Genomic DNA, 57,671 nt, shown 5'->3' on the forward strand with positions numbered 1-57,671 from the left:
TCTATATATGGCAGCGCTTGAACTCGAAAGAAAATGGACCGTGCCAATCAGAGGCTGGTCTGAGGCCTATTCTCAGCTTGCCATATTGTTTGAGGACAGGGTACAGTGAAAATTGGACTTACACAGTTCGTGAGACACTCCCGAAAGCATCGTTATATCGTAATGACCGTCTTGTCGTTGATCACTTCAATATTGAGTTTTTTAAATCTTTTCAGTTCTTTTGTCACCTGATTTTTTAAAACAGGGTTTATGTGGGTGATGAATATTCTCTCCGGTATCTTTGTCATCTTCTTCAACTCTTCCGCAAGTAAAGACGGGGTGAGGTGCCCGGATATAGAGGCGAGCTTCTTCATTGAGTCAGGGAAGGCAACTTCAATAATAAGGGCTTTAACATCATGGCCGCTCATCATCTCCCACAAGTTATCAGTCGGCCCTGTGTCGCCTGTATAGACAAGGGAATTGCCCCTGGCGTCCTTAATAATATATCCGTAAGCCGGCACCGGATGATTTACCTTTGCGGTACAGACCTGATAATCGTTTATCTTCATACAGGTCCCTGCTGCCAGTTCATGAAATTTCAGGACGGGGTGCTTCCTGTTTGGAATAACGGTGAAGTCCGGCCATATCCTGTTGTTGAAGATATGTTTTTTCATATCGCTCAGCACATCTTTTCCGCTGATGACCGTTAAGGGAGGTTTATGGCTTCCGTTCACCATGTTCTCAGCCAGAAAGGGGATGCTGTTTATATGGTCGAGATGGGAATGTGTTATAAGGACATGGCTTATTTTTTGCTGAGCGATATTATTGAGGACACAGGTTGATGTGCCAGCGTCAAGCAGCAGAAAATCGTCAAGCAAAAACGCCGGCAGATTGTGTCCCGGCATTCTCGCGCCTGAAGAGCCCAATACTTTTATTTTCATATAATAGAAAAAATATCTAAAATAACCGGGTCGAAAAATTAACAAAATTATTATACCACAACAATTTTCAGATATGCATAATTATTTAAAATCGGTTTCGAACATGCTATAATTCTTGTGTTTTAAACGTTAAATATATGATCATTAATGCCCTGAAAAAGAATAAGGTATTTTCTTCTCTCGCTGACAAAGAGATTAAGGAGATCAGCGCTCATTTCAATGAGCGTGATTTCAATAAAGATGAGGCCATCTTCATGGAGGGCGACCCGTCTGACTGGTTCTATATTGTAGCTGAAGGAAGGGTGAAGGTGGTTAAGCATTCCATCAACGGGAAGGACGTTATTCTTGAGATAATACTTCCCGGAGAGGTCTTCGGCGGCGTAGCGGTCCTGGACAAGAGGCCTTTTCCCGCGTCTGCCGAGGCTATGGATAATGTAAAGGTTATACGGATAAGCCGTAAAGACCTCTTTGCCGTCATGGAAGCCCATCCGTCCCTGAACCTCACAATTGTAAATTATTTCAGCGGCAGGCTGAGGAACGCGTATGATACTCTCAGGGATATCGCAGCTGAACGGGTGGAGATCAGGATAGCATCGCTCCTTTTGAAATTATCTGAAAAGACAGGGATTGAAGAGAATGGTTTTGCAAAGATAGGATTTCCTCTTACCAGGCAGGAGATGGCAGAGATGGTCGGCACTACGGTTGAAACGGCGATAAGGACGATGAGCAAGTTCCAGAAAAAGGGCATGATAAAGTCTTCCGGCGGCAGGGTCTGGGTCAATTCGGATGCTGTCAGAAAATTCCTTGAGGCTTAGGTTTTGATAGGTTTTCATCTCTTCCGCATGCTTGATTTTGAGAATATTTTAGGGTAAATTTATATACTTTATTTTTTTTGCACGAGTTCAAAATTGAATAGTACCGGGGAATAAGCATAATGGATATAGAAAGCTGCAAGAAAACAGCTTCAGTTTATACGTGGCTTGGTATTTGCGCTTTTGCTTTTATACTCGTTTTCCTTTTGCCCCTCGTACTCCCGTTATTGGAAAATGTCCTGCCTTATGGCCTTTTTTATTCATTGATAAGTTTTGACAAGACCTTATCCACGATCATAGTTGATATGGTTCCTTTTAATATGAGCATGAAGATATTTCTTTGTGCTGCCATCGCGTTCTTCACGGTTCTCTTGCTCTTCTTTAATCATCAAAGGAAATATTACAACGATCTTGCTGTAAGCACAGGGGTCAGGAGGGATTTTGAAGCATTGAAGGTTAAGGCCCATCTCCCTGACAATTCAAAGGTGCTCACTCCGCTGAAAGAGAGGCTTGAATCAGGCGCGGTGTCTGGCAGGGGAGACAGGGATGAACTGATAAAGCTCTTTGCCGAGACAAAAAAGAAACTTGACAACATGGGAAAGGATCTCGCCTTTCTTTCAATTGATATAATGGATTCGACAGGCATGAAGCAGGGCGAGGAAAAGGCGGCGATAGAGCATGATTTTAAAGAGTATAAGCTCATGGTAGATAAGATCATATCCAGGCATAAGGCGCTGAAATCAGCATGGACGCCTGACGGTGTCATGATATGTTTTTCAGATACAGAGGACGCGGTAAATGCGGGCAAAGATGTTATAAGGTCTTTAGATAATTTTAACAGGCATGTGAAGGCGATAAGGCAGAATTTCAGGGTGAGGTGCGGAGTTAACTCCGGTTTTGTCTACTGTGATGAATCAACTCCGATGGAAGAGATGAGTGACCGTGTAATAGATATCGCAGGACACATGCAGAAATACGCTCAGCCGAACAGCATATTCGCGGGGAAATCGGTCGTCGGGTCATTGCATGACCGTTCAGGGTTTGAGCCTGCGGGCAAAGTGGTGGACGGACTGGAAGCAGCTGCATGGAAAGATACAGCCTGATCTGCTGTCAAAGTTTCTTCAGCGCCAGTGATCTTCTCTTATCACTTTTCGATAGTTTTCTTGGATTTCCTTTAAGTCCGGCAGTGGATGGATAATCTTCATCATCGTCATTCTCATCATATATTTCCGCTTCATCATCTTCTGACATCAATGCATGATCCAGTCTTCTTTCAAACTCATCTGATGTAATAGCTGCCATATCATTTCTCAATGCAGCATCAGATATCTCTCTGTCAGAGCTGATGACTATCCAGTCTCTCTTTTCACGGGTGATCATCTTTATAATAAGGTCATCTGCTTTCTCTGCAACCTTTGAATAAATGACAGTGACATTTCCTATCTTTTTTCTTTCACCTCCCGAATCGCTTCTCTTCCATGCATCAAACACGATAGTTATATCATGCCTCTTGAGCGCGGAGTATCTTGAGAGCTTTTCAATGATCTCTCTGCGCGCTTCTTCAAGGTCATTATGCCCGAGTCCGATAAGATTATAGCCGTCAATCAGCAGGTATGCCATTGATGTATTATATCAGAAGATAGCTGGTAACTTCTTGATAATATGAGGATTTAAGGAGCTACATCGGTTCAGAGGACAGATCAGACTTGCCGTTGTCAAAGTAATAGACTGAAGCCACCGAGTCTGTAGACCATTCTGCTTCTACTCCGTTAATACCGGTTATCATGCGGTCTTCAGAGGTATTCTCTGGTGCCGGCTCAACTATTTCAACACGAGCCGGAATTATCAGATCATCAGGGCCGGCTGACAACTGAGCTGTTACTATTGACGTAACACTGATCACATTCCCGCCGGTGCCGTTGGAAGTACCGTCAATTACAGTGTCAAGCGACTCTACATATTTGAGTTGATCCGCTGTAAATGCAAGGCTGCAGTCAGCATTCGCGCATATAGCCATAATATTCTTTGGAGGAGTCTGGCCGTCATTGCCGAACTGAACCCAGAAATTCAGGCTGCCGATTGTTACGGGGTTCTCATCGGGCTCATTAATAAATCCGGCTGCCCTTATGTCATCACCTACAGTAGGAGTTGCGCCTGTGTTGCCTATTATGCCGTCTTTGTCAGAGTCCCCGGGGAACTGGCCTTTTCTGTCAATATAGGTCCATACAGCGGTCTCCCACTCCCTTACCGAGTTGTCAAACTTCTTGATACGTGCTGATTCGATAAGGTCCTGCCCTTTCAAAACTGCGCCGATGATGATGCCGATGATAACAAGGACTATCGCAAGTTCGATCAGTGTAAAGCCTTTTTGTTCTCTCAATCTCTGAATTGTTTTCAAGATATGTAATCCCCCTAATGCTTATTTGTGATATTACTTAACCTTACAGAAACTTCGGCTGACCTGTCAACTGACTAAGCATTATACATATCTGATCCTGAAGTAGAGGCCATTTCATTTACAGTATATTCCCAGAAGACGGCGAAGCCGCACCATTGACCCGATCTCCCTCGCAATTATTGTTGATATATCCATCTATTCTCAGGTTAACAGCTAAATGTCAATAGTTAAGTCTAATCAAAAGTATCAGTAGCATACCTCAGGAGTAGCCGGGCACCAGGCAGAGCAATCTGAATTTGTATAAAAGAACGGGTTGCAGGTAGTAACCGTCTGCCGGCATGTTGCCAAATCCGCGGTCACGATGCAGGAATCGAAAGTGCCTGAACCGAAGTAGCAGACGCAGGCGCCGGGATATGATTCACTGCCGGAGACCGTTCCGGATGATTCCCCTCCTCCAGAACCGCAGCCCGACAACCATCCGAGAATTACGCAAACTAATATGATGGCAACCCATTGCTTCCATAATACTTTCCACGCCATACAACATCTCCATTTGGTCTCACGCATGTTCTATTATTAATGCTATTCTTTATTGCCAAGAAATAGATCGAGCACATGCCGTGCATTTTTTGTATTGAGCATTAGAGCTCCGTGTCCTTCATTCGGGTCTTCAATGCTTTCAATGACTGTTGCGCCTTGTTCACGAAGCCATGCGGTTGTTCTTCTCATGCCTGTAATGCCGTCGCGGTCGGGATTTAGATCGCGCGCGCCTGCCACGGTTATCCAGCGTGTGTTTAGTAACGGATGGTCACCGAATGCACCCTCAACGATTGAGCGCGTTGGAGGGTAATCAAGGTTGACCCCGCCGGAGCTCGCGACAATAAGTGAGAAGTAGTGTTTGCCCCGTCCTGCATCAAGAGCGGCGACAGCATAGGAATTGGCAGAGCCGCGGCTGAAACCGTGCAGCATCACAGAGTCGGGCTTCACGCCAATCTTCCGCAGCGCTATATCTATTTCACTGTATATTTGCATCGGTTTATAGTAGGATTTGCCAGTGTCATCTGTGCCTATCCACCACTGCAGGCTTATCAAACCCACATCACGGTTTTTAATATTCGGACACCAGATCGCGAGGTCATCCGTGGCAAAACCATGACTGCCATGCAGTGAAACGATCCAGTACGCAGGAACTTTCTTATCGGACGCTTTCCACACCACGATAAAACTCCGGCCGTCGGATGTAGGAATGATCTCAGGGTTTAATTTTACTGAGTCTGCAAACCTTCGCCCGTTTTGAGCCCTTTTGTATACCTCAGCGGCATTGCCTGTCAGCTGATCAATATCTGCAGAAAAAGATTGCGAGGATAGAATAAGAACAATAATAATTGCGGAGAAAATCTTCATTGATATCCGGCAGAGTAAAGTTATCAGGTCATAGTTCAACATCTTCCCTTATTTCAGTAAATCGTTAAATTCTTCTATAGTAAGATTTGCTTCTCGCAGGATGCTCTTTAATGTTTTGGGATGGATGATTTTGCCGGAATGATACGGGATGGTTGTTCTTTTCCCCTCATTGTTTTTGTATATCTTATGACTTCCGCTTTGTCGTGAGAATGAGAATCCTGCTTTCTCTAAAGCCCTGATCGTTTCAGCAGCCGTTATTCTCGGCAACTTCTCGGTCATACCGCTACTTCCATCAGGGTCAAGCTCACGGATTCAAATTGCGGGATATCCTCGCCGTTTTCAATTCTGTCTTCAATATGGAGTCGAATCGCGTCTTTGATGTTCTCTGAAACTTCCTCGTAAGTATCTCCCTGAGTATAGCAACCCTGAAGCTCCGGGCAAGAGGCAAAATAGCCATCGCTGTCTTTTTCAATCACTACTGAAAACTTATATATACTCATATGCTGGCCTCCTGTTTAATTAGCCTTGAATAAATTATAGCAGATAAAGGTTGATTTTGATTATTGTGGTTCGTCAGCATAGGCACGGATACATAGCTGTTCATGCGCATGCCTGTTAAGATTGAAGTTATCAGATCATACTTGAAGTAGTCTCTGCTGTCTCCGAAATATTTTAGTTGTACCATGGTGAATATGTAAGTCCATAGTCACTATGCGGCCCATTTAAGGCTGATACGCATACCGGCCTTTGTCGCGAGAGTGATAAGCATTTCCAGGCTGAACTTTTCCCATTTTCCTCTTATTAGATCAGAGACGCGGGACTGGCTTACGCCAAGAAGCTCAGCCGCTTTTGCCTGTGTCAGTTTCTTGTTCTTGATGAGCTTTCGCAGGTCAGCCATTATCTCAGAACGCATCTGAAGAATTGCGGCTTCCTCAGGAGGAAACCCGAGATCAATAAATACGTTGCCTGAAGATTTAATAATATGTTCCTTCATGATATTATCCTCCAATTTGCTTGTATCGTTTGCAAGCTAATTCGACATCGTGTTGATTAGTTTTTTGGCTCTTCTTTTGAAAAGAATGGAGCACATATATTGCTTCCTTGAACTTTGCTACGTAAATAATGCGCCATTCTCCCAGGACATGTATACGAATTTCCTTAACTCCACGTCCTATACTGGGCATAGGTTTCCAATCATTAGGCTCAAGTCCGCATTGAACGGAATATAATTCAAAGCCCGCTGCTTTACGAGCTTCGTACGGGAAATTCCGTAAATCGTCGAGGCTTGAACCTATGAAGTTCAGGGTTTTCATTATCTGGTTTTATAATATATAAGTTTTTATATATTATGCAAGCAGTAACTTCGAGGGTGTTTTAAGTCTTTATAGGCACGAATACATAGCTCTTCATGTGCATGCATGTTAAGATTGCAGTTATCAGGTCATATTTGAAGTAGTCCCTGCTGTCACCGAAGTATTTTAGCTGTACCATAGTGGGGATTGCTTAGATGTTACCGAGCAAGTCGGAGACTAGTCCGTTCTATCATAATAGTTAGGTCTGACGTCCTTCTTGCGATTAATATATTTTAATGCTTCTGTAGTAATGAATCGAACTTCTGAAACATCATCTTGTAAAAGATGGGTTAAATTTTCTATTGCTTTTGGATCTCCGATTTGCCCCAATGCCCACGCCGCTCTCCACCTAAAATAAGAGTCATCATGCTTCAAGAGATCAATTAAAGGTTCAACAGCGAGAGAACCAAAGTCAACTAAAACCTCCGCTGCTATTATTCTTACATCACTATCCTCGTTATTCCAAGCTTCTATCAAAACTTCCACTACCCTTCTATCCTTCATCATCCCTAATGCCTCAACAGCCCCCTCTCGAACCGACCATTCTGGATCTTCTAATAAGCCTGTTAACGGTTTGATTGCTCGAGTGTCTTGAATCATCCCCAAGCCAAATGCAGCTCTACGACGAACCTCACGGTCATCATTTTTTAACATTATAATTAAAGTTTCAACCGCCCGGGAATCCCGAAACTCCCCCAAAGCAATTGCAATGCTTATTAGCACATTAGGATTCTTATCGTTTGAGGCTTTAATAAGAGCATCAAGTGCCCTATCATTTTCGGAATGATATAAAAACCTTGCAGCGTTTTTTCGAACCACCCAGTCATCATCGTTTAATAGGGGAATCAAGTCATCATCTGCAGCATCACCTATATCAGTCAAGGCAAATATGACATGATTTTGCAATACTTCTGACTTGTTTCTTAAAGCTTTAATCAGAGGCTTTATTGCAATAGGGTCTCCAATCTCTCCCAAAGATCTTGCAGCCGAACTCCTGACATTCATGGACTCATCATTATTAAGAGTATCAATTAGAGCCTTTACTACCTCAGGATCACTGCTAACTTTCAATGACTGTGCTGACCTGCTTCTTGTGAATTCGTCATGGTCTTTTAAGTTAGCAATAAGTGGTTTATAAAAATCAGGGCCCTTAGCCTTTAAATAATATTGGGAAGCTTTCATTCTTCTTCTTTCTTCCAATCCTAATTGTCTTCTATTTTTTAACAAACCATACATCTTTGCATGTTCCCTAAAGCGAATAAATTCATCTTCCCTTTCCAACATTCTTTTAAAAACCATTGTTTCATATCTGTCAATTTCATAATTTCCTTCAGCTTTGTCAAGTTCTGATTTTCTTACATCAAGTTTGGTCGGAACCTTTTCTAAATATATTATTGAATCTTTATCCTCAAGAATAAGAAACTTATATCCGGGTTTGTAAATTATCGGCTTGTTCTCAACAACTTGTGATAAAAAAGGGATAGAGCTAAAAAAAAACTTTCTGTAGGTTGTGAACTTCCCATTCTTATCAGAGATAACTTCTTTAACATCTTCAAAGCTCGAAACACTACCTGCAGGAGTTGCGGTTTCTCTGTCCCATGATCTTACAATCACTGCACCTTCAATAGGTTCCCCAGTTTCCCTATCAATTACCTTTCCGCTCCAAGCAAGAGACTCTGAAGGATTGGATAGCATGAGCAAAAATGTAACAATAGAAAAAAAGAAAAGAACTTTCTTTTTTTCAAGGATTAAATAATTATTCATACAGGATTTCCTCATAAAAATCATAGATCAATGATATATTACAAATGGTCGTATTTCATGGAATTGAGATAATTATAGTCGTATGAGTAATGAAATGTAAATACAAATCATAAAAAAACGGCATCCTGTTTTTAGGCAGGATGCCGTTATAAAAAGATTCTGGACAAGCCAGAATGACAATAATTGTTCTAAGTCTTATTTTCCAGCTAAAGTCTTTTCAGTCTCCTTAAGCCACAGAAGCCTTGAGCTGTTTATCACTGACTTATTGATCTTATCATTCAGGTCAACAGGGTTCACATCAAGGCCTTTTACTTTTTCAAAAGCATTAACCTTAACCTTTGCCTTTGTCTTGAGCGCCTTCTTGATATCAACCTTTGCATCTTTGAGCGTTGCCTTCATCACCTTGGCGATATCAGCGAATATGTCCTTGTGCTGTTTCGCATCGCCGGCAGGGGAGGCTGCTTTTGAGACCTTCTTCACCTTGCCTAAGTAGTTGACGATCGTGCCGGATGACTCAAGGTATGACGCAGCCGGAAGAACTATGTCAGCCTGCTTTGCCAGGTCTGAAAGATACGGTGTTTGTACGATGAGGAACTTTGCGTCAGCCTTCTTTATCGGCGGTTCGCCTACAACATAAAGAACATCGTTCTTGCCTGATGCGATATCGCTGTATGACTTTGCACCTGCGGTAAGTCCTGAAAGAACTACGCCGCGTGCGTTTGCCTCATAAGGCACAGCCACAACGCTGACGTTGCTCACAAGTGAGAGGTTGTTTGCTGCTCCGAAGAGGGAAGGGGAGCAGAATATCACAGGTGATGATGCGGCTGCGATTATGTCAGCCGTACTGTCTGACTCATCTGATGTCTTTACTTTGGCAAGCGCAGCATCAAGTTCCTTTGTAGACTTTGAGCCCTTTGATACGAGAGACATTGCTATTGAAGCAAGAGCCTTTGCATCTTCTATAACAACAAGCTTTGCGCCCCTTGCGACTCTCTTCTGTATCGCTGCGTCAAGCGCGGGCAGCACTCTCGTGTACTGTGATGTTGCAAGGCCTGCGACTACTATGACATCAGCAGAGTCGAGGTCAGCAGATGCTGAGAGGTTCATCGCCTCATCGCCTGAGTAGAGGCTCACTGTCGTGTCTATATTCTTTGTCTTTACGGCAGATGATGCGAGGCCGGCGAGTGCTGCCGCATCCTCGTTCAGTATATTTGCCGTGCTGATGATTGAGGCATTCTTGCCGGACTTTTTAAGCTTATCTGCGACTATGGCAAGCGCGTCTTCCCATGTGGTCTCTTCAAGCTTCTTGCCGACCCTCTTCATCGGAGTGTTTATTCTCAGGTCAGATGTGAGGGCGTCAAAACCGAATCTGCCCTGCGCGCATATATATTTCTCAACAGTGCCGTAATCTCCGGCAGAGTTGATCTTTACAACAGTATCGTCCTTTGAACTCACAACTATGCTGCATCCGTTTCCGCATGAGAGGCAGGTTGATGCGGTCTTCTCATACTCCCACTCTCTTCCTTTTCTCCACCTGTCAGCCTCAAGCAGGGCGTTAACAGGGCATGCGTCAACACAGCTTCCGCAGAAGGTGCAGGCAGACTCCTGAAGCGGTTTGTTCTGCGCGGTAACGACCTTTGAGCCGACTCCTCTGCCCATGAAATCAAGAACGTTGGTTCCCTGTTCCTTGCATGCCCTTACGCATTTGCCGCAGAGGATGCAGTAATCAGGGTCTCTCTTAATGAAGGGGTTTGCAGAATCTACAGGGTAGCCGAAATCTTTTCTCGTAAATGTCGACTCTTTTATCTCATGCTCATATGCGTACTTCTGGAGGTTGCAGACGCCGGCCTTTGTGCATGTCATACAGTCAAGAGGGTGCATCGAAAGAATGAGGTCAAGCACGAACCGTCTCATCTCAAGCACCTTGTCTGTATTGGTGGTGACATTCATGCCTTCCTTCACCTTGGAGGTGCAGCCGGTCACAGGGCCTCTTCCGCCTTCGACCTCAACAAGGCACATCCTGCACGCGCCGATACCCTTCATGCCCTTAAGGTAGCAGAGGTTCGGTATATGAACACCTGCCTTTTCAGCGGCATCAACGATAGTCACTCCCTCGTTAACCGTGACCTTCTTTCCGTCTATTGTTAAGTCAACCGTTTTTGACATATATGCATCCTCCTGATAATGATTAAACTTTCAACTTTATTATTTAACAGTTCCAGCCATCTCTTTTGACGTTATAAGTACTATCGCTGCGTCAGGGCATACCTTTATGCACTCTCCGCATTTTGTGCATCTCTTCTGGGCTATCTCCATAGGCTGATACCCTGACAGGTAAGGCTTCCTCTTTTCGCCTGTTATCGCATGGTCTTTACACGCGTCAAGACATAATCCGCAGTTCGTGCATTTTTCAGGTATGATCAGGTAGCTGCTTAATGAAGTGCACTCTCTCTTTGAACAGTCTCCTGTCAGGTGCCCTGCGAAATCCTCGGCAGCTATTTTATCAAGTATGAATGCGGCAGTGTCTTTGCCTTTTTTGCACATTGACGCCTCAAGCATGTTAGTTCCAATTCTTCTGAGGCGCTCTATGTCTTCATCAGATGCGATACCTGCAACGATCTTCTTCAGCCTGATATTTGCCTCATAGCTTCCGAAAGAGCAGGGGAAGCATCTTCCGCACATCGGTTCAGACAGGAACTCTTCAACAAAGACGAGAGCCTGCTGTGCCGCGCACTTCTTCTCTTCAGCCTTTGCCTGAACATCCTTCATCGTCATTACTTTTTCTTTATTATCTTCTGTCATTATTTACTCCTCTTTGACGAGGGGGATAGCTTGCCCTTCTGCTTATTTATCTTTACCGCCTTGATGGGGCACGCGGTGTAGCATGCCTTGCATTTTGTGCAGTAGTCCTGATCAATATAGAATGAGTGCTTCAACTCCTTGACCGCTCCAAAGGCGCAAGCCTTTTTGCAGAGCCCGCAGAGGAAGCATTCATCATGGTCTATGGTGTATGTGCCTAATCCGCTGCATACCTTTGCGCGGCAGTATTTATCATGGATATGCTCTTCATACTCTTCCCTGAAATATTTGATCGTTGTCAGAACAGGGTTAGGCGCGCTGTTTCCGAGTCCGCATAAAGAGCCTGCGATTATCTGCTCTCCGATCTTCTCAAGCTTCTCAATGTCGCCTTCCTCACCCTTGCCGGATGTTATCTTCTTGAGCAGCTCCAGCATATGATATGTCCCTATCCTGCAGGGCGGGCACTTGCCGCATGATTCAGACTGCGTGAATGAGAGGAAGAACTTTGCCACATCCACCATGCAGGTCTCCTCATCAAGCACGACCATGCCGCCTGAGCCCATCATGGAGCCGACTGAAACGAGTGAATCAAAATCAACCGGCAGGTCAAGGTGTTCGGCTGTTATGCATCCGCCTGAAGGGCCGCCTGTCTGTACGGCCTTGAACTCTTTGTCATCAAGCATGCCGCCGCCGATCTCAAAGATTATCTCTCTCAGGGTTATTCCCATCGGGACCTCGACAAGCCCTGTGTTCTTCACCTTTCCGGTGAGAGCGAAGACCTTTGTGCCCGGAGAGTTCTTTGTGCCTATGGAGCGGAAATAATCAGAGCCTTTATCTATTATTACCGGAACGCATGCGTATGTCTCGATATTATTCAGGTTGCTCGGGAACCCCCACGGGCCGCCGCCGCGTTCAGAGAGCCTTGGAGGCCTCGGCCTCGGATATCCTCTCTCGCCTTCAATAGAAGCGACAAGCGATGTTGACTCGCCGCATACGAACGCGCCTGCGCCTTCTCTTATATCTATTGTGAAACTGAAGTCAGTGCCTAAAATATTCTTTCCCAAAATACCCAGATCTTCAGCCTGCTTTATCGCTATCTTGAGGTTCTCAACTGCAAGAGGGTATTCATGCCTCACATATACAAATCCGTATTGCGCGCCGATCGCGTAAGCACACAGAAGCATCCCTTCAATAAGGCTGTGAGGGTCGCCCTCCATGATAGCCCTGTCCATGAATGCTCCGGGGTCGCCTTCGTCGCCGTTTGCAATGACAAGCTTTATATCGCTCTTAGCTCCCTTTGAATGCGCCCATTTTCTACCGGCAGGGAATCCCGCTCCGCCGCGGCCTCTGAGGTTCGCCTTGTCCACTTCATTAAGCACATCGTCGCTGCTCATTGAAGCCAAGGCTTTCTCAATGCCTGCGTAACCGCCGACCGCGAGGTAATGCTCGATATTGCGCGGGTCAACTATGCCGTTATTCCTCAGCGCTATTCTGAGCTGTTTTTTATAAAAAGGTATGTCAGGCATAAGCGGGACCGGTTCGCTCAGAAAGCTGTCTCTGTAAAGCCCCTGCCTGTAAGCTGAATTGCCTTTTATAGAGTAGTCCATTATCGCGGGTACATCGGTCGTCTTTGTCCTCTGATAAAAGATATTGTTCGGCTCAACCTTAAGCACAGGCCCTTTCTGACAGAGGCCCTGGCATCCTGTCTTCACTATATCAACGGCTACGCCCGATGCAGCAGCCTCTTTCTCAAAGGCCGCAATGACCTTGTGCGCGCCTGTTGCCGTGCAGGCGGTTCCGCAGCATGCCCTGATCCTGTGCGCGTTCGGATCAAATGTCTCTTTGCTTAATTTATCTCTGAGCGCTTTCAGTTCGTCAGTATTTTTAAGTTTTGCCATATAATTTCACCTATCCTGATGGAGTAGCCGGTTATTCTTCGCTTTTTATCAGATCTATTATCGCAGCTATCTTCTTTCTGTCTATCTCGCCGATGATGTCTTCATTCACTGTGGCAACAGGGGCAAGGCCGCAGCATCCTATGCAGCCGACCGTCTCAAGCGTCATGGAGAGGTCAGCTGTCGTCTCGCCTTCTTTGATCTTGAATTCATCTTCAAGTGAATGCATGACCTGAGCCGCGCCTCTGACATGGCACGCGGTGCCTGTGCAGACCTTAACTATCTTCTTTCCGCGCGGCGTGAAGTAAAACTGTTTATAAAATGACGCGGTGCTGTAGACCTCGGAAAGAGGTATATCAAGTTTTTCAGAGATCATCTTAAGCGCATCTTCCGGAAGGTAGTTCATCTCATGCTGCACCTTCTGGAATGTATGTATGAGAATGCCTCTCTTCTTATCCTTCTCTGAGATGACCTCTCTGATATGTCCTATGGTCTCATCAACCTTGAGATTCATTTATCCCTCCGACTCCTGCGTGGGGCGCGATCTCTCTTCTCGCTGCCATATCCATGAGAACTCTCTCTGCTCCGAATTTGCCGGGCTCGTATTTTCTGAGCTTTAACGCTTCTCTTGCGTCGTCAATATATTTAAGCGCAAGCTCAAGCATCTTTTCAGGAACAGGCTCAAAATGAAGCGCGCCCTTAAACCTTTCCATCCAGGTCTCTGTCATTATCTTTGTGACTTCCGAGCTTGCTCCGACTGGCGACTCGCCGCCGAATATACATGGAACGCCTGATGCTGCGAAATAACATCCAATCGCGATCGCCTTTTCAGACATCCACTCAGGAGCGATACCCACAGCCGGCATTCCGCCTATCTCATCAGACAGCCCGCCCTCGGCTGCCATTGCTGAAGCTATTGTCAGTATCCTTGAATTGTCAACACATGCCCCAAGGTGAAGGATAGGGGGGATACCGATAGCCTCGCATACTTCCCTTAATCCCGGCCCTGCGTTCTCAAGCGCCATCTCAGGTGTAAGGTAGCCTGCAGTTCCGCATGCTGCCGAGCCGCATCCTGTTGATACTATAAGAACATCATTTTTGATAAGTTCGTTCACAAGGTATTTGTGGATACCGGTTGATGCCACCCTCGGGTTGTCGCATCCTGCCAGGCCGACAACGCCGCGTATCCTGCCTGCCATTATCGCATCATTAAGCGGCCTGAATGAACCTCTCCACCTGCCGCCCTGCATGTATTCGATGTATTCATGAGAAAAGCCGCCGATAAGAGATGCCTTATGAGATATATGGCTGCCCTTTGTCGTTCTGTTAGGGAAGTTGTCGCATGCCATTTTGATTATCTCTCTTGCAACTTCTTTTGCACGGTGCTCATCATACTCGACATGAACAGCTCCCTGTATCATCGCTTTTTCACTTGTCGTTATTATCTTAGTGTGGAATTTCTTTGAGACCTCTGTGATGGCAGGCATTATGCACTGCACGTCAACTGTCATGGCGTCGATCATGCCGGTCATGATGCCGAGTTCCTGATTCGTAAAGCCGCCTGCGGTCGGGATACCGTGCCTCATGAGTATCTCGTTTGCCGTACAGCACATACCGCCGAGGTTGATGCCTTTGGCGCCCTTTGATTTTGCGTATTCGATCATCGCAGGTTCTGATACCGTATCTACTATCACCTCAGCAAGGGTTGGTTCATGGCCGTGGACGATAAGGTTTACCTCGTCTTCCTTGAATATGCCGAAGCTCGCCTCAGCCTTGATAGGCGTCGGAGTTCCAAAGAGTATATCGCTTATGTCGGTTGAGATCATGCATCCGCCCCATCCGTCGGCAAGAGCGACCTTCAGGCCGTGAGTGAGAAGGTGGTCAGGGTCATGGTCAACGCCGATGTTAGTACGGTGCATGCCCTCAACGATCTCCCTGTCAATGCCGCGCGGAACGATCTTCCATTTTCTCCATCTCGCAAGCGTCTTTTTCGGCGCCCTCTTTGCAAAATTAATCTCGCCTTTCTGCCTGCCGAAATCTTCGATAAGCATGGTTGCGACATCTCTTGCAACATCATTGACAGGCCTGCCTTCAAAATTAATATCAAGATACCCTGCAACCCTGTATAGTTTCTTTACGTCAGTTATCTTGAAATCCTTTGCCTCTCCATTAGCAACCGAGAGGAGCGTCATCGCCATGTCACGGGCATGGTCGGAATGTGCTGAAGTGCCTGCTGCTATCATCCTCAGCATATTTCTTGCAGCAACGGTCGAGAGGGTCGCGCCGCAGACGCCTCTTGCCTCTTCTTCCGCATTCTTGCCTATGAGCCTGCACGGCCCCATATGGCATACCTTGCAGCATGCACCGGTCTCACCGATAGGGCAGGGCTTCATCTTCGCAGCACGGTCAAAGCATGTCTCTATCTTGTTGTCTGTTGCCCAATGAATTATCTCTTCTGCTGAAGTGCTTGCGCTCTTTACGGGTTTATCCATATCGTCCTCCAAAATTAAAACATCGGGTCCATCTCAAGTGCCGGATGCCCGACGCTTGAGAGGTACTCTAATAATTTCTCTGAATCTTCTGCTATTGACTCGTCTGCTATCTTGTCAAAGAGGTCAGGAACTCCCGCCTCTTTTGCAAGTTCTTTAAACTCTTCAGCCACGCGTTCTTTAAGGTTCTTGGACATCCAGACAATCCTCTTGATACCGCCGTCAGCGTAGAGGAACTTTTTGCTGGTTACGAAGTTGACGCCGATACCCATAAATCCCGGGTTCTGCATTCCGCCGCCGACCGCGCCTGCGAGAGTAGAGAACTTCATTCCGGCAGGCGTCATTCCTGAATATCCGCGGTTGACTATCATGACGCCGTTTGCCTCCGGTATAAGGGCAATGATACATTCAAAGCAGCCGCATGATGTCATGGGGTTGTCCATAATCGTATAGAGGTTCAGTGTCTCGATGGCGCCGCCTGAATTTGCCTTCAGGTAATCGTCAACGCCGGTCCACCTTCCTTTCATCGGATCGGTTGCCTCTCCCTTCAGGATAGGCTGGTTGCCTCCAGTTGGGGATATCTCAAAAGCAGCCTTGCAGTCAAGCCAGTTGTACGCGCCGCAGAGTCCGAGCCTCTCGGGGCTTATTACGCAGACATGAGAAGGCGCGAATGACTGGCAGAGCAGGCATGAATAGAATGTGTCAACAGATTCGTCTGTCAATCCAGCAAGCCTGTGGTCTCTTTCTTTATATGTGGCCCTTGCCTGGTCCTGAAGCTCAAGCACATCTTTCTCATCTACATAAAGCGTGACCTGCACCTTATCAACGATTGAATTAAATCTGTGCTTTGCCATGGTCGCCTGGATTATGCCTAAGTGCTCAAGCGTGATGCCGTCGTTGTACGCCTGCTTGCTTACGCGCATCCATACTATGTCGCGCTGCCCCATGTGCCATAGGCCCTGGGCTTCGTTTATATTGTGGTGAAACTTTCTTTCGATGATGGCTTCAAAGTCATTCTGCATCTTTCTTCCTGCCACATCAACAACAACTGCAAGTGGCATCATGCCGCCTGCCTTATATCTCGCTTCGACATCTGTGCCGACGATAGTGACCTTGCCGTCCTCTATCTCGTTAAGCTCTTTTGTCCTGACCCATTCAAATGCAGGAGTGCGCTGGCCGCCGAACTCGATGAACATATCTTCCTTCCTGATCCTCTCACCCTCAAAAGCAGGGCCGTACGCGATCGGTATCGGGGGCTTGGCAACAGTGACCTTGAGACCTCTGACCTCTATCGCCTTCTGGACGATCTTGGTATGGTCGAACTCCTTTTCAACTTCTTCATATGTACATACGCCTGTAGGATGAATGACAGGTATGTCAGTGTCGCAGATGGCAGGGTAGCCCATGTTTATCGCGCCGGCTCCGGTTGCCCACTTGAGGTCATTAAGCTCGCCGAGCACGAGTGCGAATGCGAATATCCTGTCTTTGGAATATTTCAGCAGGGTCTTGTAATCGCCGGCCTTGTTCCCGCCGAAGATCATAGGAGCCCTTAATGCCCAGCTGAGCGCGTAAAGCGTATGCTCTGTATCAGGGCCTAATGCGACTATATATGTATCCCATCCAAGCTCGACCTTCTGGTTCAGAAGCTGTCTGGTCACGCTCGTAAGTTTGCCGTTCTTGTCTTTTGACTGGCCTGAGAGAAATACAAGTATGTTCTTCTCCTGAAGCTCTCTTACTATCTTGACGGCTGTTTCTTCATCCGGAGCAGCACCAAGTATAGCGGCAAAGCCGGGCATCCTTCCGTCAACGAGCTGTATGCCGAGGTTCCTCTGGATAGTGTCTGTGATAAAACCGTTATAGGTGAAGTTCGTTTCAGGGTCTGTCACAGGCTCAAGCCCGTTGATATATCTGAGCGCAAGATATATCTCTTCGGCAAAGAGGGTTGCCATTCCAGAATCAAGCGCCTCTCCGAGATACGGCTTCCATATCGTCTCATCCGGCAGCGAGTGAAGCTGTTCCTTTGCCATTCCGAGTGCGACCTTCATGTCTGCGAGGGTCTTTACCTTGAAGCCGGTCATGCCGTAGATCATTGGAAGGTGGTACGCGGTATCAGGGAATTCAAAGACAAAGTCCTTCCCCTTTTCAGCGATAGCCTTCTCAAGCATATCCTCTGTTCTCTTTACAATCTCGTGGGAAGCCCGTATAACTGCAGAGGCTATAATCTTTGACATCTTATCCTCCTAAATATTTGAAATTACCTTGACTTTAGATAAGTGGGAAGCGCGTTGGCCTCTCTCGGGCCGACCGTTATCTTCCATCCTTCAAGCTTGTCCTCAAGCGCGCCGCTCAGTATCGCGACCTGCCCCGGGATGATAAGCTCTTTCTTGCTGACTTTATCACTGATGCCGCTCTCCTGTATGAAGGTGGCGATCTTTGAAGCTATGAATTTTCCTGCTGCCCATGCCGTAAGAACTGAAAGGCCTTCGCAGTCCATTACCGCAAGCCAGCTCGGCACCTTGCTGTTCTCTACCTCACCTGAGACTATGAAATATGTAAGCGAGAAGTTGGTCGTTATCATCAGAGGTGAATCAGCAGTAGGCCCGCCGACCTCATATATCGCCTGCTTGACCTGCATCGGGACCTGCGGATCTGTGTATATATTCTGCCTTAATGTGTACAGTGCAAGGTTCTTCCACTGCTCTATGCTGCTGAGCACAACGATAGACGCGTATTTCAAAATAGCAACAGACGCTATAGTTGTTTCTAACATGGAATCGTCTCTCACAACATTATTAATGATAGGGAAGCCAAGAGGCTTGAATCCCTTCTTTAAGGCGGCACGCCTTATCTGGGTATTGTTCCCAAGTATGGCCCCGGCTGTATTTGCGCCTGAATCAAGAACTATATTCTCAACGCCGAGCGCCTGCACCTTTTCAGACAGGGCGCTTAAAGCATCAAGCCCGTCAGCTTTAATAGCTAGAGGTATGTTGTTCTCTTTGGCTATAGCTGCCATGGCTTCAGCATTGTCAGCGGTTGCGCAGTAGAGCAGGGGCATTCTGGCTGCGACAGCTTTAGCTGCCGGGCCTGCTATTGAGGCGTTGCTACAGTTGAGTATCAATGCTGCGTTCGGCGCCTTTGCTGCAACAAGCTTTACAGCAGCCTCATATTTGGCGCTGTCATTTGAGACACACTCAATAGATATTGCGTCTATCCTGAGCTTCTGTCCTACGCGGTCCAACTCTGAGCCTGCAACTTCAGCTGCCTTTGCAGAGAGTTCGGCGTCGCTGAGGCTGTCTTTGATATTCAATGCAAGAGCGCAGGGGTTGTAGAATTTTTTGTCATGCCTGAAGAGCACGCCTTCAGCGCCCATCTTTACCGCATGTTCGCCTGTGCCGAGGCTGAAGCTCTTTATAGGCGGAGCAGACGCGTCACCAAGGCTCTTCTTTGCTTCTTCTGAAATGTCCGGGCATAAGGAGAGCTCGATACCGCCCTGTGCAAGCTTCATCGCAAATGCAAGGCATGTGGGAAAGCCGCATTTTTTGCAGTTTGTTTTCGGTAAGAGTTTGAATATCTGAATGCCTGACAGTGCCATTTAATAACCTCCAAAAATATTATTCAGTCAATTTTAATTAAGCAAGTTCCTCAATAACTTTATTCAGAGTCTCAACAGCCTTTGGATGCCTCATTATCAGCAGGTTCGCGCCGGCCATGAGCATGGAGGTTGCGGTAACGCTTTCCCATGCGATGCCTCTTTCATTAAGAGTGCCCCAGCCCTCAACATCGGGAGCTGTAGTCTCTTTCGTCTTCCATACATATATGCCGACATCGCCTATAATAGGCGGCTGCATTGTGGCATCGTTCTGAACAAGGCCCGCAAGCCTTATCCTCTCCATGACGGAATATGTATATTCAAGCCCGTAGCCTAATGCAGAACACATCGGGTCGGTTATCAGCCTTGATTTGTCAAAACCCATCTGGGTGATGAGGATGTTCAGCTGCTTTGCAAGATTGATGTCGAGTTCAGACATCGCAATGAGCTTATGGTTATGTGCAAGAGCGGCAGCTACGATGGTTTTGTAATTGCCTTCCTGCGCCTTGCCGATGATGCAGTTGTATCCGCTTGCAGCCTCTGCAGCCGCGACAAGGACTGTAGAATCCTTCTCAATGTTGTTGGAGCCGAGGATTATAAGAGGGACACTGATAGCTGAAAGAACATCTTTCACCGTCTTTGCAGCGTCTGCCGCTGAACGGTTTTCCCTGTCAGGGTGAGTGCTTATCAGCCTTAATGCGATCGCCTTGGCGCCTAATTTGTCCTGGCAGTATTTGGCCCATGTCACAGGGTCGCCGCTGACATCTTTGTATGCGTCTTTAACAGTGTCAGGCCAGTCATCCGGCGCAATGTCCTGTATCTCGTACGCGATAACAGGCCTGTTCGGCACTTCACCTTCAAATGAAAGGAAGGGCAGGGAGGTTTCTCCTCCGATAGTCACCGCTTTATCATCCTTGCCAAAATCCAGTGAGAGGACTTTCCCGTTGTAGCTTTCTTTCGGTGTCACAAAAGACATATTAAAACCTCCGTGATTACGATTTTATTTACATTTCAAGATATGAATCGGCATATAAGGTGTTTCCGAGAAAGACCTCTGTTGTCTTGACCACGTCCATAAGGTCTTTATCAAGCGGGTTCATGATCGCTGATGAAAGGCCTTCATACATGAGCAGGGAGAGATATACCCTGTCAATAAGGCTTCTCATTATTTTCGGCACTCCGTTGGATATATTGCTTAACCCGACAACTGATTTCATATTTAGCTCTTTGAACATCCTGACTGCGTTAAGCGCGTGTTTTGCCTGGTCCTGTGTTGTGCAGACCTGAAGGATGAGAGGGTCAAGATAGATGTCCTCCATCGGAACGCCGAGGTCTTCAGCCCTTGCCATTATCTCTGAAGCGATAACCATCCTGTCGTCAGCGTCAGCGGGAAGCCCGCCCTTGCCGACTGTCAGGGCTATTATCTGGGAATTGTATTTAGCTGCGAGCTCAAGCATTATGAACCTTTCAGGGTCATTTGATGTCGAGTTGATAAGGGGTTTTCCCCACTGGTTGTTATGAGCTTTAAGTCCTGCTTCAAGCGCTGATGCGTTTGTCGTGTCAAGGCAGAGCGGGGCTGAAACCTTCTCTTGTATGCTCTGCACCATCCATGTCATGAGGTCATCGCCATTCACTTCAGCAGGGCCGATATTGACGTCTATAATATGCGCGCCTGCTTTCCACTGCGCCATGGCAAGCTCCTGTATCGGCTTGGGGTCGCGGCTGTTCATCGCCTCCCTGACTTTTTTTGCGATTATGCTGATTTTTTCGCCTATGATTATCATCTATGTCTCCTTTGAGTTTTTTAATGTTAAAAAGTATCCGCGTTAAAGCTTTAAAATATAACATATTAGAAGTGATTATTTCATCACTTAAACGGAAATTAAAATTTTAAATGGGCAGCGAGTGTAAACCCTGTCCCGATACCTCGGGACAGACGGGTCAAGCGAGCGAATATAATGATAATAATTCATTAACATTAAGATTCCCCATAGCTTGCTAAGGGGAGTCTTTAATAATCAGGGGCTTTTAAAACAGATATATTAAGGGATATTCAGCGAATCCAGTATCTTAAATAACGCAGCTATTGAATCTGAATCTGCCGGCAGGTCAAAGACAGGCTTTCCGCCAAGATCAAACTTGAAGATATTCTTGTCATCAGGGATATTGAAGATATTCTCTACAGGGATTTCGATCTCGCTTATCAGATCTTTAACAGTCTCAAAGTCCCGGTCAGATACCCTGTTCACGATAAGAACCCGCTTTCCGGCTTCAAGCTTCAGGTCATTTGCAAGGGAGTTGATGCGTTTTATCGTCTGGATCCCCTTCTTCGTAGGGTCGCTGACCATGAGGAGCAGGTCAACTTTGTGGGTGGTTCTTCTGCTCAGGTGCTCCATGCCTGCCTCATTGTCGAGGACAACATAGCTGTAGTCGTCAGAGAGCTTGTCAGTATACTTCCTTATTATATTGTTGGCTGCGCAGTAACAGCCCGGGCCTTCAGGCCTGCCCATTACAAGCAGGTCAAATCCTTTTGCCTCAATGACAGACTTCTGCACCTGATAGTCGAACAACTGTTCAGAGCTCATGCCTCCGGGGCGGGCGCCTCCTCCGCGTATCGTCTCAAGCGACTGCTCCCGCAGGTCACCGATCGTAGCATGAACAGGAACGCCGAGCGCTTCATTGAGGCACGCATTGCTGTCCGCGTCAACCGCAAGCACAGGTTTTCTCTTCTTTTCAGTAAGGTAACGGATTGTAAGCGCGGCCAATGTGGTCTTGCCGGTCCCGCCTTTGCCCGCGAATGCGATGGTGTATGACATGATATAAAATATCTTTTTTGAGTAAGGTTAATCAAGGAATGGGAGTTATGGAAGTCGGACTTCCATAGAAATTATCCAAGGCCGCTGTCAAATTTCAGTTTCATTTTTTCTTTTCGCCCTTTTTCTTACCCTTCTTTACTGCCTTTTCAATTCCCTTTACCTCTTGTATCGCTTCAATGAAATGCCGTTCCACTGGTGACGGATCATCTAAATGTGTTTGCCGGAACTTTTCATATTCCGCAATGGCTTTTGTCATAGCATCATCATGGCTGATTTTCCCGGCATGAGTCAGAAGCTGTCTTCCGCTGAGTTTGAGAAAGTCATCGAGTTTTGCTATCCAGTCTTTCATGTACATGGGCTTTTGCTCCAAAGCCTGAAGCTCTGCAAATTCAAGATAGGCGGTAACAATACGGTTGAGCAAATTCAGCTCTTTTTCATTCAGATAGTTCTTGGCAACGGTAACATCATCTTTACGGGGAGTTGTTCCTGTCCACGAAGTCAGTCCCATATTAGGCAATGCCGAATCAGCCCGCTTTTCAATGATCTCAGCCGCTGTATTTCCATGCGCCGCCCAGTGCATTTTATTCTGAATGATCCTGAAAAACTCTTTTGATAATTCAGCGTTCGGCGAATAGTCTATGCTTGTTGCATAAATATCCAGAACCTTGCGCCAGAATATTTTTTCCGATGAGCGGATATCCCGGATACGGGCAAGCAGTTCGTCAAAGTAATTGCCGCCGACCGCCTGCTTAAGCCGTTCATCGTCCATGGTGAAGCCTTTTACGATATATTCCCGTAGGCGCTGAGTGGCCCAGATACGAAATTGTGTGCCGCGCAGGCTGTTGACCCGGTATCCCACGGAAATAATCATGTCGAGATTGTAATAATTAGTCGGCTTGGTAGATAATTCGGAAATCCCGAATTTTCTCATTGTATGTTCTTCTGAAAGTTCTTTTTCAGCATAGATATTTTTTATATGTTCGTTGATTGTAGATTTTGACTTGTCAAACAACTGAGATATCTGATCCTGCGTCAGCCATACAGTTTCATCCAGCATTTTTACTTGAATACGGGTTTTGCCGTCTTCTGTTGTATAAAACAAAAATGAGCTTTCCGCAGGCACTAAAGTTTTATTTTTATCAGGGTACTTCTTTTTCATATCTCCCCCTTTACACAGCTCTGAGATAAAAGTGGAAAAACAGGATTTCTCAACGACAAATTATGGAAGTCGGACTTCCATAATTTTATTAATCAGCCTTAACCTTATATTTTGCCCTTACTTCCTTTATCTTCCCGCATGTATAAGAACCTTCGGGGCAGGGGGAGTATAGGCATGGGGGGCCGGATCTCTGGAAGATAACAGGTGAAACTTTTTTAACAAGGTTGAGCATCTTCTCTGCCATCGCCCTTATCTCCCACTGGGCGCGGTTGCAGCATCTCTGTTTGAAGAAGTGCTGAAGCTCCCTTGCGTTCATCGTTACGATTATCTTTGTCTCAGCTGCGTTAGGAAGAATAAACCTCGCGTCCTGATTTGCCGCCTCGCCCTTGACTCCGTTCTCATTCAGTTTCTGGACTATCGTGTTGTAAGCCTTTTGGGCATCGCTCATAAAGTCAATAAAGATGCGCTTCAGCTCTTTATCATTTTTTATTGTTTCAGGAATTATATAATCAAAGCCTGCCTCTTCATTTACATACCTCTGTGACTGCTGTGAGTATGAAGCAAGGCGGTGCCTTACAAGCTGGTGAGAGCATGCCCTTGATATCCCTTCTATAGCGAAGGTGAATGACGCGTGCTCGATCGGGCTCATGTGCCCCATGTTCATCAGTTTTTCAACAAATTCTTTTTGGTCTTTCTTCTCTATCTTTCCTTTTAATGACTCGATATCAGAAGGGCTGTAGCAGAGCTTTGCCGCCATCGCGACAGTCTCTTCAGGGTTCGGAGTATTGCGTAGAAGAATGACTTTTAATTTTGCCTGAGACATTGAACGCTCCTTGAATTAATAATTTATAAATTGCAGGGATATAATAATCTCGTCATCTCTTTGAAGTCAATCAATTTACCCTTACCCTGAGCTTTATTCTGAAGTAAGGGTTGCCGCCGCCTGTGCCGTTAAATATTCCTTTGGGATTAATGCGTATGCTCGTGACAAGAGGGTCGTAACCTCCTGTGGAGACAGGGGTGTAATTGTAAACATAAGGGCCGGGCGGGGCTGTGCTTGAGAAAGCGAGATCATCTGTGATGCTGCCGAGTGTATCGAAGGTACATGTCAGCCCGCTTGTAGGCGAGCCGTCAATGAATTCGATCGGGCCGCATCCGTTTGCTCCGCCGTAATTATCAACATAGAGTTTTGTGTTTTCAGGTATCGGGTCGGTGACCGCTGTTGTATCGTTATCAACGGCTCCTTCGCCTGTATTTGTAGCCTGTATTGTATAAATGATATCCGCTCCGGGAATGGCTTTTGCGTCAGCCGATATTCCATTCACAGGGTCATATTCTGTTATGCTTGTCTTCAACATTATAATGTCAGGCAGCACGACCTTTATAAGGCCGAAGTTAGTGTCTATTATCGTGCCTTCGGTTCCCTCGGTGGATGTAACATTAGCTGTCCAGAAGCCGACCGGGCCTGCTGAAGGGTAGGTGTACTGATACTGATATGTCTTTGTCGCGGCGCCTGAGTCTGCGACCTGTGTCATTGAGGCGCCTGAGACTACTGTTGATAAGTTGGGATTGATAATATCAATTTTTGCGCTTGTGATGTCAAAGCTTCCGAATGGGTCGCTTACTACTGAGCGGATATATACCGTAGTATTGGGAACGACATTTGTGAGGAGCGAGCCTCCGGGATAAGCGGCATTATAAAAATTGACGCTATTCACATCGACTACTGTTGTGACATCCATCTCAAGTTCTGTTACATTTCCGGTTGTGCTATCGTAAGGATAGACATAGATTGCCCTGCCGGTTCCGCCGCCCGGGTCGTTATTGACGGTCACTCTTAACTGCGCCCCTGTGGGGATAGTTAAGGGAGTTGCGGGTATTATGGTGATCGGGAATGTAAATGCATTTGTAACGGTGGTACTCAAGGCAGCACCCGAAATAGTAAGGTCTGTTTGGCCGATAGTTACAGGCCCGGGCAGATAATCCACTGTAACGCGTACAGGACGGTCATTGGTGTCGGTGTCCCTTCGAAGCTGAAGGGTGACTGACATATTTCCGGTTATTGTCAGGGGAGACTGTAAAACAGGTGACTGCGCCCATACCCTCGGGGTATCTTCCCTGAGAATCCTGACCCTGTCAGGAGTGGGTGCGGAGGTGAGCGGGGTGCGGTTCATGTTCTGCGGCTGGGTAGGGGAGTTCTCGCTGTCAGGCGCCTGAAAATAGAGCTGTTTATTGCCTGGAATTGTCTGGGACACGACAACGGTCGGGGCAGCCGGTGCAGCGCCGGGGCCGTTGGGATTATTTACTGTAGCGGTATTGTTTATCAGTGTGCCGCCCGGGGTTCCGCCGGCGATGTCAACATCAAAGATAACGGTTACGGTGCCGTTTGCAGGGACGGTGAATCCTGTGATATTAAGATAACCGGTATTATTTGATCCTGCAGGAGCAGGTGACGAACTGTTCACAGCGCCGGGTGGTATGCCGATGACAGTGAAGTTGACTATATTGGCCGGCATATTATCCGTGACGCTTACATTTGCAGCATCAACCCCGCCGTTCTCATTGATGTTGATGGTATAGCGGATGGTGTCTCCGGGGTCGGCAAAGCCGCCGTTAAGGTCAACAACGGTCTTGGTTGATGTGATGAGGCTCGGCCTTCTGACCGTGACGCTGTCAGTTGATGAGTCGTTGCTGGAAACATTGTCAAATGTCGGGCTGGAGACTGCGGCAGTATTTGAAACGCCGGGATATGCGGAAGAACCGACAAGCACGTTCAATGTCAATACCGGAGCGGTTGCGCCGGAAGAAAGTGTGTTGTTGTATGTCCATGTCGTGGCTGTCGGGTGTGACCAGTCTGTACCTGACCACGAGTCAAGGGTAAGCCCTGCCGGCAGGGTGTCGGTGACCGTTATTGTATTTGTCTCGTTGCTCGGGCCGTTATTGGCAACGACAATACTGAATGACTCGACCTCGCTTACAATAAAATCGCCGGTGTGCGACTTTATGATCTCAAGGTCAGCCACAGGTGTATTTCGCACAGAGATTATCTCCGCGCTCAGAAGAACCAGATCCTGGCCGGAAGAATACCGTGTGGTAACAGATGTCTCACCGCCTGTAAGGTATGGAGTAGCGTCGTAAATATCAAAATCAACTCCGTAACTTGTATTGCTTCCCAGGAAATTGATGGTGGAGTTGAACTGGTTGCCGGCAGGGTTATAGGCATCAGTAAGGTTGCTCCCCTGGAATGTCAAGCTCTCGCTGAACCCGCCGCTCGAACCGGAATTTGTCTCATCACCTTCCCAGCTTATGTGGGCGTGCTTTCCGTCATAATCCGTATAAGCAGTCCCTGTCGGCACCTGGAAGTTGGTAGGTGTAAGGATGATCTGGCTTGACTGGAAGTATTCAAAGCCGTCGTATATATTTATCACTCTTAAAGGGGCGGGTGTAATGAGGTCCTGATAAATGACTACCAGCGACCATCCGGCGACAACAGCCTGTGGAGCGCAATGCGGGGCGCCGTTATATACCGTCAGATTTGAGAAGGTGTATGTCCCGTTTCCTTTTGACGCGACTATTGATGTGACATCCTCTTCAGCGCCGAAGAAGTATAAGTTATCGCCTCCATATACAAAGAGCTCCTGGTGCTGGTTATCAGCTATAAGATTATTTCCGTCGAAGGTAATGTTATAGTCTTCAGTGCCGGGGGTCTGCATTGAACCTACCCAGTAAAGATGCGCGGAAACAACAGTTGCGCCGGCCGGGATGCCCGAAAGAGACGCTGAATCACTTGTGGTCACGGCACAGGCATTGCCGGTATTCGGCTCAGTGCGCAGTGTGCCTCCTGTTCCGACAAAATCATAATTTCCGGCGTATGTATGGTTAAGCAGAATAGGCGTGCCTGTGGGAGCAGGGTCATTATCCGTAATAGTGAGCACGGCGGTGTTCTGCGCTCCTATTGTTGCGCCGCCGGTGGCATTGGTCAGCGTAAGGTTCACGGTCTCATTTGATTCATCAAGGGCATCGTTAATTATCGGGATTGCGCAGGTCTTATTGGCAATATCTCCGTCAGCCCATGTAAGTGTCTGTGCGGTCACGGTGGTATAGTCGCTGCCTGCTGTAGCTGTGCCGCCGGCAACGGTGTTGCAGTCAACTGTCACAATGCCTAAACTTCCGCCGGTACGGGAAACTGTAGTGGTTACTGTTGTTCCGGCAGCTTCGCTCTCACTGTAGGTTGCGGAGGTGAATGCCAGAGTTCCATTAGATACTGTTGTTTCTTCATTTAACGCGAATGCGACAATAATAGTGCGATTAGTGTTTGTAGCGGAGTTGACAGTTACTGTGCCGGAACCTGCTGCTGTATTGCTGTGGCCGGCTGCTGCACGGTTTCCAGTAACATAAACATCCCACATTTCGGTGAAAGTCCATGCCGCTGATGTGCCCACATTGGTTTCATTATCAACACCACTGCCGCCGTTTCCAGCGTGAGCATATATAACCTGTCCGTTAAGTGCGTTATTAACAGCGCCGCCTGCTGCGTTAAAAACATTGGTTCCGGTAGTTACAGGATAAGCAGGATTACTGCCATCACTGCCCGTTGCGATGCTGTTTATTGTGTTGCCTGCCCCTTGCCCTAATGTCTGCTTTACGTCTCCGTATGTTGCTGCCTGAATGGCGGCATCAGCTGTAGGCGCGGTGGTCCATGTTACAGCTATGTTAGCTGATGTTGTTGATGCCGAGGTGCCTATCAATCTGTAACCGACCCAGATATAATTGGCGCCTTGAGAAAGAGTAGTTATGAGTGTGGCTGTCGAACCGCCGACTGTGACACCTGAAATTGTCGGAGGGCCTCCCTCTGCCGTAACAACGACTATCACAGCCCTGTCAGAGCCGGCAGGGGCGGTATAGGTATGAGTTGTTATAGATGGGGTGCCTTCAGTATGAGCGCTCCAGTTGGCACCGCCGTTGTCAAGAAGCGTAACAGCAGCTTCGGCTTTGCCCGTCATTCCTGAAATGGCAAACATTAAAATCGCAAAGAAAAATATAACTGTTTTTATTAAATTTAATTTTTTAATAATCATCAAGCTCCTTATTCTTTGAAAAACTTCCTGCGATATCCTTCATGCTGTATTGGTCAAACTTCAAACGGAACTGCATATACGGCCCTTTTGCGGTATATTTTCCGGCTGAGAAATCCCTGTCAATAAATCCGGCGAAATTATAACCTAAACTTATCCATGCGTTCTTAACAACATTGCAGCCGATAGATGCGCCCGCGCTGTAATCATATTGATCTGAATTCCATGAATGAAGCAGGCTGCCGCGGGCTCCTATGTCCCAGCGTTTTGTAATGTCATGGCGCGTTTCTATGCCGGTAAGGTCTGTAAATCCGCTGTAAGAAGCTCCGTCAAAAGTATCTCTGACATATTTTGCTCCGTACTGGAATGATATCTGGTTCTCCCTGTCCGGTTTGTAATTCGCGTTCATGTTGTTCACTATCTTATAGCTGCTGAAGTCAGTATCAGGGCCGTCCTCCTCCTGGAAATAGAAGTCAAGACGGTCAAGGATTATCCATTTTGTATTTCGCGGCCGGTACGCAGCGCCAAGTCGGATATCACCAAGAAGGGTGTTTGTTCCGGAAACGCTCTCTGTTGTAAAAAGCTGAATGCCGGCAGACATGCCAAGCCCTTTTTTCACTTCTCCGTAAATTCCTGTGAGCAGTCCGTACTTGTCTTCAGTATCAGAGCTGCGGGCCTCTCCTCTCCAGTTCCATGTCCACTTCTCCTCACGGTATGTTGCGCCTAATGAGAGCGCTGAAAAGTCTTCAGCAGCTATTGATGCCGGCAAAGCCGTAACCGTATCATTTATGACAGTTCTGCTGTGGTCGAAACCTCCGTCAAAACTCCACTTGTCATTATATTTCCAGGTCTGCAATAGTCCCATGGTCGCAAATACACGGGTTCCGTCTTTGCTGTACTCGCGTGTCATGCCGGTATTTATGCTTGCTCCGTTCCATGGCATCGTTCTCATTCCGATACGCGAGTCCTGAGTCTCTATATCTTCGCCGTCTGCAAGCTCATGCTCGGCAAATAATGTAACTGTATTTGACACCAGGTAATCTGCGCCGAGCGTTGTGCGGGTAGGGAAGTCAAGGCTCTCATTGCTCTTGCCGATAGACTGCTCGCGGTCTGCCCTCAGCATGAGCCTGTTATTGAAGAATGCCTTGCTGCCTCCGAGCGTTGCCTGAAGCGAACGGTTCACTGTGCCGTCTTCCCGCGTGTCCTCTGCCTGGCGCAGGCCTGTGCGGATGCCGTACGAGCCTGTGGAATAATCAGCGCCTGCCTCAATGAGATCCTGCTGCGTGCTGGAAATATTATTCTTCTGCCTGTATGCGAGCGCGTTAAGGCTCAGGCTTTCAGTTACGTGGTACCTCATATCAGCGCCTGCCTTTCTGGTGCCGCTCTCGCCTGTGTTCTGCTGGTTCATGCCGAAGCCGTCATCTGTTTCACGGTAGTAAATTGAACCGTCAAGCTTCTCCGAGTTATGCCTTATCTCGGCGAGATACGCATCGCCCGCAATTGTGTCAGCAAGGCCTTCAGTGCGGGTGGACGCGTATTCAGCTTTAATATCGGTATTATCAGTGACCTTCAATGTGGCATCTATGCCGTAGAGGTCTCCCTCATTTCCTGTCTGTCCCTCATGTATGTATGTCGCGCCGGTCTCTATCTTTCCGTCGACAAATTTGAGAGCGCCGCGGCCGCCGTAATTGTATTCACTTCCCAGAGAAGGGTCATTCACTTCATAGTCAATCACTATGAATATCGGGTTCATATTCTCGTCTTTGCTGAATACCGGTTCCCTGAAGAATATGGTTCCTGCGTCATAGTCGATGTTGTAATCGATATGCCTTGAAAGCATGCGTGTTTCAAGTATTGCCTCGCTGCGGAAACGGTCCCTTGTCTCTATCACGATCTTTTCAGAGTTGAAGACTATCTTTGAAGTATTGAGATGATACAGGCCTGATGTGCCGTCGCCACGTATCTCTTCTTTGACAAATCCCTGATTCGTCTCGCTCGCGAACATATTCAGGCTCACACTGTCTGTCTGAAGCTCGGTCTTAAAGCCGTTAAAGCTGCGGCTGTATCGTGAGAGTTCAGTGACTGTCAGGCCGGTATTGTAATCTCCGAACATGGCGTAGAACTTGTCGCGCTCGATCTTGATATAAAGCTTTTCCGCGCTCGCCGCATCATACTGCTGGCCTGAAGCATCGCCGTAAAGCGTGTAGTAAGTGTCAGGGTCTATTGTATGGAAGAGGCTGTCATGCTCCGCGTCCCTCTCTCTCTCAGAGTCGTATGCCATGGTGAGGAGCCACTTGCATTGTATCTTTCCTTTTGCAAAGAACGCGACACGGCCGTTTTCATACAGGCCTTCTTTAATATCTGACTCCTCAAGGTTTTCCATATGCCCTGAAAGCGTGTTATATCCGGCCGTCCCCTCCGCGAGTCCCACGACTATCCATTCGCGTTCCTCAGGCTTGAGCCATACAGATATCTCCTGCTCATCCTCATTGAAGAGGAATTTAAGCACAGCCTCTCCTGAGTTTGATGTGGGCATCAGCATTATCTTTGCTATGCCGTCCTCGCCGACTTCATATTGAGGTTCCTCTTTATCAAGCCCTGAGAGAGGGTCGTTCCTGAACGCCTCAATCTTTTTGTACAGCTCATAAGGAGAGTTGACTGAAAGACGGCCTGCTGTTCCCGCGTGAACAGGGTATCCGTACTTGTCAAACAGGCGCACTGCGATAACAGGCGCGGTCCTGCCGTCTGCGGAAAGGGAAGATACTTCAGCCACAAGTTCAGCCCTTACAGGCGGGCCGGAGCGGTGGAGAGAATAAGATATTCTGCCCGTTTCATTTCCTTCCCTGTCGAATGTTATGAACTCGTACAGGTTGCCGCCTTCAACCGGATTTACTCCTGTCCAGCTGCTGACGGCAAGGGTTCCGGCACTGTTCTTTGTCATGCCGTCATAGTTGCGCTTGTTTTCTTCTTTGCCGTTATGAAGCAATTTAAAGACTGCATCCGGGTCATGTTTTATAAATATCCTGATGCTCGGAACACCCATATTGTATCCCGGTTCAGGATACAGCCACTGAAGCCCTGGTTCTGCTGATTCAAGCCAGCTGCTTTCAGGGAATGACGTCTCTGCCGTCTGTTCAGAGGCATCGTCCCGCTCATCCCATTCTTCACCCGGCAGAAGGCCTGTAGTCTCTGCGGATGCGTTGCCGTTTCCTTTCAGCACGAGGCGCTGGTTCTTTTCGGAGGGCGTATCAAATGTAAGGATTATATTTGTCTCTTTTTCAGTCTTGGCGGAGAGCGTACTGAACTTTATTCTGAATAAACTATCCTGTTTAACATCGCCGAGGCGGTATGTCAGGGAGCCGAATATCAGGGTCGGGTCGGGCAATGGTTTGCCATGCATCATGCTTGAGCCAGCCATATACGCGCTGCCTTCCGGAAGCATGACGGTCATGCGGAGATTCCGCAGCGGTACCTTCCGGCTGTCTATCAGCACGCTGTGTTCAATGCCGCCGCCGTTGGCTTCACTTGTCAGCCCGGCAGATGTAATTCCTCTGACCTTTGGTTTTAGAGCGAAATGGAAATCAGCGCGCCACATGGCGCCGCCCTGCAGGTCAACGAACTGCGAGAAGGAACGCCCGGCAAACCGGCTGTTCTCTTCACAAGGCACCACCCAGTACTTTTCAGGCATGCTCTCAATGTCAAGCTGAACTACATGTGTTCCCGGCTCCACTCCTTCAAAATGGTATTTGCCTTCAACATCGGTAAGGGCATAAGTGCCGTCCTCCATGTATATCCTTATGCCTTCAACTCCGTCATTCGCTTCAACCTCTTTATCCTCGCAGTTGTCAGCTATGACGCGGCCTGTAATAATGCTCTTCCTGCGGAACAGGTCTTCCTTTACCTCAACCGTTGCAGAGGCGATATTTGATGTGAAGCCTGAAGGAGATGAGGCAACGGCTGTGTTGGATGCGTTGCCGGATTTTGCACCGGCAGAGACTTCGACAACATAGCTGATACTAACCGTAGTTGATGCAGCGATGTCTCCGGCTGTTATAGTGAGCGTTCTTGCGTCTGAAGAGACCGCGGGGTCAGGGAAAGCATTGTCGTCAATCCTCAGGGAGCCTGGCTGATAGCGGAAACCGAGAGGCAGCCGATCAGTAATTGTAATATCAGTTAAAAGGGATGCGGTCAGGTTCTGAAGCTCAAGCCTGTACTGCAGGAAGTCGCCCGCGGAAACTATCGACTTTGTCGCAGACTTTGTGAGCCATACACCTCCGGATGAAGGGTCTACAGGTATATCTATCTCAAGCGCAGGCCCCGGAACCAGAGTAAATGTCTCGCCTCTTGAACCAGCCACAATGGTGAACGGAGATCCGGGAAGCGCCTGAAGCACTGCGGTCGGGACTACAGAAGGCGCCGAGAATCCTGCAGGCGGCGTAATGCTTATGCGGTAACTTCCCGGGGCTAAGGAGGGGAATCTGTATCCGCCCGGAGGGAATGAAATAAGAGGGTCGCCTGATGTGACAGAGTTGGGGTAGGGTGTGATCCCGTCTTCATAAAAGACGTCAGCAGGCAATCCCGTGGCGGTATTGATGATAGTTACTATCGCGCCGTCAACAGGGAGGCCTGTGCCGCTGTCAAATACGATGCCGAACGGGTCTATCAGCGCGGCATCTGCCGTTGTGTCAGTGTTGTCAACAATGTCTGTATAATGCGCGGTGATATGTGAACTTATTGTCACGGTAAGCACCCCGTCATTAAGTGTCCCGGCAGCGCCGTTGGCTGAAGGGATGTATCCGGCAAAGATGCCTGTGCCGGGCCCGGTTTCCGTAAGGCGTATAAGTTCGCTGTCGCCTGTATCATCCACAGTGATGGTGATGTATACGGTCTCTCTTGTCAGGTTATCAAGATTCTGGTCAAGGTCTGTAAGCCGGAGGAAGAACGGCTCGCCTATGTGGTATACATCCGCAGGCACGAGCGGCACAGGGCTGTCGAGGTCAACAGGGTCTGCGCTTCCAAAAGGATCTGGAGCGGGGATAGGCACGAACGGGCCTGACTCAGTCCCGCTGGCGCTTCGGTATGTAACATCCACATCTAAGTCTTCCGCAAGAGGATTCTCAGGTGAATATCTTAAAAAATCTATTATCGAGGGTGTGCGGTTTACAGTCGTAACTGTCTTGACCGTATTGGATGGTGAGGTGATGTTGTTTACAGAACCCACGCCGTAGGTTGCAAGTGCTGTGTTAGTTATCTCTGTTCCGTCAGGGACTGCATGCGCGGCAAACGGTGCAAGAAGCATCAGTATGAACATGAGCAGGGACGCAAATATAGCTTTCGCCTTTGTATGGCCGCCGCGTGAATGTGCTTCAGGCGCAGCGGCCATGCAGAGACGGGCCAGCCGGTATGTGCCGGCCAGCCTGCCCTGATCTGCATATTCTGTCAGATGACGTATCAGCATATTTAGATCATTGGATCAATCCTGCATAAAGCATGATCACTACTGAACAGTCACCTGGAATTTCACTGTCTGAACTCCGCCGCCGCTGGCAACAGTGCCGATTGTCGCGGTTACAGTCTTGACTGTAGTGATATTGTAATCAGCGCTGTCGTCACTGCCTGCGTTCGTCTCGCATGTTACAGGAGCGGGGGCGCTTGAGGCGGTGCTGACGACTATGCCGTAACCTGCGGCACAGTTGGTCCCGGCGTCATCATACTCAGTCTTGAATGCCAGGTAACCTGCGTCTACCATAGTCGTAAGGTCGTCAGTGACCACAACATTTTCAGCATTAGCCGAGCCGTTGTTGGTGACTGTGATAGTGTAGGTTATGACCGCTCCGGGTATTGCCTTTGCATCAGCTGATACACCGTTAACAGGGTCTGAATAAACAACTGATGTCTTTGCTACCGTAAGGTCAGCTGAGGCGATCTCAAATGAGTCGGTGTCAGAATGTTTGCCGTCATAGGCTGCGTCATTGCCGTCACATCCATGGCCAGCCGGTAATGCGCCTGAAAGACATTCGCCGTCTGCAAATACATCATCAACAGTTCCGGGGATATCCGCGTTTCCATTGTCATCAGTCGGGATAGCAACTCCGGTTGTTTCGGCGAATGAAGCAAGAAGGCTTACAGCAGCCAGGTCACCGTCAACCTGAGCGTTGGAGATAGTACAGGTGACCCATACTTTTGATGTGGAACCTGATGCCAGGTCATCGAGCTTTGTTATTGTGCTGTCAGAGGCTGAGGTCTCACAGGTGTTGTCGCCGTCGTCAAGGCGGATCTCGCAGTTTCCGAGAATGGCAATGTCAAAGTTGTCTGTCCCTCCGAACGGGTCTGTTGTTCCGGTCTGGTTCAGAGTGAGCGGGATGTCGAGCGTTGCGTTGCTTTCGTTGGTGACATTAAAGCCGAGGCACTTGCCTCCTGTCATAGTCGCTGCCGTATCACCGGGGGAAACAGCCTGTGTCGCATTGCTGAACTCGTCAACAAGGACATCAAGCTTTCTGTCGGTCTCAAGGGTCAGCGTATTAGTGGTTTCCGGCGGCTGAGGGTTGCCACCTACATCGTAATTGATCGTTGCCGTGTTTGTTAGGTTTGTGCCTGCCGGTGTGCCGATAGGCGCTGCCATTGCTGAAAGCGTGAGCCCGAATACGAGCACACATACAAAGAGCAATGCTAATAATGTGCTTCTTCCTGCGTGTTTCATTTTATTTCCTCCTTTTAGTGTTTTGCTTCCTGTTGCGGTTTCTTGTTTGTGATGTCTCATCTTCTCCTCCTGATATCTTGATTCTCCATTAACACCTCCATGTTTTGTTTTTTCTCATTTTCTCCATCAGCACCTCCATGATCTGATTTTTAATTTTTTCTGCTCCATCAGCACCTCCGTATTTGTTGTTTATGATCTTGCCTATTCAAGTTCTGCTTTAAACTCTACCTTTCCTTTTTCACCGGGCTGAAGAGAGTTCTTCAGTGCCCAGCGGATATCTGTATATTCAGAAGCTTCAGCTTTTCTCTCTTTTCCGTCTTCGCCGATGATTTTCAGTTTTTCGGGGAGATGGTAGGTTTTGCCTCTGTCAACAGAGAATGTGATATCTGCGCCTTTGCCTGACGCGCTGCCTTCCTTGTAGAACATGTGCTCAGGCACAGGGTCTACGATGACGAAATTATCAACAGATTTCCCGCTTATGTTCTCGTAGGTTATTGTGAAGATGACTTCTTCACCTGGAATGATCTTTGCAGCCGGGACGCGCACTATCTCTTTCTCGCCCTTTGCATTTACAATCGTCTTTTCCATCTCCGCGATATTATTGAGCAGGATATGTTCTTTTTCCGCTGAAAATGCAGGGCTGTGAAACAAGACGGCGATGAGCAGAATTGATATTGAAGACAGTACAGATCTTTTCATTTTCTCCCTCCTGAATTAATTTATTGTTGCCTTAAATGTAATAGTATGAGCCGGTGAAGCGGATGTAAGGTTTCCAAGCCCCACTGTGACAGTCCCCGGTGTCGAGGCATCCACATCGCCTGCGTCAGCGTCAGAGACATCAGTGAGAACAACTGCATCGAGCATGAGCGTGCCTGGATTGTATGTAGTATTTGCAGGGACAGGGTCTGTTATCACAACGTTCAGCGCGGTCTCCGAGCCTGACACGGTAACGCTGATAGTGTAGGTCAGGACGGCGCCTGTTACCGGTTCTGCGCCGCCTGACGGATCAAGGATGCTGACGGACTTTACTGAGGACACAACGGCGCCTGCGACAATGAAAGAGTCTGTGTCGGAATCTCTGCCGTCGTTGTTATTGTCAGTATCTCCGGTGCCGTCTGCAAATACATCATCAATGATCTCAGGAATGTCTATGCTACCGTTGTCGTCAGTTATAGCCGCGCCCGGTGCGCCTTCGCTCTCTCTGACCTGAGCGGTAAGGATGATGGCTGCGATATCCCCCTCAACCTGTGCCAATGGGATATCGCCTCTTACCCATACCCGCACGGTACTGCCGGCAGCGAGGTTGTTGATGTAGTCCGCAGTGTCACCAGCATTGCAGATGCCGTCGCCGTCATCAACAACCGCTGTCAGTCCTGCTGTCACATTGAAGTTGTCAGTACCTCCGAACGGGTCAGAGCCTCCTGCCTGGTTTGAGAGAGTGAGTATGAAATCCTGCAGAGCATTGCCCTCGTTGGTCACGTTAAAGCCGAGGCACTTATACGCAGCCCCCTGGTCTCCCGGCGCCGCAACAGTTCTTGTTCCATTTGCCTCTGAGACATTGACATCTAATTTTCTGTCAACAAGGAAGTTGACGGGCGCGGCCTCCACCATGGGTTGAGGTGTGCCTGATATGTTGTAATTGGCTTTAGCTATGTTGCTTATTACGGTTCCTGCAGGAGTCGCAGCGGCGTGAACCAATCCTGATGTAATGAAAAGAGAGAGCAGGATGAAGAAATAGAGCGCAATTTCTTTGAGTTGTCTATTTTCTTTAGACATAATGACCAATTGAATAATAATATAAATATAATAGCAATAGACATATAAATTTATCTATATATTATGCCGGAGGAATATGCATCTGAGCGCAGATATTCAGTTATGGCTTACTTCATGTTGTCAAATAATAAGGCCACTCTTTCCCTGTCTGCTAAAAATAATTCAGCATCAGCGGCGCTCAAAGGTTTTGAAAGAAGGAATCCCTGTATATACTCACAGTTAAGTCTTTTTATCTTGACGAACTGTTCACTTGTCTCTACACCTTCAGCCACAACATGGAGGTCAAGGTTTTGTGCCAGTGTTATGATCGCCTTCAGGATCTCAAGCTTTTCATCTTTCGTGCCGATCTTGGCGATGAAAGACCTGTCTATCTTCAGGCCGTCAAACGGGAAATTGTGCAGATAGCTCAGTGATGAGTAACCTGTGCCGAAATCATCTACCTGCAGCATTACGCCCATCTCTTTCAGCTGCTGCAACAGGGGCGCGGTCAATTCCGCATTTTCCATCAGCAGCGTTTCCGTTATCTCCAGCGTCAGGTTCTTTGGTTCTATCCCGGTCTTTTGTATGACAAGTTTTACCTGGTTGATAAGGTCGGGGAGAAACTGCTTGCTTGAGATATTGACATTCATCTTCAGCGGGATATCAAAACGGAACCTGTTGTTCCATTCACATATCTGCCTGCATGCTTCATTAAGCACCCATTTCCCGATAGGCACTATCATCCCTGTCTCTTCTGACAACGGGATAAATTCTGACGGCTGCACCATTCCCATTTCCGGATGATCCCAGCGGATAAGCGCTTCAAAACCGCATATCCTGTTGTCCTTAAGAGAGATGAACGGCTGGTAGAAGACCTTGAATTCTTTATTGACAATAGCTCTCCGCATGTCATTTTCCATCTTCATGGAGGTTATGACATCTTTGTACATTATCTCGTTAAATATCTCATAGCGGTTTCTGCCGTTTGCCTTTGCGTGATACATCGCTATGTCCGCATTGCGGAGGAGATTGTCAGGGTTGTTAGAGTTTGGATAACTGAATGCGATCCCGATACTCAGGGTTATGAAGACCTCATGCCCCGCGAGTTTCAAAGGCTGAAGCAGAGCGTTCTGCACGCGTTTTATCAGCGCTGTTACATCATTCGTATCTGTTATCTCTTCAAGGAGTATCGCGAATTCATCCCCTCCGAAACGCGCGACTGTATCACTCGGCCTGAGGCATTCAATAAAACACTGGCTGGCCTTGATAAGCAGCTGGTCTCCCGCCATATGCCCGAGGCTGTCATTTATCACCTTGAACCGGTCCAGGTCTATGAAAAGCACCGCAAATAGTTTTTCATTTTTCCGGGTCTTGCGCTTTATCGCGTGTGAAAGGCGGTCCATAAAGAGCGCGCGGTTCGGAAGGCTTGTCAGGGAATCATGAAAAGCGTCATGGGTCAGCTGTTCTTCAATTACTTTTCGTTCTGTGATATCCGTCTGGGAACCTGCCATACGGTATGCCTTGCCTGACTCATCCCTTACGGCAAGCCCTCTGGTAAGCATCCACCGGTATGTCCCGTCTTTATGGCGCATGCGCTGCTCATTCTGGAACTGCGGTGTAAGGCCTTCAATATGCGCCTTGAGTCCTGTCTCAACCTGGATGATGTCATTAGGGTGTGTGTGCTTGCCCCATTCTTCAAAACTATCCTTGATCTCATCGTCATTATAGCCGAGCATCGCTTTCCAGCGGGGAGAATAGTATATTTTGTTGGAGATAAGGTCCCAGTCCCATAAGCCGTCATTGGCGCCCTGCGCCGCAAGCATATATCTTTCTTCGCTTTCCCTGAGCCTGTCCTCGGTCCTTATGCGCTCAGTGATCTCTTTATTGAGTTCATCATAGCTTTCCTTGAGCCCTTTGCTCATTATGTTGAAATTCTCGGCAAGCTCGCCGAATTCAGTTCTGTCATGATGTTTTATTGTGGCGCCTATATCCCCTGAGGCGATGTTTCTTGTTGCGGAAAGGAGCTTGCTGACAGGCATTGTGATGAATCTTGTCAGTCTGAAGGCTACGATAATGCTGAAGAAGAGGGTTGCCAGTATTGTTGTTATCAGCACACTTTGTATTTGATTGATCTTTTTAGTGCTGTTGGTTGTCAATGCCTCAAGCCTGACGCTTGCCTTCCTTGACATATCCATAAGCGCGGCAAGTATATCATCTCCCGTGGAGATCGAGTTTTGTTTGTATTTGTCAATTCTATCGGTTGTGGCGCTTCCTGTAATGAAGTAGCTGATCTGGTTCTCATAATCTTTTACAAGGGACTGAATGCGCATTATCTGGCTGTTTATGTATGGCTTATGGTGGCATGAGAAGCATTCACTGACTTTTTCGTTAAGCGACATTACATCAGCCGCCATCCTGTTCAGGTCTTTGGTGTTGGAAGTGTTGAATTTGTATATATTTGACTGGACAGACTGGAGGTTTATAAGGAGGTCCCTTCTCAGGTCCCCGACCTGGTGCAGCTTGATAATATTGCTGACATCCGACGCGCTGTCGGAGATGTAAAACATTGAGACCGCGGCGCCTGCGAAGAAGATCATGAAAAGGGTGATAAGGGAGAGGATGATCTTCTTTGTCATTTGTTCCTGTAGTTATAAGTTCCGAGATCAATGCCAGCTTTTTTTACCATATCGAATACAGGCAGATAATCTTCCTTTGTGGTGATGATAAACTCTTTGGCACCGAACTTTTCCAGTACCGCCATTCCATCAGGGTCTTTGCTCATGCCGAGCAGCGCGGACTGAAGTTTTTTTATTATGGATTTGGCAATGTTGCTTTTCAGGCCGAGCCCGTTTGAGGGCACAAACGGCGACTTCGCAAGAATAACGAGGTCATTTTTAACTGATGGATCTTCCTTTGCAAGCATGTCAAATATCGTGTTTTTGGCGCATCCCACGGATGCCTCTTTATTGAGTACGGCATATATGGCTGCGTCGTGGCTGCCTGCAAAAAAGTATTCTTTAAAGTAGTTGTCGATGTTGGTCACGCCGTTCTCCCTGAAATAGGCCATGGGGAATATGTACCCTGCGGTTGTTGCTTTGTCTACAAACGCAATAACTGAATTTTTCATTCGGGCGATACTGTCGATCCTGCTGTCTTTATGCACAAAGATATATCCCTGATAAGAGGAGTTTCCGTCAGGGTTTACCGGCCTGGCTATCGGCTGTATGTTCAGTTTTTGAATTGCCATAGCGCCTGTAAAGCTGCCCCAGAAGGCGCCGTCAAGGTTCATGCTATTAAAATTGTCAATGATATTCCCGTATCTTGAAAGAATTATAAAATTAATTTTTATCCCGGTTTTGCTCTCAATGTATTTCCCCAGAGGTTCATACTTTTTGATCTGTTTAAATACATTCTGCTCGGGGATAAGCCCTATATTCAATTCTTCAGCAGCCGGAGATTGTGCGGAAAAAATCAATACCGCTATTAAAGCGAGGATAACGCGCATGAATAGCCACCTCTTTAACTATGAATTTTCTATTTGTATTTAATATATCAAATACAAATTATTTTAACATTAAAGATAAGCAGCAGAATTAAGGAGATTATAAAAAGTGGGGGGACATTAATGAAAGTATAAAGCGTATAACTATTTTGCTACATGCTGGTCATCGGCAGATCATATTAGTATTATCTTCGGCTTTCAGGTGCTCCATTCCGATCCTTAATAAGAAACCATGCACAGGGTCGTTGAATTCTTTTTTCCACCTGACTTCACATGGAAAACATACCGTATCCTGATAAAAGACCTTGAATTCAACCTTGATAATATCGCCGATCTCAAGAGGTTTCAGGCCTTCGATAGAAGCACAGCTTACGCCCAAACCGCCGTCTGAGAAGTTCTCTATGACCCCGTTAACGATAGTGTCGTCATAGATAATTTTGGTATCCATGTTGATATCGTATCTTTCTGTTCGTCTTCTTTCCATAATTTATCCTGTAATCTTACGGCTACATTATATACAATCGAAGACAATTTTGTAAAATGCGGGATTATAATTTTTTCATATAAGAACTGAAACGATGCGGCACATGCGATCATTGGTTTTTCAGGTTAGACGAACAGGTAAGTACAAGGGAATGGATCCCCCTGAAAATCATTTAAAACTTTCTTTATCAGAAGGGAACGTACTGTTTTCAACATCTGTTTTGAAACCTTTTACTGCTGTCAATACATCATTTTTAATATTCGCGTATCTCTTTACGAATTTCGGCGTAAATCTTTCAAACAGGCCTATCACATCATGAAGTACCAAAACCTGTCCGTCGCAGTAAGCCCCTGCGCCTATCCCGATGGTAGGTATTGAGAGCCTTTCAGTGATCTTTTTTGCGAGCTCCATCGGTATGGCTTCAAGCAGTAACGAAAACGCGCCTGCGTCTTCAGCAATGACAGCCTCCTCAATAAGCTTTGCCGCTGCCTCTTCGGTCTTGCCCTGCACCTTATATCCGCCCATTCTGTGAATTGACTGTGGTGTAAGCCCTATGTGCGCCATCACCGGGATATCAGACCTTGTCATCGCTTTTATGCGGTCTGCAACCTCAGCTCCTCCCTCTATCTTGACCGCAGTGGCGCCGGCTTCTTTGAGAAATCTTCCGGCGTTTCTTACCGCGTCCTCAACAGATGCCTGATATGACATGAAAGGCATGTCTCCAATGACCATCGAATGTTTTGATGCCCTGGATACCATCTTTGTGTGGTATATCATTTCATCCATTGTCACAGGCAGCGTATTATCAAGGCCCTGCACCACCATGCCCAGTGAGTCTCCGACAAGGATCATATCTATGCCTGCCTCGTCAAGGATCCGGGCAAAAGGGAAGTCATAGGCGGTAAGCATTGTGATCTTACTGCCGCTGCTTTTTTTATTAATGATATCCCTTATCGTAATTGATGGCATGGTATTGATCTTTTATGCTACTCAGTAATAATTTCGACCAGCTCCAGGTCGAATGTGAGGTCTTTGCCTGCAAGAGGATGATTTGCATCCATCGTAAATCCATTTACGGTTTTTCCGATCACTGTTGCCATGACAGGCATCCCGTCAGCCCTGTGGAGCTTTACGGTCTGCCCGATCGCCGGATCGAACTGTTCGGGTGCTTTGCTCTTGTCAAATTCAAAGATCATCGCTTCATTCCGCGGGCCGTAAGCATCTGCAAATGGTATATTGATAGTCTTTGACTCGCCAACCTTCATACCGGTCACGCCCTTATCAAACCCGGGGATGACATGTTTGTCTCCAAGGGTGAACTCTAAAGGATGAGTTTCACGCGAGGACTCTATCACCTCGTTATTTATATCTTTTAATGTGTAGTGAACTTTAACTTTATCGCCGCTTTTTGCAATCATTGTTCATATTCTCCTGATTCAGATTATTTTTTGTACTTGATTATAACACAGACAAATCTATGCTATGTCTTACTGTTGGATCTTATTAAATATATTACAGCGCCGCACATCATCATAGTCAGGCATAGCGCCTGCCCCATGCTCAGCGGGCCGAGGATAAATCCGAGCTGCGGATCGGGCTGCCTGAAGAATTCTATAACAAATCTCACAAGCCCGTAACCTATTAAATAAAGCGATAGAAGAAATCCATTGAACCGGCTATGCTTGCGTACGCTCCATAGAATGATAAAGAGGATTATGCCCTCAAAAAATGCTTCATACAGCTGTGACGGATGCCTGAGCATACTTTCTGGATCAAATGGAAAGTACATGCCCCACGATACAGATGTTTCTCTGCCGTAGAGTTCTCCGTTGATGAAGTTGCCGATCCTTCCGAATGTGTAGCCGAGAGGCGCAACAGGCGCGAAGAGGTCGGTAAAATACCAGAAATCTATCTTCCTTTTTCTGCAGAAGAGGAGGGCGGCTGTTAAGAGGCCTGCCAGTCCTCCGTGGTATGACATGCCTGCAAGCCCTGTAAAGCGTATCCCGTCATTAAAACTGAACGGCAGAAATATCTCAAGAGGGTTTGAGATATAGTAGCTTAAGTTGTAAAACAGGACATACCCGATCCTTCCGCCAAGCATTATCCCCAGGATCATCCAGACAAAGGCGTCCTGTATCGTCTCTTTTGTAAAACTGTAGCCTTCACCTTTTACCCTCTTCATGACGAGGAGATAGGCTATGGCAAACGCTACGATATACATCATCCCGTAATAGCGGATCTGAAACTGTCCTATCTCTATGATGTTAGGGTTGATGTGTTCCGGGATATGCTGCCAGAAGTTAGTGAAGTTGTTCATGATTTCCAATTTGTTCTGTCATTCCGGCTTGTCCGGAATCTCTTGAATAAAGTCTTTGAATTAAAAGTCACGCGCCTATTTTACGCAATAAGAGGCACGGGTTACAAATAAGAAAAATCTAATTAAGTTTTGACGTCATGTTCCCCCTCTTAAGGGTAAGAGGGGGTGAGGGGGCGTTATGAGTTTTAAAATAATTATGTTGCAAGGTGATGGCATGAGCTATAATATGCAGCAAGGAAGGAGGTAATATGATAAACAGATTAAACCTGATGTTCACTGTTGCAATATTAACCTTAATATTGGGAGGTTGTTCTATGGGAAGCAAAGCTGTAAAAGGTGATAATGTCAGCAATCCGCTCTTTTCCCCTGATGGGAAGTCCATTATATTTGACCGTTGTGATACTGACTCTCCTAACCCTGACAAATGCCGCATTCATGTCTACGATCTCGCTACCGGCTCTCTGGGTTACTACAAGCCGCTGCCGGGTCAAGCCTGGATGATGGCGTATTACGCCGATTCTGGCGATAAACTTGTATTTGTAACTTTCCCAACCGAAATGCCTGTGGGCGATCTGAGCACCTATAATGAATACTATTTTAAATATCAGATTGCCACTATGAACATAGATGGCTCGAACATGCGTGTTGTGACAAAGGGAAGCGGCTTCAAAATCTACCCGGCGTTTTCGCACTCCGGCAAGAAGGTTATCTTCCCCCAGACTGAGACCATGCGCAAACCCGGCAGCAAGACTGTCGCTTCTCGGTGGGATTTGTGGGAACTTGATTTAGAAACCGGCAGGGTGGGGCTGTATGCTGGCAAATTCGAGTTCTTTCAACTGGGTCGGTCGGTTTATTTCCCCGACGATAAGCAGGTGTTGCTGAATGGAGATAGTCCGATGTCTAAATTAGTGATTGGCCCTGAAAGCACTTTGGCGAAGAGTATCAGTGACTACGATCGACGTTACAACCGGAGTAAAGTCATAGTGGTAAGTCGAGGGCAGACTATGCTGGAGTCGCCGATGTTTACTGATCTCGTCGGTGCTAATCACCCTTCATCGGACGCACAGGGGAATGTGTTTTTTGATGCTGATGGCGGACCCAAGGAGGGCATCAGAATTCGTCGTGTGGGATTGGATGGAAGCAGACAATCATGGCGCTATCCGCCACATGACTCTGATTCGAGTGCTAATCTCGGGACTGCGGTATCCCGTGATGGGCGATATTTTGTCATCGCTTTAAACAATGGCCCTACACGTATCAAAAACGCAAAACTATTATTGCTTGACACAGAAAGCGGAATATGGCGGGAATTGATACTACCGCATGAAGCAACGCAAATTAACCAATAAATCTCATTTTGGAAAAATTGTATAATAAAACCGGAGGTGCTGATATGCAAAAGACATTGTCTGCTGAAATTAAGAGGGTAACAAAAGATAAGATCAAGTTTGAAATAACAAAAGATAATTATGAAACTTTCTGTAATGCTGTCGGTCTTTTTAAGAAGGATTTTATTGATACACTGAAAAGATCAGAAGCAGATCATAAGGCAGGCCGTACAACAAAAAGAAAATCTCTGCTTGAAATTACATAAAAGGCATGACAGAGATATATACTACTGCCACATTCAATGAGTTGTTTCTTAACCTTCCGATAAAGATCAGGATTAAAGCTGACGAGAAGACAAAATTATTCAGGGAGAATCCCTTCAATCCTATCCTTAGAACAGAAAAACTTCATCCAAAAGGTCATGATGTCTGGAGTTTCAGAATTGATATCCACTACAGAATCGTATTTAGATTTACAGGGAAAGACGTAGTTGAATTCCGCTTCATAGGCCATCACAATCAAATTTACGATTACAATATTTTCGGTTGAGAAAGCAGTTGTGCTGAAAACAAAAAAAGGGCCGGGGATTACCCGACCCTTTGATTTATTAAATCTGTAAAATAATTAGATTCTGGACAAGCCAGAATGACAAAAAAATAAACTACTGGAATGACAACGCGCTTACAGCAGTCCGGCTCTCTCCATTATCTCAGGCACTTTGTCTTCCGCGCCGATAGCCATGATGTGAACGCCGTCGCAGATCTTCTCATCCTTAAGCTGCCTGATGTGCCTTGCCATTATATCTATCCCGGCATCTAAAGCCTTCTCTTTGCCTGCTGCCTTTAACTCATCGATCAGGTTCTGGGGAACAGTGATTCCCGGGACGAACTTGTTCATGAAGTTTGCCATGCCCGCGCTCTTCAGAAGAACCAATCCTGCAAGTATCTTCACAGGGAATTGTCTTGCGTAGCTCATAAAATCCTTGAACTTGTCTATGTCATATATCGCCTGTGTCTGGAAGAAGTTCGCTCCTGCCGCTATCTTCTTTTCAAACTTCATGAGCTGCGGTTCGATCGGATTGGATTCAGGAGTGACGACCGCGCCCTGATAAAAATCAGTCGCGCCCTTTAACTCATTGCCCATCATATCTTTGCCCGCATTAAGCCCGGCTACTATTTGAAGAAGCTGGACAGATTCGATATCATAGACAGGCTTTGCCTCTTTATGGTCGCCTGCGTTGGGATGGTCGCCGGTCATGCAGAGGACATTCTTTATCCCGAGTATGCTCGCGCCAAGCAGGTCTGACTGAAGGCCGATGCGGTTTCTGTCGCGGCATGTCATCTGCAAAATTGGTTCATGCCCCATCTCAAGTAGGAGCTTGCAGAATGAGACCGAGCTGATGCGCATGACTGCCGACTGGTTATCAGTAACATTAAGGGCATCAACCTTTCCTTTGAGCAGTTCTGACTCATGGAGTATCTTTTTTATATCAGTGCCCTTTGCCGGGCCTACTTCTGCTGTTACAACAAATTTTCCTGAATTAAGGGCGTCTCTAAGGCTCACTTTTTTACCTCCTCTTTCTCACCACGGGTATTAAGGGTAGCTGGTTTTCTGCTTGCCGACCAGTTCTTCGGGCTGAGCGTCTTTTTAAAATCTTCAAGCCGGTTGGTCTTCTTCATCCTGTTGTATATCCTTACCCAAGCGCACTCTATGTCCGGGCTGACCTCGCATTTGCCTTCATTCGTCCCGCCGCAAGGGCCGTTCAAAAGCCCCTTGGGGCATGCGGTGACAGGGCAGATGCCGCCTGTTTTATCAAGTATGCACTCGCCGCACAGTGAACATCTTTCATCGAACATCTGAAACCTTGTCATGTTGCCAAGGAATAAGGTGTCGTTGGAAGGGAATACAGGCTTGTCAGGGAATATCTCAACAGCCGACTGTGTGCCTGCACCGCATGACATGACGATTATCGCGTCAGCAGCAGCGCATGCGTCTTTATCTTTCTTCAGTTCTATCTTTGTGCCTAATGTCTGGCATCCTGTCTTCGGAAGCATGGTGCCTGTGACGGTCTTGCCTTCGGCTTCGAGCGCTATTTTGAGCGCTGCAAGTTCAGGCTCGCCTCCTGTGCCGCACAATGATGCGCATTCAGAACAGCCGACGAGAAAGAAACTTTTGTAGTCTGCGATATTTTCCAGCAAAGCCTTAAAGTCGCGTTTCTTGGTGATTATCATTTTTCACTCCTTATGCATGAAATATGTATCAGTTTAATTGTTCTGCTTGATAAGCTCAAGAAGCTCCATCCTTGTAGATTCCTTTGTCCTGAAGATCCCTCTGACTGCTGATGTGACAGTGCTCGCGCCTGACTTCTTAAGCCCGCGCATGGAAAGGCAGAGGTGCTCTGCGTCAATGATGACCATGGCGCCTTTAGGTTTTAATTTCTTCATTATCAGGTCAGCAAGCTGAGTTGTCAGGCGTTCCTGTACAGTAGGCCTCTTTGCAAAGAGTTCAACAGCTTTTGCAAGTTCGCTAAGCCCGACGATCTTTCCGCCTGATGGTATATATGCCACATGCGCCTTGCCTATGAATGGAAGAAGATGGTGCTCGCATACAGAATAGAACGGGATATTTTTCAGGAGCACCATCTCGTCATGGCTTTCACCCTCAATCGGCTTGAGTATCTCATCATCCGGCGTGGAAAGGCCTGCGAATATCTCTTCATACAGTATGGCGATGCGCTGCGGCGTATCCTTGATCCCCGGCCTTTCGGTGTCTTCCCCGATGCCTTCAAGGATAAGCTTTACGCCTTTTTCAATCTTCTTTCTGTCCATGATTAAACTTATTTCTTCATCAACTCCGGAAGAATAGCTTCCAAAGCGTCAACAGCATGCACTGGATGGCTGTCAGGATGTATAGCCCTGTTAAAGAGCTTCTCAGCATTGACTGCCGCATCAGATTCACTCGATCCTGCATAAGATGCAAGAAGCTTTGTAAAGGTTGATATAGCGATCGGCCTGTTGTCTTCAACAGCTTTTCTGACCTTATCAATGTTCTGGTAAAGCATGCCGAGCCATCCCTGATGTACCAGTTTGGTTACGGTAGCAGGGCCGACACCGCCGGTCTCTAATGTGAATGCAGCAGCCTTGGAGCGTGCAGCAGGGTCAACATCGCCGTAAGGCGACTTGCCGTCTTTTCTAAATGATGTGGAAGCGTCTATTATCAGGCATCCCTGCTTAACCATCTCAGGTGTGAAGAAGTATTCTGTATCAGAATGAACTTTGTAGGGGTGAAATCCCATGCAGCCGAAGATTATATCAGCGCGTTTCGAAAGTTCAATATATATTCTGCGCTGTGTCTCTTTATCAGAAGCTCCGCCTGAACCTGTCTTTGTATGCAGCGGACCTAATACTGTAGCGTCAAAACGCTTCAGGAGATTGAAGAGCGGTTCGCCGACGATGTTGCTTCTGCCTGCGACCACAACCTCAAGCCCTGCGAAGCTGGCTATGCCATCCGGGCGAAGCCTTGCGCCTTTTTCCCTGACGAGATATACACTTGACAGATCCACCATACCCCTTGGAGTGCAGCAGTCGTAATAGCGTTCAGCTCCCAAAGACATAAGCCCGAGCGTGACCTGATTGAGCCCGTCTCCGTCTTTCGCAACATTTATACGGTTGCAGAGAGCGGTTGTATCAATAGTCTCTCCGGCCTTGCCGCCGAATGGAAGCTGGAACATCAAGATAGAGATAGACTTGTCATTATTCCACTGCTCGAGCTTTTTATACATTTCAGAAGCTGTGACAGTAGATGGGAATTCTTCGAGCATGCTTGAGAGCCCTGAAAGTTTTGTTGTGGCAGATTTCATTCCGACATAGCTTCTCGATGCAGCGACCTTGGGGTCATCTTTATCGCCGACCAGAACGGTCAGGACTTTTGAGTCGGCAGGCTTAACATCTTTAAGAGCCGGTATCTCGCTCAGAAAATCAGACCTGCGCTTAAGCTCGGGGATGATCACATCCTGATATCCCTTTGGAAATTTCTGCTCTCCCTTTACGACTCCGGAGCCGTTAATGACATTGGAATATTCTTCTCCGCGGAATGAGCGGGAAATAAGGTGTTTAAAATCATCCTGCGCAAACAGCCAGTGATTAATGCCTCCGATGCGTTCCTTGTACTCTCTGTATGCCATTAGTTCCTCCTGAGATTTATTAAATTTTAGTAAGGAATTGCTTAAAATTTGAAAGGAATTTTAGCATTTATGAATTATGAGTGTCAAAAAATGACAGAGTTAAATAAGGAGGATGGTGAGGAATAAAAAATCAATCCCCTCTTGCCTGAAACAGCGTAAGAGGGGATCGGTTGGATAACATCTGAATGTGATTGTAGTTATGAACTAACCCTTTTTCTCCTGCTTTGCCTTTCTCTTTTCTTTAAGGGTCATCTTTGGCGCTTTCTTTGCGCTCGATTTCTGTTTGTCTTTTCCTTTGCTCATTTGATGCCTCCTTTTTTAAGATGGGATTAGTTTAAATTTTTCTTATGAATCATTATAATTATTTTCAGCAGCACTGGCAAGAGGAAAATGCAGTGCGAATGATTGATATCAGGCCTTGCAATTAATTACCCGCATATCGGTGATTATCATATCGACTTTTATATCATGCGGTTCTGCCGGTATTTTGTCGCCGATCTGTTCTTCAAAAGCAAGGGCGATGGTGATTATATGTTCAGCCTTTGAAAGCATCTTTGACTCATAGCTCAGGAGTTTGTCATAGTAGCCTCCGCCGTATCCCAGGCGATTACCGTTAGTGTCAAATCCTGTTCCGGGAATGATAACAAGGCCGATCTCATTCAATGATACTTCACGGTCTTTCAAGATCCCGGGTTCCTGTATGCCCATATACCCGGGGATAAGCTCTGAAACATCCCTGACCTCGAAAAGTCGTAGTCTTCTATGATCAGGGTCAACCAGCGGTATTATGAGTTTTTTGTTCAGATGTATCACATCCTGAAGGTAATTCATCGTATCAACTTCAGAGCGGAATGAGGCATATAATAATATGCATTCAGACTTCTTAAACTCTTCCAGATTAAAAAGTTTCTTTTCAATGGATCTCTCTTTTGACTTCTTCTCGTCAGGATCGATCGAATTACGCTTATTGAGCAGGTCTTCTCTGATTCTCTTCTTCAAATATGCTTCTCCAGATTTATCTTTATCTTTTTAACTTCTTCTATAGCAATGGATGACGCCTTGTTTGACGGGAGCCCTTTGACGTCAGCTTCCATTATATCGTTGTTAAAAGATATCGCGCCCAGCAGTTCCATATCCTTCAGCGAATCTTTAACAAAAGAGATGTCGCTTTCACCTCTCGTCTTATTGGCAACGGCGAATATTTTTTTGATGCCTAACTCTGCAGCGAGCCTTTTCACAGAGAGCGCTGTCTGTATGCTTCTCTGCCCGGGCTCCACCACGACTATGAATCCGTCCACGCCTTCGGCAGTCCCCCTTGTGAGGTGCTCAATGCCTGCCTCCATATCAACTATGACGATCTCATCTCTCTCAAGGATAAGATGCTTGAGCAGTCTTTTTAAAAGCGCGCTCTCAGGACAGTAGCACCCTGATGATGCGGCCCTTGATTTACCCATGACAAGAAGGGTTGTGTTGCCGAGCTTGAATCCGAATCCTTCGGGTATATCATCAACCTTGGGATTGAGCCTGAATATCCCGCCCGGGGTTCCGGGTTTTACGCCGGTCCTCTCCTCTATCAGGTCCGTCAGGTCAGCTATCGGCCGGATGGCGCTTAGTTCATCTTTGGAGATGCCGAGCGCCGCGGCAAGGTTAGCATCCGGGTCTGCGTCAACCGCGATGACCTTTTTGCCTTCTGAAGAGTAGATATGGCTTAAAAGAGCTGAGAGCGTTGTCTTTCCAACCCCGCCTTTGCCTGTTATCGCTATTTTCATTATATTAACTCCTCAGTTTGTTAATGGATGTTAAGATGAAATTAACATGTATTAAATATTTTATCAAAGAATTTAGAATAATAATTATTTGATTGACTCTGAAATTATGCTCTGATAGGATGTTATTATGCCGGATAAGATAAAAGGCACAATTTACTTCACGAAAGAATACAGGATATTCCTCTTCAGCATCAGCCTTATTATAGCCATCTTTGTATCAGGGATTTTTCTCGGATTGTATTACAGGAACGGCCAGCTGATCGAGGAAGAGATCGTCACTGCCGCAAGGGCTGACTTCAATGACATCGCCCTGAACAGAAACTGGGGGTCCGGGCACAGCGGTGTTTATGCGGAGAAAAAGAAGGTCGTCGACCCTGAGAACTATCTTGATAATCCGGATTTTGAATCCATGAACGGCAAGTTCTATACAAGGATAGGCTCGACTCTGATGACAGGCGAGATAGTGAGGTTCGCGTCAGTAGAGGAGATGCTCCTGTTCCATATAACAAGCCTTTATCCACTTGACCCCAGGAATCTGCCGGATGAGTTCGAGCGGGATGCTTTTGCGAAGTTCAACGAGGGCGCTCATGAGTTCTACCGCAAAGAAATTATCAATGACAGAACATATTTCAGATATATGGCGCCTCTCTACATGAAGCAGGAATGCCTGGAGTGTCACTTTCAGCAGGGTTACAGGCAGGGAGAGATAAGGGGCGGGATAAGCCTTAACTACAACATCGAGCATGTTCAGTCAAAACTCAGAAACAATAATTTTATAATTTTGCTATTAGCCTTTCTGACTATAATTCTTCTTCTCGGGATCATTTATTTTATCGTCCTGAAGCTGATGAGGAAGCTGTCGCAGGCGTATAAGAAGATCGAGGAGCTTTCGATAATAGATGAGTTGACAGGCCTGTATAACAGGAGATATCTTGCCTACCGCCTGCATGAAGAGGTCAACAGGGCGCAAAGATACGGCCATTATTTGGGATGCATCATGATAGACATTGACCACTTCAAGAAGTTCAATGACACATACGGCCATATATTCGGCGATCTCATTCTGCAGAAGGTCGCAGCCGTAATAAGGAAGTACTGCCGCGCTGAAGATATAATCGTGCGCTATGGCGGTGAGGAGTTTCTCATAATCTCGCCTGAAACGAGGATTGAGGGTGTTAAAGTGCTTGCGTTGAGAATACATGATCTGATCGCCGGAGAAGAGATAAAAGGTGCAGGTTCTGAACCGATCCGGATAACCGTAAGCATGGGAATTGCTGAGATGTTCTATAAAGAGAAGGAAACTCCAGAGAGTGAAGATGAAATAATTGAACTCGCCGACAGGGCTATGTACAGTGCAAAGGCAAAGGGCAGGGACAGGATAGAGGTTTTTGATGAGGTGGAGAAATAATTATTATGATGACATTTATTTTATCTTCGCCAACAACACCTTCCTCATAACATCAACCGGCGGTTTGATACCGGTCCATAATTCAAATGCAAGCACACCCTGCCACAGCAGCATACCTGAACCATTTATCGTCTTTGCGCCTCTTGCCTTTGCTTCTCTCAGAAGAGGGGTCTCTTTGTAGATAAGGTCGCAAACAACCGTTTCAGAAGTGATTACATTTGTGTCAAAGGGCAGGGGGTCGGTATCTTTCAGGCCGAGCGGGGTTGCGTTGATGATGATGTCAGGCGTGCCCATGTTTTTAATATCATCAAGCAGGATTACATTGTCACGTATCTTGCTGAGATCATCCACCAATTTCTGAGCCTTGGGTTTGTCAATATCAAACATAGACAGCTTTGACGCCTTCTCGCTTAAATAATAACTTATCGCCCTTGACGCGCCGCCGGTTCCTATAACGAGCACATCTTTATTATCTGTATTGATATTTTCTTCAGACAGCGAGCTCATAAAACCTCTGCCGTCTGTGTTGTAGCCTTTAAGCCTGCCGTCAGTATTAACTATCGTATTAACAGCGCCTATGAACAATGCCTCTTTATCAACCTCATCAAGAAGTGCGATAACATTTTCTTTGTGCGGGACTGTGGTATTTACGCCTAACATCCCGAGCGCCCTGATCGAGTTTACCGCAGCAGGCAGGTCATGCGGCGCAACTTTAAACGGGACATAGCACATATCAAGTCCGAGCTTGTCAAAGGCTGCATTGTGCATATTAGGCGAGAGAGAGTGCTCGACCGGATATCCGAATATGCTGATTATTTTAGTCTTCCCACTTACATCCATCTTTTATCCCTTCTATAAGCCCCTGAGGTGTTGACTCGATGACCTTGACCGGAATGCCAAGCGTCTCTTCGATGTCCTTGATCTTAACATTATCAAGAAATACATTTGTCTCATCCCTAAGTGTTACATCAGGGACAAGAATACAGTCCGCCCTTGTCTTGCCGACGAGGGTCTTTATTATGTCCTTGCCTGTCAAGAGCCCGGCAACGGTCACTGACGAACCAAAGTGCCTGTTCTCAACTTCAAAGACCTCAAGGTTCAGGCCTTCTATCGTGTCCAGCCTTTTTTTGAATTCAGTAAGATACGGCATAAAAGATTTGCCTGTGAATGTGGCTATATTTTTCGGCTCGATCTTTTTCGGGAGTTTTGCTTTTTTAGCCAGGTTCAAAAACAGCGGCACCATTCCGACACCATTCTCTAATTGAGGGAGGTCGCCGTAGTTCTTTAATGCCGGGAACGGCATGCCTGCATCTATGTATAATTCATCAGCGATGTAAACCAGTGTGTCTCCGTGGCGTTTATTGAATCTTAGCTGGAGCTTTTTAACTTCCTCAATAACCTTTTTTGCTTCATCAGTTTCAACAGGCCTGACAAGCTTCTTCCTGTATTTGGTCAGGCCGACAGGCACAACCGAGATGGAGAGCATATACGGGTAGAATTTTGAGAGGTCTCTTATTGTGTTCAGAAGTTCTTCACCGTCATTAAAGCCGGGGCAGAGCACTATCTGGGCGTGTATCCTTATCTTGTGCGAAGTGAAGTATTTTATATCTTCAAGTATGTCAGGCGCTTTTTTGTTGCCTAACATCTTCCTTCTCAGGTCAGTGTTCGTCGTATGCACGGATAAATACAGCGGGCCCAGACGTTGCGAAACGATCCGCTCCTTATCTTTTTTTGTGAGGTTGGTCAGTGTTACGTAATTGCCGTAAAGAAAGGACATGCGGTAATCATCGTCCTTCAGATAGAGGCTCTTCCTCATGCCTTTGGGAAGCTGGTTCACAAAGCAGAATATGCAGTTGTTATTGCAGGATTTCGTCTTGAAGGATTTAAGTTCAATATCAAGGTTTGAGATATCTTTCTTTGGAACAGTGAAGTTCAGCTTTTTATCTCCTCTGATGATATCCATATGCAGAGATGAATCTGCGGCATGGAACATGTAATCGATTATGTCCTTAACAGGCTCGTTATTAATGGCTGCAATGACATCGCCTTTTTTCAATCCGAGCTTTTCTGCGTTGCTGCCTTCTTTTATGTGGTTGATGCTTAGGTTCATGATCTTTATGCCTGGCCGTTGCCGGGATTAATTGTTTTTAGCCCGTTATATATGTACTGCAGCCCTGAAACTATCGTCAGGAATGCTATGAATATCAGTAATAGAAACAGTGAAGATGTATCACCATTCATATTTATAAGCAGCAGGACAACACCTATCAAAACAAACTGAAACGCGCTTGATGTCTTCCCTAAAATAGTCGGTTCGATCTTAAGCCTGTTAACGATAAAGTATGTGATGATGCATCCGGTAATAACGATAAGGTCCCTGCTTATAACCACGATAGTGATCCACTTTGGTATCATGCCGTAATATGTCATCAGCACAAATGATGTCACCATAAAGAATTTGTCTGCAATCGGGTCTAATATCCTGCCAAGTTCGGTTGTCTGTTTTGTTATCCTCGCTACAAGCCCGTCAAAAATATCTGTGCAGGCTGCAAGTATAAATATATAAAGCGCGGCCTGGTATTTATTGTACATAAACGCAGCAACAAATGGCGGCAATAAAAGTATCCTTGTGACGGTAAGAATATTGGGAATATTTTTAATCATAAATAAATATCCTGCATTACAAATGTCCTACTCCAAAGCTGTCACTCCCGCTTGCCTTGTGCCCTTTGGGTATCGGGAGTCATTCAGCTATACAGATTCCGGACAAGCCAACAGTAGGCTAGCCGGAGCAGCCGGAATGACAAGGTTATGGTTTGCATAGGACATTAGATTTATAGTAATTAATAACTTATAACTCTATATAAATAAAAGAGTTAGCATGTGTAGCCGAGAAAAAACTTCAAAAAATAAAACAGCCCCTGTCAATGAATGATAACAGGGGCTGTCAAAGCTTATTTATGTATTTTTAAAATACACCTTGAACTTTGCCTGTTTCAGTATCTACATCAACTCGTTTGAATGCAGGGTTGGAGCTCGTTCCGGGCATCAGACTGATCGCTCCTGCAACAGGTACGATAAATTGTGCGCCGCCGTATGTGAGAACCTCTCTGATCTTGAGCTTCCATCCGGTAGGCACGCCCTTAAGTGCAGGATTATCAGAAAGAGAGAGATGGGTCTTTACCATGCACAGCCCTAACTTTGAAAGCTCAGGGTCTTTCTGTATCCTGGCAAGAGCTGTCTCTGCCTCAGGGGAGTATTCAACTCCGTCAGCTCCGTATACTTCCTTTGCGATAAGCTCGATACGCTCTTTAACAGGCTGATCAAGTTCGTAGAGGAATTTAAAATCATTCTTCTCTTCACATGCCGCAACAACCGCTTCGGCAAATTCAATAGCGCCTGCGCCGCCTTTTTCCCAGTGCTTTGAGAGAGCGACCTTGGCGCCTGCGGCTTCAACGAGTTCGCGGACCTTTGCGATCTCAGCAGGGGTGTCAGTGTAAAATGCATTGATGCAGACAACCGGGCTGATGCCTGCTTTTCTGACATTCTTGATATGATGGAGCAGGTTGCCGCAGCCTTTTTCTACCCAGCCGACATTCTCAGTGCTGTATTCTTTGGGCATAGGCTTGCCGGGAACAGGCACCGGCGCTCCGCCGTGGCATTTAAGCGCCCTGATAGTTGCGACAACAACTGCGCAGTCAGGAATGAGTTTGCTGAAACGGCATTTAAGGTTCCAGAACTTTTCAAAACCGATATCAGCTCCGAATCCGGATTCTGTCACGTGATAATCAGAAAGTTTCAGCCCTATCTGGTCAGCGATTATAGAGCTCTGGCCGATCGCGATATTGGCAAATGGGCCGGCATGAACAATGACAGGCTGGCCTTCAATGGTCTGCATAAGGCTTGGATTCAAGGCTGAAACCATCCATGCTGTCATCGCTCCGGCGACCTGAAGGTCTTCAGTTGTGATGGGTTTACCCTTCTTGTTGTAAGCCACGACTATCTTGCCCATGCGCTCGCGCATGTCCTTCAGGCTGGTTGCGACTGAAAGTATCGCCATGACCTCTGATGAAACAGCGATGCCGAATTTCGACTTCATCAGGAAGCCGTCCTTATTGCCGTTAACTCCGTCAATGCCGATTATGATATTCCTTAAAGACTGCGCGCAGAAATCGATTATCCATCCCATCTCAACCTTTGTAGGGTCGATATCAAGCCTCTCCATATTGCTCAGCCTGACAAGCTGCTCATCATTATAATTACGTTCGTGCTGCATCCTTGAGGTAAGGGCGACCATGGCAAGGTTGTGCGCGTTCATGATGGCGTTGATGTCGCCTGTGAATCCGAGTGAGAAGGGGGTCAGCGGGATACACTGCGCAAGCCCGCCGCCCGCGGCAGAACCCTTGATATTCATTGTAGGCCCGCCTGAAGGCTGCCTTATCGCTGCGCTTACATTTTTTCCAAGCTTTCCAAGTCCCTGCACAAGGCCCATTGTTGATGTTGATTTTCCCTCTCCAAGCGGAGTGGGGGTAATTGCCGTTACGTCAATGTACTTTCCGTTAGGCCTGTCCTTAAGGCGTTCAAGAACTGCCCTGTAGTCTATCTTTCCGATGTAATGGCCCTGAGGTAGAAGCTCCTCCTTCTTAAGTCCAAGGCGTTCTCCTATCTCATAGATAGTTGCCATTGTTTTCTCTGCTTCTTCTGCAATCTCCCAGTCTTTGTGTTTAGTTGGATCGAGTGGCATTGTTTTAATGTCCTCCTTAATTTTTGATATTGTTGAGCTGTTTAATGCAGACTGAAATGCTTTGCAGTTTGTATGGAGTAACTCTATAATATCTGCAACCCTGAAAATCACAAATCAGGGTCTAAAACTTTAGCATAGTGTAAACTTGAGTGTCAAACTGAATTTGTACTGCTATAAAACTATTTTAAAATGTAATAAAAGCGCTTCTGTATTCAGGCGTTCCATACATAAATGAAGAAGCTTTATAAAGGCATTCATAAATTTCAGGAATCCTATTTCAAAAAAGAAGGGGAGTTCTTCGGGCGGCTTGCTAAAGAACAGGAGCCTGAAGTTCTCTTTATATCCTGCGCTGACTCACGGGTAGACCAGAATCTCGTTACGCACTTCAGCTACCTTGAAAAGGTGATTTGAATGACACTTTGGCTTAGTTTCATCGTCTGCACTTCTGTCATTGTCTATTCAGGGACAAGGCTTGCCAAGTACGGAGACGTTATCGCTGAAAAGACAGGGCTTGGCAGGGCATGGATCGGCCTTGTGCTGATGGCGTCAGTAACGTCACTTCCTGAACTTGTTACCGGCATAACTTCTGTCACCTTCGCGGGAGTTCCGGATATAGCAGCGGGTGACGTTCTGGGAAGCTGTGTCTTTAATATGCTCATCCTTGCGCTTATTGACGCTGCGCACCGGCGGGAACCGTTGTCAGCTAAGGCACATCACGGGCATGTTCTCTCTGCGGGTTTTGGAATACTTCTTTTGGCAATAGTTGTTATAAGCCTTTTTCTGGGAGTCCGTATTTCTTCCATCGGCTGGATCGGACTTTATACTCCTATAATTATAGGTGTCTATTTAATCGCCATGAGATTGGTCTATTTTTATGAACAGAGGCAGATTTCCGCATTCATAAAAGAGGTAGCTGTTGAATTGCAATACGAAAAAATACCGGCGAAGACTGCTGTTGTTCATTACAGCATCCATGCGATTATTGTTGTCATAGCAGCCATCTTCCTG

At 46.8% G+C, this 57,671-nt stretch carries 51 protein-coding genes (1 of these 51 running past the window's edge); 8 read left to right on the top strand and 43 right to left on the bottom strand.

From position 1 onward, the window contains the following. Nucleotides 1-152: 152 nt before the first annotated feature. Nucleotides 153-920, bottom strand: a complete 768-nt coding sequence (locus tag HY807_08970) for a 3',5'-cyclic-nucleotide phosphodiesterase (protein ID MBI4826532.1) — start codon at nt 918-920, stop codon at nt 153-155. A 137-nt stretch (nt 921-1,057) separates the two neighbouring features. Here HY807_08970 and HY807_08975 point away from each other — a divergent pair, with 137 nt between their 5' ends. Together HY807_08975 and HY807_08980 are read left to right on the top strand one after the other, a co-directional pair. Next, nucleotides 1,058-1,735: a Crp/Fnr family transcriptional regulator gene (locus HY807_08975; protein ID MBI4826533.1), complete on the top strand. Its 678-nt coding sequence runs from the start codon at nt 1,058-1,060 to the stop codon at nt 1,733-1,735. Nucleotides 1,736-1,854: 119 nt separating this feature from the next. Continuing rightward, nucleotides 1,855-2,835: a guanylate cyclase gene (locus tag HY807_08980; GenBank protein MBI4826534.1), complete on the top strand. Its 981-nt coding sequence runs from the start codon at nt 1,855-1,857 to the stop codon at nt 2,833-2,835. Between the two features lie 7 nt (nt 2,836-2,842). Here the strand turns inward: HY807_08980 and HY807_08985 are convergent, their stop codons facing one another. The 32 genes from HY807_08985 to HY807_09140 form a co-directional block, all read right to left on the bottom strand. Beyond that, nucleotides 2,843-3,352, bottom strand: coding sequence for an NYN domain-containing protein (locus HY807_08985; GenBank protein MBI4826535.1), 510 nt, complete (start codon nt 3,350-3,352; stop codon nt 2,843-2,845). A gap of 58 nt (nt 3,353-3,410) precedes the next feature. Further along, on the bottom strand, nt 3,411-4,112 hold the full coding sequence (locus HY807_08990; protein MBI4826536.1) for a prepilin-type N-terminal cleavage/methylation domain-containing protein: 702 nt from the start codon (nt 4,110-4,112) through the stop codon (nt 3,411-3,413). A gap of 264 nt (nt 4,113-4,376) precedes the next feature. Further along, the gene (locus HY807_08995; GenBank protein MBI4826537.1) at nt 4,377-4,670 is read right to left on the bottom strand and encodes a hypothetical protein; all 294 of its coding nucleotides are present in this window, start codon (nt 4,668-4,670) and stop codon (nt 4,377-4,379) included. A gap of 42 nt (nt 4,671-4,712) precedes the next feature. Continuing rightward, the gene (locus HY807_09000) at nt 4,713-5,534 is read right to left on the bottom strand and encodes a hypothetical protein (GenBank protein MBI4826538.1); all 822 of its coding nucleotides are present in this window, start codon (nt 5,532-5,534) and stop codon (nt 4,713-4,715) included. A 48-nt stretch (nt 5,535-5,582) separates the two neighbouring features. Next, nucleotides 5,583-5,813: a type II toxin-antitoxin system HicA family toxin gene (locus HY807_09005; GenBank protein MBI4826539.1), complete on the bottom strand. Its 231-nt coding sequence runs from the start codon at nt 5,811-5,813 to the stop codon at nt 5,583-5,585. Next, complete coding sequence (locus HY807_09010; GenBank protein MBI4826540.1) at nt 5,810-6,034, bottom strand: type II toxin-antitoxin system HicB family antitoxin; 225 nt, start codon at nt 6,032-6,034, stop codon at nt 5,810-5,812. Before HY807_09010 ends, HY807_09005 begins: the two co-directional genes overlap by 4 nt. Nucleotides 6,035-6,243: 209 nt before the next feature. Beyond that, nucleotides 6,244-6,528, bottom strand: a complete 285-nt coding sequence (locus HY807_09015) for an XRE family transcriptional regulator (protein ID MBI4826541.1) — start codon at nt 6,526-6,528, stop codon at nt 6,244-6,246. A 4-nt stretch (nt 6,529-6,532) separates the two neighbouring features. After that, nucleotides 6,533-6,847 carry a type II toxin-antitoxin system RelE/ParE family toxin gene (locus HY807_09020; GenBank protein ID MBI4826542.1) on the bottom strand — a complete coding sequence of 105 codons (315 nt, stop codon included), beginning with the start codon at nt 6,845-6,847 and terminating at the stop codon, nt 6,533-6,535. 216 nt (nt 6,848-7,063) lie between these two features. Further along, nucleotides 7,064-8,650 (bottom strand): HEAT repeat domain-containing protein, encoded by a 1,587-nt coding sequence (locus tag HY807_09025; protein MBI4826543.1) that lies wholly within the window; start codon nt 8,648-8,650, stop codon nt 7,064-7,066. 195 nt (nt 8,651-8,845) lie between these two features. Next, the gene (locus tag HY807_09030) at nt 8,846-10,816 is read right to left on the bottom strand and encodes a molybdopterin-dependent oxidoreductase (protein ID MBI4826544.1); all 1,971 of its coding nucleotides are present in this window, start codon (nt 10,814-10,816) and stop codon (nt 8,846-8,848) included. 39 nt (nt 10,817-10,855) lie between these two features. Next, the gene (locus HY807_09035; protein MBI4826545.1) at nt 10,856-11,452 is read right to left on the bottom strand and encodes a 4Fe-4S binding protein; all 597 of its coding nucleotides are present in this window, start codon (nt 11,450-11,452) and stop codon (nt 10,856-10,858) included. After that, the gene (locus HY807_09040) at nt 11,452-13,347 is read right to left on the bottom strand and encodes an NADH-quinone oxidoreductase subunit NuoF (protein ID MBI4826546.1); all 1,896 of its coding nucleotides are present in this window, start codon (nt 13,345-13,347) and stop codon (nt 11,452-11,454) included. The genes HY807_09035 and HY807_09040 overlap by 1 nt, the downstream gene beginning before the upstream one ends. A 31-nt stretch (nt 13,348-13,378) precedes the next feature. Further along, nucleotides 13,379-13,858, bottom strand: a complete 480-nt coding sequence (nuoE, locus tag HY807_09045) for an NADH-quinone oxidoreductase subunit NuoE (GenBank protein ID MBI4826547.1) — start codon at nt 13,856-13,858, stop codon at nt 13,379-13,381. Beyond that, a complete protein-coding gene (gene cooS / locus HY807_09050) occupies nt 13,842-15,836 on the bottom strand; it encodes an anaerobic carbon-monoxide dehydrogenase catalytic subunit (protein ID MBI4826548.1) in 1,995 nt (664 codons plus the stop codon). Before cooS ends, nuoE begins: the two co-directional genes overlap by 17 nt. Before the next feature lie 14 nt (nt 15,837-15,850). After that, nucleotides 15,851-18,064, bottom strand: a complete 2,214-nt coding sequence (gene cdhC, locus HY807_09055) for a CO dehydrogenase/CO-methylating acetyl-CoA synthase complex subunit beta (GenBank protein MBI4826549.1) — start codon at nt 18,062-18,064, stop codon at nt 15,851-15,853. Nucleotides 18,065-18,087: 23 nt separating this feature from the next. Continuing rightward, entirely contained in the window at nt 18,088-19,425 is a 1,338-nt protein-coding gene (locus HY807_09060) for an acetyl-CoA decarbonylase/synthase complex subunit gamma (GenBank protein ID MBI4826550.1), read from the bottom strand. 37 nt (nt 19,426-19,462) lie between these two features. Further along, nucleotides 19,463-20,398 (bottom strand): acetyl-CoA decarbonylase/synthase complex subunit delta, encoded by a 936-nt coding sequence (locus tag HY807_09065; protein MBI4826551.1) that lies wholly within the window; start codon nt 20,396-20,398, stop codon nt 19,463-19,465. A 28-nt stretch (nt 20,399-20,426) separates the two neighbouring features. Further along, nucleotides 20,427-21,206, bottom strand: coding sequence for a dihydropteroate synthase (locus HY807_09070; protein MBI4826552.1), 780 nt, complete (start codon nt 21,204-21,206; stop codon nt 20,427-20,429). A 258-nt stretch (nt 21,207-21,464) separates the two neighbouring features. Then, a complete protein-coding gene (locus HY807_09075; protein MBI4826553.1) occupies nt 21,465-22,238 on the bottom strand; it encodes an AAA family ATPase in 774 nt (257 codons plus the stop codon). Between the two features lie 100 nt (nt 22,239-22,338). Next, a complete protein-coding gene (locus HY807_09080; protein MBI4826554.1) occupies nt 22,339-23,397 on the bottom strand; it encodes a virulence RhuM family protein in 1,059 nt (352 codons plus the stop codon). An 88-nt stretch (nt 23,398-23,485) separates the two neighbouring features. Further along, nucleotides 23,486-24,220: an FAD-dependent thymidylate synthase gene (locus HY807_09085; protein MBI4826555.1), complete on the bottom strand. Its 735-nt coding sequence runs from the start codon at nt 24,218-24,220 to the stop codon at nt 23,486-23,488. A gap of 70 nt (nt 24,221-24,290) precedes the next feature. After that, on the bottom strand, nt 24,291-28,418 hold the full coding sequence (locus HY807_09090) for a hypothetical protein (GenBank protein ID MBI4826556.1): 4,128 nt from the start codon (nt 28,416-28,418) through the stop codon (nt 24,291-24,293). 46 nt (nt 28,419-28,464) lie between these two features. Further along, a complete protein-coding gene (locus HY807_09095) occupies nt 28,465-33,930 on the bottom strand; it encodes a DUF11 domain-containing protein (protein ID MBI4826557.1) in 5,466 nt (1,821 codons plus the stop codon). A 39-nt stretch (nt 33,931-33,969) separates the two neighbouring features. Next, nucleotides 33,970-35,172: a DUF11 domain-containing protein gene (locus tag HY807_09100; protein MBI4826558.1), complete on the bottom strand. Its 1,203-nt coding sequence runs from the start codon at nt 35,170-35,172 to the stop codon at nt 33,970-33,972. Nucleotides 35,173-35,373: 201 nt separating this feature from the next. Further along, on the bottom strand, nt 35,374-35,871 hold the full coding sequence (locus HY807_09105; protein MBI4826559.1) for a DUF11 domain-containing protein: 498 nt from the start codon (nt 35,869-35,871) through the stop codon (nt 35,374-35,376). A 15-nt stretch (nt 35,872-35,886) separates the two neighbouring features. Next, nucleotides 35,887-36,948 (bottom strand): hypothetical protein, encoded by a 1,062-nt coding sequence (locus HY807_09110; GenBank protein MBI4826560.1) that lies wholly within the window; start codon nt 36,946-36,948, stop codon nt 35,887-35,889. Between the two features lie 107 nt (nt 36,949-37,055). Next, a complete protein-coding gene (locus tag HY807_09115; protein ID MBI4826561.1) occupies nt 37,056-39,563 on the bottom strand; it encodes an EAL domain-containing protein in 2,508 nt (835 codons plus the stop codon). Beyond that, on the bottom strand, nt 39,560-40,432 hold the full coding sequence (locus tag HY807_09120; protein MBI4826562.1) for a phosphate/phosphite/phosphonate ABC transporter substrate-binding protein: 873 nt from the start codon (nt 40,430-40,432) through the stop codon (nt 39,560-39,562). Before HY807_09120 ends, HY807_09115 begins: the two co-directional genes overlap by 4 nt. Before the next feature lie 160 nt (nt 40,433-40,592). Continuing rightward, entirely contained in the window at nt 40,593-40,913 is a 321-nt protein-coding gene (locus HY807_09125) for a PilZ domain-containing protein (protein ID MBI4826563.1), read from the bottom strand. 168 nt (nt 40,914-41,081) lie between these two features. Beyond that, nucleotides 41,082-41,882 (bottom strand): 3-methyl-2-oxobutanoate hydroxymethyltransferase, encoded by an 801-nt coding sequence (gene panB / locus HY807_09130; protein ID MBI4826564.1) that lies wholly within the window; start codon nt 41,880-41,882, stop codon nt 41,082-41,084. 17 nt (nt 41,883-41,899) lie between these two features. After that, nucleotides 41,900-42,331 (bottom strand): FKBP-type peptidyl-prolyl cis-trans isomerase, encoded by a 432-nt coding sequence (locus HY807_09135; protein ID MBI4826565.1) that lies wholly within the window; start codon nt 42,329-42,331, stop codon nt 41,900-41,902. A 62-nt stretch (nt 42,332-42,393) separates the two neighbouring features. Continuing rightward, nucleotides 42,394-43,230, bottom strand: a complete 837-nt coding sequence (locus HY807_09140; GenBank protein ID MBI4826566.1) for a prolipoprotein diacylglyceryl transferase — start codon at nt 43,228-43,230, stop codon at nt 42,394-42,396. 314 nt (nt 43,231-43,544) lie between these two features. Here HY807_09140 and HY807_09145 point away from each other — a divergent pair, with 314 nt between their 5' ends. Genes HY807_09145 through HY807_09155 form a run of 3 tightly spaced genes read left to right on the top strand, consistent with a single transcriptional unit; the run spans nt 43,545 to nt 45,108 of the window. After that, complete coding sequence (locus tag HY807_09145; protein MBI4826567.1) at nt 43,545-44,579, top strand: PD40 domain-containing protein; 1,035 nt, start codon at nt 43,545-43,547, stop codon at nt 44,577-44,579. Nucleotides 44,580-44,623: 44 nt separating this feature from the next. Beyond that, nucleotides 44,624-44,824, top strand: coding sequence for a hypothetical protein (locus tag HY807_09150; GenBank protein ID MBI4826568.1), 201 nt, complete (start codon nt 44,624-44,626; stop codon nt 44,822-44,824). A 5-nt stretch (nt 44,825-44,829) separates the two neighbouring features. Then, the gene (locus tag HY807_09155) at nt 44,830-45,108 is read left to right on the top strand and encodes a type II toxin-antitoxin system YoeB family toxin (protein ID MBI4826569.1); all 279 of its coding nucleotides are present in this window, start codon (nt 44,830-44,832) and stop codon (nt 45,106-45,108) included. 132 nt (nt 45,109-45,240) lie between these two features. Here HY807_09155 and HY807_09160 read toward each other — a convergent pair whose 3' ends face one another. The 6 genes from HY807_09160 to HY807_09185 all read right to left on the bottom strand — a co-directional run bounded on the left by HY807_09160 (nt 45,241) and on the right by HY807_09185 (nt 50,511). Continuing rightward, nucleotides 45,241-46,122 (bottom strand): methylenetetrahydrofolate reductase, encoded by an 882-nt coding sequence (locus HY807_09160; protein ID MBI4826570.1) that lies wholly within the window; start codon nt 46,120-46,122, stop codon nt 45,241-45,243. Further along, complete coding sequence (locus HY807_09165; GenBank protein ID MBI4826571.1) at nt 46,119-46,790, bottom strand: methylenetetrahydrofolate reductase C-terminal domain-containing protein; 672 nt, start codon at nt 46,788-46,790, stop codon at nt 46,119-46,121. The genes HY807_09160 and HY807_09165 overlap by 4 nt, the downstream gene beginning before the upstream one ends. A 33-nt stretch (nt 46,791-46,823) precedes the next feature. Continuing rightward, entirely contained in the window at nt 46,824-47,390 is a 567-nt protein-coding gene (folE, locus tag HY807_09170) for a GTP cyclohydrolase I FolE (protein ID MBI4826572.1), read from the bottom strand. A 5-nt stretch (nt 47,391-47,395) separates the two neighbouring features. After that, nucleotides 47,396-48,742, bottom strand: a complete 1,347-nt coding sequence (locus HY807_09175; GenBank protein MBI4826573.1) for a hypothetical protein — start codon at nt 48,740-48,742, stop codon at nt 47,396-47,398. A gap of 411 nt (nt 48,743-49,153) precedes the next feature. Beyond that, a complete protein-coding gene (locus HY807_09180; GenBank protein ID MBI4826574.1) occupies nt 49,154-49,741 on the bottom strand; it encodes a 5-formyltetrahydrofolate cyclo-ligase in 588 nt (195 codons plus the stop codon). Next, nucleotides 49,738-50,511 (bottom strand): AAA family ATPase, encoded by a 774-nt coding sequence (locus HY807_09185; protein ID MBI4826575.1) that lies wholly within the window; start codon nt 50,509-50,511, stop codon nt 49,738-49,740. The genes HY807_09180 and HY807_09185 overlap by 4 nt, the downstream gene beginning before the upstream one ends. Before the next feature lie 127 nt (nt 50,512-50,638). On the opposite strand from HY807_09185, the gene HY807_09190 reads away from it, so the two are divergent. After that, nucleotides 50,639-51,919: a diguanylate cyclase gene (locus tag HY807_09190; GenBank protein MBI4826576.1), complete on the top strand. Its 1,281-nt coding sequence runs from the start codon at nt 50,639-50,641 to the stop codon at nt 51,917-51,919. Nucleotides 51,920-51,934: 15 nt separating this feature from the next. On the opposite strand, the gene HY807_09195 is transcribed toward HY807_09190, so the two are convergent. The 4 genes from HY807_09195 to HY807_09210 form a co-directional block, all read right to left on the bottom strand. Beyond that, nucleotides 51,935-52,759, bottom strand: a complete 825-nt coding sequence (locus HY807_09195) for a shikimate dehydrogenase (protein MBI4826577.1) — start codon at nt 52,757-52,759, stop codon at nt 51,935-51,937. Then, the gene (locus HY807_09200; protein MBI4826578.1) at nt 52,737-54,029 is read right to left on the bottom strand and encodes a DUF512 domain-containing protein; all 1,293 of its coding nucleotides are present in this window, start codon (nt 54,027-54,029) and stop codon (nt 52,737-52,739) included. The genes HY807_09195 and HY807_09200 overlap by 23 nt, the downstream gene beginning before the upstream one ends. Before the next feature lie 5 nt (nt 54,030-54,034). Then, nucleotides 54,035-54,583, bottom strand: coding sequence for a CDP-diacylglycerol--glycerol-3-phosphate 3-phosphatidyltransferase (gene pgsA, locus HY807_09205; protein ID MBI4826579.1), 549 nt, complete (start codon nt 54,581-54,583; stop codon nt 54,035-54,037). Nucleotides 54,584-54,887: 304 nt separating this feature from the next. Further along, nucleotides 54,888-56,663, bottom strand: a complete 1,776-nt coding sequence (locus HY807_09210; GenBank protein MBI4826580.1) for a formate--tetrahydrofolate ligase — start codon at nt 56,661-56,663, stop codon at nt 54,888-54,890. A 231-nt stretch (nt 56,664-56,894) separates the two neighbouring features. Between HY807_09210 and HY807_09215 the strand changes: the two genes are divergently transcribed. Together HY807_09215 and HY807_09220 are read left to right on the top strand one after the other, a co-directional pair. After that, a complete protein-coding gene (locus HY807_09215) occupies nt 56,895-57,074 on the top strand; it encodes a hypothetical protein (GenBank protein MBI4826581.1) in 180 nt (59 codons plus the stop codon). Continuing rightward, on the top strand, nt 57,075-57,671 hold the 5' portion of the coding sequence (locus tag HY807_09220) for a sodium:calcium antiporter (protein ID MBI4826582.1). The gene runs 402 nt beyond the window's last position; only the first 597 of its 999 coding nucleotides appear in the window; it begins with the start codon at nt 57,075-57,077; its stop codon lies beyond the right edge, outside the window.

The organism is Nitrospirota bacterium (assembly GCA_016207885.1).
In the GTDB taxonomy this organism is placed as follows: Bacteria; Nitrospirota; Thermodesulfovibrionia; order UBA6902; family UBA6902; genus JACQZG01.

What these genes read in the sequence shown, in the direction of transcription:
- HY807_08970 (MBI4826532.1), bottom strand. Translation starts at nt 920, where the DNA reads ATGAAAATAAAAGTATTGGGCTCTTCAGGCGCGAGAATGCCGGGACAC.
- HY807_08975 (MBI4826533.1), top strand. Translation starts at nt 1,058, where the DNA reads ATGATCATTAATGCCCTGAAAAAGAATAAGGTATTTTCTTCTCTCGCT.
- HY807_08980 (MBI4826534.1), top strand. Translation starts at nt 1,855, where the DNA reads ATGGATATAGAAAGCTGCAAGAAAACAGCTTCAGTTTATACGTGGCTT.
- HY807_08985 (MBI4826535.1), bottom strand. Translation starts at nt 3,352, where the DNA reads ATGGCATACCTGCTGATTGACGGCTATAATCTTATCGGACTCGGGCAT.
- HY807_08995 (MBI4826537.1), bottom strand. Translation starts at nt 4,670, where the DNA reads ATGGCGTGGAAAGTATTATGGAAGCAATGGGTTGCCATCATATTAGTT.
- HY807_09000 (MBI4826538.1), bottom strand. Translation starts at nt 5,534, where the DNA reads ATGAAGATTTTCTCCGCAATTATTATTGTTCTTATTCTATCCTCGCAA.
- HY807_09005 (MBI4826539.1), bottom strand. Translation starts at nt 5,813, where the DNA reads ATGACCGAGAAGTTGCCGAGAATAACGGCTGCTGAAACGATCAGGGCT.
- HY807_09010 (MBI4826540.1), bottom strand. Translation starts at nt 6,034, where the DNA reads ATGAGTATATATAAGTTTTCAGTAGTGATTGAAAAAGACAGCGATGGC.
- HY807_09015 (MBI4826541.1), bottom strand. Translation starts at nt 6,528, where the DNA reads ATGAAGGAACATATTATTAAATCTTCAGGCAACGTATTTATTGATCTC.
- HY807_09020 (MBI4826542.1), bottom strand. Translation starts at nt 6,847, where the DNA reads ATGAAAACCCTGAACTTCATAGGTTCAAGCCTCGACGATTTACGGAAT.
- HY807_09025 (MBI4826543.1), bottom strand. Translation starts at nt 8,650, where the DNA reads ATGAATAATTATTTAATCCTTGAAAAAAAGAAAGTTCTTTTCTTTTTT.
- HY807_09030 (MBI4826544.1), bottom strand. Translation starts at nt 10,816, where the DNA reads ATGTCAAAAACGGTTGACTTAACAATAGACGGAAAGAAGGTCACGGTT.
- HY807_09035 (MBI4826545.1), bottom strand. Translation starts at nt 11,452, where the DNA reads ATGACAGAAGATAATAAAGAAAAAGTAATGACGATGAAGGATGTTCAG.
- HY807_09040 (MBI4826546.1), bottom strand. Translation starts at nt 13,347, where the DNA reads ATGGCAAAACTTAAAAATACTGACGAACTGAAAGCGCTCAGAGATAAA.
- nuoE (MBI4826547.1), bottom strand. Translation starts at nt 13,858, where the DNA reads ATGAATCTCAAGGTTGATGAGACCATAGGACATATCAGAGAGGTCATC.
- cooS (MBI4826548.1), bottom strand. Translation starts at nt 15,836, where the DNA reads ATGGATAAACCCGTAAAGAGCGCAAGCACTTCAGCAGAAGAGATAATT.
- cdhC (MBI4826549.1), bottom strand. Translation starts at nt 18,064, where the DNA reads ATGTCAAAGATTATAGCCTCTGCAGTTATACGGGCTTCCCACGAGATT.
- HY807_09060 (MBI4826550.1), bottom strand. Translation starts at nt 19,425, where the DNA reads ATGGCACTGTCAGGCATTCAGATATTCAAACTCTTACCGAAAACAAAC.
- HY807_09065 (MBI4826551.1), bottom strand. Translation starts at nt 20,398, where the DNA reads ATGTCTTTTGTGACACCGAAAGAAAGCTACAACGGGAAAGTCCTCTCA.
- HY807_09070 (MBI4826552.1), bottom strand. Translation starts at nt 21,206, where the DNA reads ATGATAATCATAGGCGAAAAAATCAGCATAATCGCAAAAAAAGTCAGG.
- HY807_09075 (MBI4826553.1), bottom strand. Translation starts at nt 22,238, where the DNA reads ATGTCATACACCATCGCATTCGCGGGCAAAGGCGGGACCGGCAAGACC.
- HY807_09080 (MBI4826554.1), bottom strand. Translation starts at nt 23,397, where the DNA reads ATGAAAAAGAAGTACCCTGATAAAAATAAAACTTTAGTGCCTGCGGAA.
- HY807_09085 (MBI4826555.1), bottom strand. Translation starts at nt 24,220, where the DNA reads ATGTCTCAGGCAAAATTAAAAGTCATTCTTCTACGCAATACTCCGAAC.
- HY807_09090 (MBI4826556.1), bottom strand. Translation starts at nt 28,418, where the DNA reads ATGTTTGCCATTTCAGGAATGACGGGCAAAGCCGAAGCTGCTGTTACG.
- HY807_09095 (MBI4826557.1), bottom strand. Translation starts at nt 33,930, where the DNA reads ATGCTGATACGTCATCTGACAGAATATGCAGATCAGGGCAGGCTGGCC.
- HY807_09100 (MBI4826558.1), bottom strand. Translation starts at nt 35,172, where the DNA reads ATGAAACACGCAGGAAGAAGCACATTATTAGCATTGCTCTTTGTATGT.
- HY807_09105 (MBI4826559.1), bottom strand. Translation starts at nt 35,871, where the DNA reads ATGAAAAGATCTGTACTGTCTTCAATATCAATTCTGCTCATCGCCGTC.
- HY807_09110 (MBI4826560.1), bottom strand. Translation starts at nt 36,948, where the DNA reads ATGTCTAAAGAAAATAGACAACTCAAAGAAATTGCGCTCTATTTCTTC.
- HY807_09115 (MBI4826561.1), bottom strand. Translation starts at nt 39,563, where the DNA reads ATGACAAAGAAGATCATCCTCTCCCTTATCACCCTTTTCATGATCTTC.
- HY807_09120 (MBI4826562.1), bottom strand. Translation starts at nt 40,432, where the DNA reads ATGCGCGTTATCCTCGCTTTAATAGCGGTATTGATTTTTTCCGCACAA.
- HY807_09125 (MBI4826563.1), bottom strand. Translation starts at nt 40,913, where the DNA reads ATGGAAAGAAGACGAACAGAAAGATACGATATCAACATGGATACCAAA.
- panB (MBI4826564.1), bottom strand. Translation starts at nt 41,882, where the DNA reads ATGCCATCAATTACGATAAGGGATATCATTAATAAAAAAAGCAGCGGC.
- HY807_09135 (MBI4826565.1), bottom strand. Translation starts at nt 42,331, where the DNA reads ATGATTGCAAAAAGCGGCGATAAAGTTAAAGTTCACTACACATTAAAA.
- HY807_09140 (MBI4826566.1), bottom strand. Translation starts at nt 43,230, where the DNA reads ATGAACAACTTCACTAACTTCTGGCAGCATATCCCGGAACACATCAAC.
- HY807_09145 (MBI4826567.1), top strand. Translation starts at nt 43,545, where the DNA reads ATGGGAAGCAAAGCTGTAAAAGGTGATAATGTCAGCAATCCGCTCTTT.
- HY807_09150 (MBI4826568.1), top strand. Translation starts at nt 44,624, where the DNA reads ATGCAAAAGACATTGTCTGCTGAAATTAAGAGGGTAACAAAAGATAAG.
- HY807_09155 (MBI4826569.1), top strand. Translation starts at nt 44,830, where the DNA reads ATGACAGAGATATATACTACTGCCACATTCAATGAGTTGTTTCTTAAC.
- HY807_09165 (MBI4826571.1), bottom strand. Translation starts at nt 46,790, where the DNA reads ATGATAATCACCAAGAAACGCGACTTTAAGGCTTTGCTGGAAAATATC.
- HY807_09175 (MBI4826573.1), bottom strand. Translation starts at nt 48,742, where the DNA reads ATGGCATACAGAGAGTACAAGGAACGCATCGGAGGCATTAATCACTGG.
- HY807_09185 (MBI4826575.1), bottom strand. Translation starts at nt 50,511, where the DNA reads ATGAAAATAGCGATAACAGGCAAAGGCGGGGTTGGAAAGACAACGCTC.
- HY807_09190 (MBI4826576.1), top strand. Translation starts at nt 50,639, where the DNA reads ATGCCGGATAAGATAAAAGGCACAATTTACTTCACGAAAGAATACAGG.
- HY807_09195 (MBI4826577.1), bottom strand. Translation starts at nt 52,759, where the DNA reads ATGGATGTAAGTGGGAAGACTAAAATAATCAGCATATTCGGATATCCG.
- HY807_09200 (MBI4826578.1), bottom strand. Translation starts at nt 54,029, where the DNA reads ATGAACCTAAGCATCAACCACATAAAAGAAGGCAGCAACGCAGAAAAG.
- pgsA (MBI4826579.1), bottom strand. Translation starts at nt 54,583, where the DNA reads ATGATTAAAAATATTCCCAATATTCTTACCGTCACAAGGATACTTTTA.
- HY807_09210 (MBI4826580.1), bottom strand. Translation starts at nt 56,663, where the DNA reads ATGCCACTCGATCCAACTAAACACAAAGACTGGGAGATTGCAGAAGAA.
- HY807_09215 (MBI4826581.1), top strand. Translation starts at nt 56,895, where the DNA reads ATGAAGAAGCTTTATAAAGGCATTCATAAATTTCAGGAATCCTATTTC.